At 37.1% G+C, this 57,671-nt stretch carries 37 protein-coding genes and 1 pseudogene (1 of these 38 running past the window's edge); 18 read left to right on the forward strand and 20 right to left on the reverse strand.

Annotated features, from left to right (window positions below; genetic code table 11):
• Nucleotides 1-939: 939 nt before the first annotated feature.
• Genes BUC21_RS14040 through BUC21_RS14060 form a run of 5 tightly spaced genes read left to right on the forward strand, consistent with a single transcriptional unit; the run spans nt 940 to nt 6,240 of the window.
• The gene (locus BUC21_RS14040) at nt 940-2,004 is read left to right on the forward strand and encodes a hypothetical protein (RefSeq protein ID WP_073403546.1); all 1,065 of its coding nucleotides are present in this window, start codon (nt 940-942) and stop codon (nt 2,002-2,004) included.
• A 23-nt stretch (nt 2,005-2,027) separates the two neighbouring features.
• A complete protein-coding gene (locus BUC21_RS14045; protein ID WP_073403548.1) occupies nt 2,028-2,966 on the forward strand; it encodes a hypothetical protein in 939 nt (312 codons plus the stop codon).
• Nucleotides 2,967-2,973: 7 nt separating this feature from the next.
• The gene (locus BUC21_RS14050; protein ID WP_073403550.1) at nt 2,974-4,371 is read left to right on the forward strand and encodes a hypothetical protein; all 1,398 of its coding nucleotides are present in this window, start codon (nt 2,974-2,976) and stop codon (nt 4,369-4,371) included.
• Between the two features lie 2 nt (nt 4,372-4,373).
• Nucleotides 4,374-4,934, forward strand: coding sequence for a retropepsin-like aspartic protease (locus tag BUC21_RS14055; RefSeq protein ID WP_073403552.1), 561 nt, complete (start codon nt 4,374-4,376; stop codon nt 4,932-4,934).
• A 1-nt stretch (nt 4,935) separates the two neighbouring features.
• Complete coding sequence (locus BUC21_RS14060) at nt 4,936-6,240, forward strand: hypothetical protein (RefSeq protein ID WP_073403554.1); 1,305 nt, start codon at nt 4,936-4,938, stop codon at nt 6,238-6,240.
• A 227-nt stretch (nt 6,241-6,467) separates the two neighbouring features.
• On the opposite strand, the gene sov is transcribed toward BUC21_RS14060, so the two are convergent.
• Together sov and ruvA are read right to left on the reverse strand one after the other, a co-directional pair.
• Complete coding sequence (gene sov / locus BUC21_RS14065) at nt 6,468-13,847, reverse strand: T9SS outer membrane translocon Sov/SprA (RefSeq protein ID WP_073403557.1); 7,380 nt, start codon at nt 13,845-13,847, stop codon at nt 6,468-6,470.
• Nucleotides 13,848-13,850: 3 nt separating this feature from the next.
• Nucleotides 13,851-14,441: a Holliday junction branch migration protein RuvA gene (gene ruvA / locus BUC21_RS14070; RefSeq protein ID WP_073403559.1), complete on the reverse strand. Its 591-nt coding sequence runs from the start codon at nt 14,439-14,441 to the stop codon at nt 13,851-13,853.
• A 229-nt stretch (nt 14,442-14,670) separates the two neighbouring features.
• Between ruvA and BUC21_RS14075 the strand changes: the two genes are divergently transcribed.
• Nucleotides 14,671-15,570, forward strand: a complete 900-nt coding sequence (locus BUC21_RS14075; RefSeq protein ID WP_073403561.1) for a diaminopimelate dehydrogenase — start codon at nt 14,671-14,673, stop codon at nt 15,568-15,570.
• An 11-nt stretch (nt 15,571-15,581) separates the two neighbouring features.
• Nucleotides 15,582-16,403: a prolipoprotein diacylglyceryl transferase gene (gene lgt / locus BUC21_RS14080; RefSeq protein ID WP_073403563.1), complete on the forward strand. Its 822-nt coding sequence runs from the start codon at nt 15,582-15,584 to the stop codon at nt 16,401-16,403.
• Nucleotides 16,404-17,082: 679 nt separating this feature from the next.
• On the opposite strand, the gene BUC21_RS14090 is transcribed toward lgt, so the two are convergent.
• From BUC21_RS14090 to gdhA, 3 genes are all read right to left on the reverse strand, one after another.
• Entirely contained in the window at nt 17,083-18,264 is a 1,182-nt protein-coding gene (locus BUC21_RS14090) for a M24 family metallopeptidase (protein ID WP_073403567.1), read from the reverse strand.
• Between the two features lie 16 nt (nt 18,265-18,280).
• Nucleotides 18,281-18,766, reverse strand: coding sequence for a septal ring lytic transglycosylase RlpA family protein (locus BUC21_RS14095; RefSeq protein WP_073403569.1), 486 nt, complete (start codon nt 18,764-18,766; stop codon nt 18,281-18,283).
• A 151-nt stretch (nt 18,767-18,917) separates the two neighbouring features.
• Nucleotides 18,918-20,252, reverse strand: a complete 1,335-nt coding sequence (gene gdhA / locus BUC21_RS14100; RefSeq protein WP_073403571.1) for an NADP-specific glutamate dehydrogenase — start codon at nt 20,250-20,252, stop codon at nt 18,918-18,920.
• A gap of 215 nt (nt 20,253-20,467) precedes the next feature.
• Between gdhA and BUC21_RS14105 the strand changes: the two genes are divergently transcribed.
• The 3 genes from BUC21_RS14105 (at nt 20,468) to BUC21_RS14115 (ending at nt 25,666) form a co-directional block, all read left to right on the forward strand.
• The gene (locus tag BUC21_RS14105) at nt 20,468-23,428 is read left to right on the forward strand and encodes a PEP/pyruvate-binding domain-containing protein (RefSeq protein ID WP_073403573.1); all 2,961 of its coding nucleotides are present in this window, start codon (nt 20,468-20,470) and stop codon (nt 23,426-23,428) included.
• Nucleotides 23,429-23,552: 124 nt separating this feature from the next.
• Complete coding sequence (locus BUC21_RS14110; protein WP_073403575.1) at nt 23,553-24,131, forward strand: SagB/ThcOx family dehydrogenase; 579 nt, start codon at nt 23,553-23,555, stop codon at nt 24,129-24,131.
• 221 nt (nt 24,132-24,352) lie between these two features.
• Nucleotides 24,353-25,666, forward strand: a complete 1,314-nt coding sequence (locus BUC21_RS14115) for an alpha-L-fucosidase (RefSeq protein WP_073403577.1) — start codon at nt 24,353-24,355, stop codon at nt 25,664-25,666.
• 402 nt (nt 25,667-26,068) lie between these two features.
• On the opposite strand, the gene BUC21_RS14120 is transcribed toward BUC21_RS14115, so the two are convergent.
• From BUC21_RS14120 to BUC21_RS14130, 3 genes are all read right to left on the reverse strand, one after another.
• Nucleotides 26,069-28,183, reverse strand: a complete 2,115-nt coding sequence (locus tag BUC21_RS14120; protein WP_073403579.1) for a prolyl oligopeptidase family serine peptidase — start codon at nt 28,181-28,183, stop codon at nt 26,069-26,071.
• A 197-nt stretch (nt 28,184-28,380) separates the two neighbouring features.
• Nucleotides 28,381-29,715, reverse strand: a complete 1,335-nt coding sequence (locus BUC21_RS14125; protein WP_073403581.1) for an NADP-specific glutamate dehydrogenase — start codon at nt 29,713-29,715, stop codon at nt 28,381-28,383.
• Between the two features lie 426 nt (nt 29,716-30,141).
• Nucleotides 30,142-32,430, reverse strand: coding sequence for an NADP-dependent malic enzyme (locus BUC21_RS14130; protein ID WP_073403583.1), 2,289 nt, complete (start codon nt 32,428-32,430; stop codon nt 30,142-30,144).
• Nucleotides 32,431-32,571: 141 nt separating this feature from the next.
• On the opposite strand from BUC21_RS14130, the gene BUC21_RS14135 reads away from it, so the two are divergent.
• The gene (locus BUC21_RS14135) at nt 32,572-33,012 is read left to right on the forward strand and encodes an acyl-CoA thioesterase (RefSeq protein WP_073403585.1); all 441 of its coding nucleotides are present in this window, start codon (nt 32,572-32,574) and stop codon (nt 33,010-33,012) included.
• A 62-nt stretch (nt 33,013-33,074) separates the two neighbouring features.
• Here the strand turns inward: BUC21_RS14135 and BUC21_RS14140 are convergent, their stop codons facing one another.
• From BUC21_RS14140 to BUC21_RS14160, 5 genes are all read right to left on the reverse strand, one after another.
• A complete protein-coding gene (locus BUC21_RS14140; protein WP_083547713.1) occupies nt 33,075-35,510 on the reverse strand; it encodes a glycoside hydrolase family 127 protein in 2,436 nt (811 codons plus the stop codon).
• A gap of 91 nt (nt 35,511-35,601) precedes the next feature.
• Nucleotides 35,602-36,747 (reverse strand): hypothetical protein, encoded by a 1,146-nt coding sequence (locus tag BUC21_RS14145; RefSeq protein ID WP_073403587.1) that lies wholly within the window; start codon nt 36,745-36,747, stop codon nt 35,602-35,604.
• A 16-nt stretch (nt 36,748-36,763) separates the two neighbouring features.
• Nucleotides 36,764-37,993: a glycoside hydrolase family 27 protein gene (locus BUC21_RS14150; protein WP_073403589.1), complete on the reverse strand. Its 1,230-nt coding sequence runs from the start codon at nt 37,991-37,993 to the stop codon at nt 36,764-36,766.
• 90 nt (nt 37,994-38,083) lie between these two features.
• Entirely contained in the window at nt 38,084-39,781 is a 1,698-nt protein-coding gene (locus BUC21_RS14155) for a RagB/SusD family nutrient uptake outer membrane protein (RefSeq protein ID WP_073403590.1), read from the reverse strand.
• 30 nt (nt 39,782-39,811) lie between these two features.
• Entirely contained in the window at nt 39,812-42,964 is a 3,153-nt protein-coding gene (locus BUC21_RS14160) for a SusC/RagA family TonB-linked outer membrane protein (RefSeq protein WP_083547714.1), read from the reverse strand.
• A gap of 388 nt (nt 42,965-43,352) precedes the next feature.
• Between BUC21_RS14160 and BUC21_RS14165 the strand changes: the two genes are divergently transcribed.
• The 3 genes from BUC21_RS14165 to BUC21_RS14175 are packed head-to-tail and all read left to right on the forward strand — an operon-like array spanning nt 43,353 to nt 44,950.
• Complete coding sequence (locus BUC21_RS14165; RefSeq protein ID WP_073403592.1) at nt 43,353-43,673, forward strand: response regulator transcription factor; 321 nt, start codon at nt 43,353-43,355, stop codon at nt 43,671-43,673.
• Nucleotides 43,652-44,017, forward strand: a complete 366-nt coding sequence (locus tag BUC21_RS14170; protein WP_073403594.1) for a helix-turn-helix transcriptional regulator — start codon at nt 43,652-43,654, stop codon at nt 44,015-44,017. The genes BUC21_RS14165 and BUC21_RS14170 overlap by 22 nt, the downstream gene beginning before the upstream one ends.
• Before the next feature lie 30 nt (nt 44,018-44,047).
• Nucleotides 44,048-44,950, forward strand: a complete 903-nt coding sequence (locus BUC21_RS14175) for a serine O-acetyltransferase (RefSeq protein ID WP_073403595.1) — start codon at nt 44,048-44,050, stop codon at nt 44,948-44,950.
• 71 nt (nt 44,951-45,021) lie between these two features.
• Here BUC21_RS14175 and BUC21_RS14180 read toward each other — a convergent pair whose 3' ends face one another.
• Entirely contained in the window at nt 45,022-46,200 is a 1,179-nt protein-coding gene (locus tag BUC21_RS14180; protein ID WP_073403597.1) for a MalY/PatB family protein, read from the reverse strand.
• Nucleotides 46,201-46,549: 349 nt separating this feature from the next.
• On the opposite strand from BUC21_RS14180, the gene BUC21_RS14185 reads away from it, so the two are divergent.
• Nucleotides 46,550-46,684 carry a DUF4172 domain-containing protein gene (locus tag BUC21_RS14185; protein WP_083547715.1) on the forward strand — a complete coding sequence of 45 codons (135 nt, stop codon included), beginning with the start codon at nt 46,550-46,552 and terminating at the stop codon, nt 46,682-46,684.
• Between the two features lie 4 nt (nt 46,685-46,688).
• Here the strand turns inward: BUC21_RS14185 and BUC21_RS14190 are convergent, their stop codons facing one another.
• The 5 genes and pseudogenes from BUC21_RS14190 to BUC21_RS14210 all read right to left on the reverse strand — a co-directional run bounded on the left by BUC21_RS14190 (nt 46,689) and on the right by BUC21_RS14210 (nt 54,525).
• Nucleotides 46,689-47,453 (reverse strand): HEPN domain-containing protein, encoded by a 765-nt coding sequence (locus tag BUC21_RS14190; protein WP_073403599.1) that lies wholly within the window; start codon nt 47,451-47,453, stop codon nt 46,689-46,691.
• Nucleotides 47,454-47,651: 198 nt separating this feature from the next.
• Entirely contained in the window at nt 47,652-49,316 is a 1,665-nt protein-coding gene (locus BUC21_RS14195; RefSeq protein ID WP_073403601.1) for an RNA-binding domain-containing protein, read from the reverse strand.
• 617 nt (nt 49,317-49,933) lie between these two features.
• Nucleotides 49,934-50,131, reverse strand: a pseudogene (locus BUC21_RS14200) (HipA domain-containing protein); the annotation flags it as partial.
• A 216-nt stretch (nt 50,132-50,347) separates the two neighbouring features.
• Entirely contained in the window at nt 50,348-52,606 is a 2,259-nt protein-coding gene (locus tag BUC21_RS14205; RefSeq protein WP_073403603.1) for a family 20 glycosylhydrolase, read from the reverse strand.
• 38 nt (nt 52,607-52,644) lie between these two features.
• A complete protein-coding gene (locus BUC21_RS14210; RefSeq protein WP_083547717.1) occupies nt 52,645-54,525 on the reverse strand; it encodes an alpha-L-fucosidase in 1,881 nt (626 codons plus the stop codon).
• A gap of 1,049 nt (nt 54,526-55,574) precedes the next feature.
• Here BUC21_RS14210 and BUC21_RS16490 point away from each other — a divergent pair.
• The 3 genes from BUC21_RS16490 (at nt 55,575) to BUC21_RS14220 (ending at nt 57,062) form a co-directional block, all read left to right on the forward strand.
• Nucleotides 55,575-55,733 (forward strand): hypothetical protein, encoded by a 159-nt coding sequence (locus BUC21_RS16490; protein WP_175550528.1) that lies wholly within the window; start codon nt 55,575-55,577, stop codon nt 55,731-55,733.
• Between the two features lie 203 nt (nt 55,734-55,936).
• Nucleotides 55,937-56,338, forward strand: coding sequence for a VOC family protein (locus BUC21_RS14215; protein WP_073403605.1), 402 nt, complete (start codon nt 55,937-55,939; stop codon nt 56,336-56,338).
• A 1-nt stretch (nt 56,339) separates the two neighbouring features.
• Nucleotides 56,340-57,062: a DUF5131 family protein gene (locus BUC21_RS14220; protein WP_073403607.1), complete on the forward strand. Its 723-nt coding sequence runs from the start codon at nt 56,340-56,342 to the stop codon at nt 57,060-57,062.
• A 104-nt stretch (nt 57,063-57,166) separates the two neighbouring features.
• Here BUC21_RS14220 and BUC21_RS14225 read toward each other — a convergent pair whose 3' ends face one another.
• Nucleotides 57,167-57,671, reverse strand: the final stretch of a protein-coding gene (locus tag BUC21_RS14225; protein ID WP_073403608.1) for an alpha-L-rhamnosidase-related protein. 2,174 nt of this gene lie beyond the right edge of the window; only the last 505 of its 2,679 coding nucleotides appear in the window; its start codon lies beyond the right edge, outside the window; its stop codon occupies nt 57,167-57,169.

A 57,671-nucleotide genomic window follows, 5' to 3' on the forward strand; every position in this document is an offset into this window, starting at 1 on the left:
ATTATATTATACAAAAAACTTGAAGAAGTTTTGTTTTATCAGAGTTCTTTAGGAACTATAACGATACGTCCTTTCAACTAAATTGCAAAAGAACCTAATCAGTTGACCAATTAATTTATTAACTCTGATACAGGTTGTCCTCTTAAGGTTTAAAGTCCAAAAGAGGTTGTACTAAACTGATTCCAGTTGGCCACTACTGTTCCTAAGCCTATAATCAGTTGACCGATTAAATCGTTAGTTTCCCCTTTAAATAGATTACAGAAAATAATAATTCTCTTATTATCAATATAATAACATTTTTCAGGGTGGACAGGGTGGAGAGAAAATGTTTTTTTTTCGTTCTGAGAAATTTAGTTTCAATAATTCCGCAATTTGCAGAATTATTGAAATTTATTTTCTGGAAGCCGAAAAAACTCTTTTTTACTCCACCCTGTCCACCTTTAGCTTTGCATTCGAAACTATTAATCGACAAATTATATATTTATAGTTAAAACAAGTTAACAAAGAAGGGGTGAGCTATCCTGTCCACCTTTTTTGCTGATTATATTGTTGCTGTGTTTTGTAATAGGTTGATTATTAATTGTGTTAAGTTTTGTAGGTGGAACAGGTGGCAGCAAAATAATATTTTTTTGAGTTCTGAAAATAAAAATTTATAATTCCACAATTTGCATAATTATTGAAATTCATTTTCTGGAGTTTGGAGTTGTGAATGAATGTTTTATTATAAATTTATTTATTTCAACATTAGGAAATCTTTTTTTTGTAAATTTCATTATTTTATATTTTTATTTGTAAATTTGTATCCATAAATCCATTTCTTTGACGGATATGGAAAGTGGTGAATAATCTATTTGCATAAAAATATTAAATTGTGAATAAGAAATTAATAGAGTCTCTTGCTTTGGAGGGATAAAATGATATACATTATTAAACGATATTATGGAAAAAAACAAATTATTGAAAATTTTCTCGCTATTTGCTTTTATAGCATTTGCGGCTGTGAGTTGTTGGGCTACAACAGAATCTTTGCACCTGTTGTTGTCGAGTTGGCCTATTGCTATGTGTTGGATAGTCACAATTGGTTTTTTTGTTATAGCATCTTTGGGGACAAAGATGATTGTTGATAGTCTCAACCAAAACATTTACTTGGAGAAGCGTGGCCTTCGTTTGATAGCTGGTATCATTTTGACACTCATTTTTTGGCTTGTTTGTATTATGCCTACCAACACCCACACTTTTTTTTATCGCACGAGCATTACAGACGTGGTAACTCAGGATATGTCAACAACCAAGAGTTATCTTCAGCAATTACGGGACAATGTCAAAACTGAAATAGGTGTTAAGTCGAAGATTGATGAACTAAGTAGTAATGTTAATGCAGAAGTGATTGCTTTGGAGAATGAGATTGACAATATTGCCAATCCTGGTTTTGGAGATAGAGCAAAATCTCATTTGGATAAGATAGCGACGACTCTACAGGTTGCTAGTATTCCAACTTTATCTTATAAAGGAACCTCACCTTCTCAAATAAAATCTTTGAAGCAACAATATCGTACAATGATTTATGAGTTGCTCAATAAAAGAAAAGAGGAATTGGTTACAAATTATATAAATCCTCAAGAGAAGTTATTCAAACCAGAAGCTGTCAAATTGATTAAAAATGTTGAGACAATGGAAAGTCACATCGCCAACATGGGTGCTTCAGGAGATATAGATAACGACCTTATTGCTCAGTCTGATCTTGTATTGAAGAAATCTTATGCAACAATAAAAAATTATGCGGATTTTATCAATTTTAAGTCTGACGATGATAAAAATCTTTATTTGCCTCAAAACCAGGTAACTAAAACTTCGAAGATGTTAAGTGTAGTAGATGTTTGGAAAGACTTCTTTGCTGGAAAACACGAAGGCCGTGGATTCGTTTTCTGGCTTTTAATATCAATCCTAGTAGATTTGGCAGCTTTTATCTTTTTTGACCTGACATTCAGAAAAAGCGAATACTAATAATAAAAAAAACAGATATAATAATGGCAGATTTTAATTTGAATGTTAAGTCGCAGGTGAACGATGAACTTGCTAATGAACAGACTTCGATTATTGAAGAAAAGACCAGTTCCACAGAATCGAAATCTATACCAGTCGAAGAAGTTATCCGTGGATTAAATAAGGAAGAATTGAATGATCCGAATAAAATTAATGTTACCATTGCAGACAAGAATGCCCCTCTGGTAATTTTGTTTGGCCCTCCATCTTGTGGTAAAACTATGACATTGGTTCGCCTAACACGTTACTTGAAGGGTGAGGGTTATAAGATTTCTCCAATAAAGAGTTTCCGTCCGTCTCATGACTATAACTATAAGAACATATGCGATAACTATGATAACATGATTAATCAAAGTGATGCTGCGCAATCTACAGATCGCATCAATTTTATGCTTGTGGAAATCATAAAGAATGGCAAACGCTTATGTCAGATACTAGAAGCTCCTGGTGAGTTTTATTTCAACCCAGGACATCCAACTGCGAAGTTCCCCAACTATGTAAACACTATTATAAATTGCAATAATCGTAAGATCTGGTGTATTATGGTCGAGCCTGATTGGGAGAATGAATGTGATCGAAATAATTATGTATCTCGTATTCATAATCTGAAACAGAAAATGCGTCCGACTGATAAAACGATATTCGTATTCAATAAAATAGACTTGACCAACTTTGTTATAAGTCCTGGACACATTAATTTGCCTCAAGCTACCAAAGAGGTGGCAAACCTTTATCCTGGAATATATGCTCCATTTAGAAACATGAATCCGATTACTCGTTTTTTCTCAGAGTGGAGATGTGATTTTGTTCCTTTTCAAACTGGTGACTTTACAGAATCGAATACTACAATGACATACCAAGAAGGACCGCACGAATATCCTTCAAAGTTGTGGAATACTATTCTTAAACGTATAAACGGTTAATAAAATTATGGATTTAGAGTTTTTTGTGCATGGAGTCCCTAAGGGACAAAAGATATGGGGAAAGGATGATGACTTGTCATACATTCAAAATTTTTATGCTCCGAATAATGATGAAACTAAATTTATAGTTGAAATCCGAACCGTGAATGGCAAGAACTATTGTTACTATTCTTATCTGAAATACAATAATATTATTGCTTGTGATGGTCGAGCGGGATCATATTTTGGTATGACGCTTCGAATTGATGAATATTGTACTGATGTAGTTGGTATTTATCGTCTGATGGATATTGTATATAACAAGTACGTAATTGGGTGCCTTTTGAGTACAGAAAGTACCAAGAAAAAATTTTTGGTGTCAGATTTTCAGGTAAAAGAGAATGAAATTAAAGGGATGTTAGAAGCCATAATGTCTTTGATAAGACTGTCCATTATTCCATCTGATTTTGTAAACAGCCTTCAACAATTTCAGACATTAAAAGCTAATTCTGCTCCTGAAGTTAATTTACAAGATTGCACTAAAGAAAATATTTGGGATATTATCAAGAAATACTCTAAAGTTGCTATATCGCCGTATTATCAGACTCTTAAAGATAAAAATATTCAAAAGAGAATTGAGGAGCAAATGGCAGAGTTTACTAAAATTAAAGAGTGTGAAATTGCTGACGTAAAGAGTTTATTAGAAGCTAAGAATAATCAAATGTCTAACCTTAATCAACAAATTCAACAACTTTCTTCTGATAATGAAGGATTGAGGTCAAATATTGATGCTCTAAAACTTGAAAAACAAAAATTGAAAGATTGTATACGATTGAATGAAGACAAGAAGACTGTTGGCCAGCTCGTATCTACACTACGTGATCCTCTATTGAAATTGTCTAAAATAGTAGGTGTCCAAGATATTAATAATCCGGTTGGGGATAATGAAGAAATTATAAATGGAATAGAACCTGAAAAAAATAAAATGATTTGTCGATTTTTGCCCATGCTTAATTTTTTTCTCCTTATAATTATTGTTGTTTTGTTATCTTTTCGTGCGTGTAATAGAATAGATAATGAAAGAAGTGGTACATATTATGAACAAACTAAAGAAAAGCTTGAAGAAGTAAGCAATAAATTGGATGAAGTAAGCAATTTATACAAAACTTTTATACCACAAAGTGGATCTGATTCCAAGTATTCAATAAAAATATTAGAGCATAATGGATCGGAGGACTTAAAAGTTGGCGAAAAGTATACTCTTAAGATTAATGCTAAAGACGGTGAATGGAAGGTGGTTGAAGAAGGCCAAAATATAAATGTTGACGATAATAAAATATCATTAGACAAGTCTGGGGATGTAATTATATCATATATTCTCGAGGGGAAAACTATTGCCTCACTAACAGTTAAAGTTAGTAACTAGATATGTATAAATATCTATTATGCGTGTGCATCATTGCTTTATTGTTAAGCTCGTGTGGAAACAAGCCGAAACATATCTACATTGATACAGATTATACAACAGAGAATATAGATACAACGGAGAATGTTGATACAGGGGCGATAGATGATTTTGCTATTGATGAAACTGAAAGTGTTGTTGTTCCTTTTCGTGAGGAAAATGGTGTGAAGGTTATCGATGTAAAAGTTAACGGAGTGGGATTTAATATGATATTTGATACAGGTTGCTCTGGTACTTTGATATCTGTAGCTGAAGCTAACTATTTGTATCAGAAAGGCTTACTCTCTCAAGATGATATTCTCGGTACATCTCAATCTATGATAGCCGACGGAAGTATTGTGGAAAATGCAGTAGTTAATCTTAAGGAGGTGGTTGTTGCTGATAAAATCTCTTGCCCAAACGTGCAGGCAACTGTATCTAATAATGTGTCAGCACCGCTCTTGTTTGGAAATGAAGTTCTCAATAGAACAGCTTCTTATAAGATTGATAATTTGAATAAAACGATAATTTTTAAACTGAAGTAATGTGAATTCTACAGTATATTTATTTGGTGACTTTAGTCAGGGTTATTCTCAATACCCTAATGACTATGCTCAAAGCATATTTCAGAATTTTTATGCGAGGTCTAATGCCAAGACTCAGATAGTTATCCACCGAAAGAATGAACTGATGTACTATGGCTATATCCATAAGTTGGATACTGATGCGTCAACTCCACAATATATTGGCATGTGTGTTTTGCTCAATGGTATTATGCTTAAGAATATAAAAGCATTGTTCTCGCTCTTTGAGAATACATTCACTGATCTTGTGGTTAATGGAGTTTTACTTGAATTTAATGACAAAGGAGATGTTATAACTAAAGTAAATCAACTCTATGAGAAGCAAAATGAGGTAGATCGAATCACGAATCTACTTCATAATGCTATGTCGCAGTTTGATAATGATTGTGTAAAACTTCCACCTGTGAGTTATGGTATTTCAGTTACAGACGTAAAAGACTTTACTGATACTGATGATGATAACGATATTATGGATGCAGCCAGCAAATATGGTTACACATTCATCTTCAAAAATGAGGATTACAATACACGTTCTTTGTCTGGCTATAAGGAAATCATACGTCGTTTGAATTGGGAAAAGGAAGAGATTACAAAGAATTTTAATAAACTCTCGTCTGAGTATCAAAAAGTGTTGCGTCAGAAGAAGCAATTCACAGTCATCATATTCCTCTGCATAGCTATAGTCATATTTATAGTTGCTGGTAGTAGTATGCTTTCTAGCAAAGAAACTGCAATATCTGATTTGGAGAACAAAGTGTCTAACTTAAAGAATGACATATCAGAGAAGGTGACCACAATCAGTACTTTGCAGAATTCTTTAAGTTCAGCTATAAGTGCAAAGGAAGAAGTAGAACAGAGATATTCTTGTATTTCAGACCAAATACCTATACTCATTACGAATATGGAACTTGGAAATATTAATAGTAATGGAGATGTTGTGACAAGTTATGGTTCAACCATATATAGTAATAACACGATGTATCTTCAGCTTCGTATTACATATACAGGTATTAATACAGGTAAAGATATTCGATTGTATATTAAGTTGTACACCCCGGATGGTACGCTAAGTACTTGTAGCTCTTCTCCTTATGGATATTCATTCTCTAGTGATTTAAATGTAATCAGTGGAGAGAAAAACATAACTACTCTTACATCCTGGGGAAGTTCCACTCCTGGTCAGTGGGGAAGTGGCTCATATCGTTTTGAAATATGGTATGATAATGTTTGTCTTAAGGCGAAATCATTTACAATATATGATTATTAGAGATAAGATTCTTAGGATTTTGGATGGATTTACTTACTAAATGTACAAATGAAACATTTTAAGTTAGAATTATAGATATGAGAATCTATTTGTGTGCAATATTGAGAGAATATTAATCGTAAATAGCTTTATCTATTAGCTATCTTACGATTAATAACTTTCACAACTTTGCCATCTTTCAGAGTTGTTCTTCTTACCCAAATATTTTGAGGAAATTAGCTATCTAATTACCTTGTCAACGAGAACTTCAACGTAAATCCAAAATCGGAGTTGGTTACCGGATAGGAAGCGGAAGATACCAGCGGGGTATTTTTCTGACGGTCATAATACATACGGATGGTTAGCAATTTCGAGAAGGTATAATCTGCTGATAAAGAAAACTTGGTTGCTTTATTGCCACTGGTTGGTTGAGCTAAGGCCTCCTGAATATCGCGGCTTAATGCAGATTGGTTACGGATAGAAATATCTGCCTGAATGTTCAGGTCATTGCTGACTTTATTCTTGCTTTTCCCTGCGCCAAACAGTTTCAAGTCTACAATTTTATACCCCATGCCAACAACAAAATCTTTTGAGCTAGTTTCTACAATCTGATTTGCTGTCATACTTAAAGTTAGTATTCTCGTCTTTTTATATTCTACCTTTGTGGTAATTCCGTTTTTAAAGGTCATATCTACTCCGAAAAGTGGAGCGAATTGCTCATTAATAGCTACCGTTCCAATATCAAACGCTGCCGAAGGTACCGGATCTCCGGTTTGTGTATCTTCAACAAAACCGAGGTTGCCCATAAATCTGCTGAAGCTTTGGTAGGTATTGTATGAACCAACAGAATAAGTACTTCTGTATGCATGATTCAGATTAAAACTTTTGAAGTGTTTTTTAAACCATTCCAGTTTGCTTAACCCGCCATAAGTTATTCTCCAGTTGGGCATCAATGATAGTAAGTTTGGGAAAAAATCAAGAGAAATCTTATTCACATCCTTTCCTGTATAAGCTGAAAGAAATGCGGGGATCATTACGTCCGGAGAGTTTTTGTCGATTGTTCCGTTTTCCGGATTGAATGTTTTACCTGCCAGTGTGGTTCCTTCCGGATAGATGGCACCCAGATATTGAGCTTCTACTCTTTTTTGGATAATATCCAGATTCTTGAGGAACTTATTAAATGTTTTTGATTGGTATAGCTCTTCTGCTTTGCACTTTTCGAATGCACTTCCAATGGAAATAATACTCATATTAAAGCTGCCATTCTGAGTGGTTGGCATACCATCGAACATAAACTGTATGCTCTGTGATTTGTTTATTGTGCGGTTGGCGGTTAAGTCTATCTTAAAATCTCTTATCGGTTCTAAGGTTAATCGTATTTGTAAATCTTCCATAGCATTGGTTGTTGCAGGATCTGCCACAGAATCGTTCATTAACAACCAGTTATTCTTTGCAGCTTTCTGTATATAACTATCACCCGTTACACCGAAAGCAAAATCCAGTCCCGGAGCAAACATGCCGCCTGCTCTTTTCTGTCCCAGTACATCACCCACTTCCGGTAAATATCCCGGAAGTGTCATTGCATAAGTGTTACGGTAGGTAATGCTGATATTTCTTGCCATCATAGCAAAACGTGCTGCATGCTGAGCAATTTTGTACCAGCCTTGCTCTTCCGGCTTTGGACCGGGAACAATGCTTAGCTTAATTTTTATAGAATCTCTGTTGCTGACAAGAATCTTATTGGAATCCAGTACTTTGTATTTAATAAAGTATCGTTTTCCATCCTGCGTTATAGCCCTTACTTTTACTATTTTGGTTTTTAGTCCATGAGAAACGGTTACGGTTGTATCCTTTTTCAACTGAATCTCTCTCTCGAATTTATTCGGTTTCTTCATTAAATCCTCTTTCCTTCCGGGGGCACTTATGCTCATTGAAGAAAAGAGTCTGTTGGTTTCCCTTAAGAAAGGAATCTTATTGTATAGCTTCTCGAAATTGAATCGGCTGTTTACATCAATGGAGCGTTGATTGGCAATAGTGTTTCCAACGGAAGTACCGTCAGTAAGATCGGCACCGCGATCCCAGGTATACGAAGATGCAAATTTAACGTCACTGCTAACCCAATCGAGTATAGGTATCATGTCGAATGGTAATTTGTAACTCGAATTGAATGATTGCTGAAAATCCAGTGGACGCCCCAGATTCAACAAACTGGTTTTAATGGAATCTTTCCATGCTGTGTATTCATCCGGATAGAGATTCTTGTTGACTTGACCGACTGGTTCTTCAATCTCTGCACGTGTAGCAGATGTGAAACTGAGTTTTAGATTTCGGGTGAGATCCCACCGGAGAGAGAAATCCCTGTTCCATAGAAATTCCTTTGCTACGGAAAGAGGTATATCCGAATCTCCGTATGGATTATCCAGATCTCTTAACTGAAGTTCATAGTAATGGCGTGAAATGTCGGAATTGAAGGCTATGTTTTGTGGTAACCAATTTAGGTTGAATGCCTTTACAAACTTCATCCACGGAGATTTGCTTTTCAGATTTTTAAACGGCTCCCACGCTTTAGTAACTGGCGAATAATTATATCCAAGAGTACTTCTCCAGTCCTTTTCAACTTCCCATGCAGTGGTGTTCCCCTGATTGTATTTCTTTGTATACGAATATCCAAAGGTAAAGTTTCCCGGATCAAAAGGCAATGGTCTTTTACTTACTATATTAATTTTTGCGTTGCTCAGACTGAAATTCCTGTAAGTAACCAGTTCCCGAGCAATGTTAAGGATAGAGTCTCTTTGAGATCTTAAAGAGTACGTATCCAATACATCATCTAAAAGCAGGTCTTTATTGGTTGGATCATACAAAGGCGATGTTAACTCTTTAGAATATGAGAAATAAAGGGGAGCTGATATTTTTGCTTTTGATGGCAGAAATCGTCCTAATTCAAAACTTGTGGTGAAATTGTACTGATAATAATCATCCATTCTTCTTTCACTGACACTTTGTTCCAAACCTCCAAATCCGGCAGTTTCCATGTGCCCCGCTAGATTTACATTTCCTATATCCGACAGCTGAACATTCATATTTCCTTGTGCTGCCCATCCTCCCGATTCATTATAGTCTGTTAATCGAAGCTCATTAACCCAAACCTCTGCCGATTTTAAATTACGGGAGTTATTTCGCACTCCAATCATAATCGTTTTCACTTCAGCCAGACTTGGGTTTCCCATAATACTAATCTTATTGGATGGTTTATCGGCATCATAAGTATAATATAACTTCGTATAGCTGACGTTTGAACCGGAAGCATTCTTTGCTGTATTGCGTTCTTTCTTTAAATTGGTAAGCAGGCTGAAAGGTATGTTCAGCATATTGGCTTCCGGCCATACAGCTTCGCAACCACTTAACGTACTTCCATTATACTGTCCGTGAGGAGTCAGTTTCAACGGAATTTCATATTCGTAGTAGTTGTTCTTGTAATCGGAACCAAGTCTGATGAATACAGATATCTCATTGTCTTCCAAAGATGTTACATCATCCAATAGTTTTTCACCGTGTATAAACATCTGTAAGCGTTTGTACTGGCGCAAATCCAATGCCGGACTTTTATAGACAGCTCTTGAATCACCGGGAGCCAGATTCTTAACTTTTAAACTCAGTGACTGTTCGTTTTCTTGTGTTAGCTGAGGCTGTGAAGGATCTACAACACGTGTTATTCCCGGAGGAAGAACATAATTAACCGGAGTTTTATCATTGTTTTCCTCAATATTAACCGAAGAAACATCAAGGCTTCCACTTACTGTTGAGTTGGTTAAAGACTGATCGTATCTTCTCCAATCTCCACGAACAAGATCGAAAGTCGCAAATCTAAGTACTACCGGATCAACAAAGTTGGTAAGAAACATACGCATAAAGCGGATAGACTTAAAATCGGAAATAGAGCCTACTGCTTTCTGATAATCCTTTACCGGAATCTTGAACTGATACCAGTTAACTTCTTCAGTCTTTCCGTTTCTAAGCTTAACGCTTGCTGTTCGTTTGTCGGCAATGTAGTTACTCCCAACTTTCAAATCTTCAGGAGAAAGACTGATTTTGTACTGGAAATATTTTTCATACTCATTGAGCGTGTAATCCTGATTGATATCTTCTACATCAGGAACTGTTTTTGCAGAAACATCGTATTTTTCGGGAGAATCTTCCGAAGCTGTAGAGTTGCCTTCCGGATTATTGTAGTATTTGTAACGTTCCAGGATACTCTTTTCTGCCTGATCGTAATCTGTGCCACGATAATAGTGATAAAGATCTCCGGATGGGCTCTTTTCAAATTGTGCATATACAGCCGGTTCAAGAATAGACTTTAATTTATCCAGGTAGGTGCTGTATGTGCTGAACGTTTTCTCTTCCTCAGCCGATAATCCGTTCAATCCTACATCTTGTTTTTTTCTTGCTCCGGCAGCATTATCAAAGGCATAAACAATGCTTTGTTCTGTAGGTACTTTTCCCCACACTGTTTCTTTTACCTTTGTAGGGTCACCATCAACAGGCATTCCGTTTTCGAAGTATTTCTTTCCATCCTTTAGAATATCTTCGGAAGCCTCTCCCAGATTTATATAAAGATCACCGCCACGGCGATTACCGGTTGTGCTTTCATAGATAAACGGATCGAGAAGCCAGAACTCTATATATTCAATATTGGCGGTTTCAAAATCACTGGTATCCAGTTTTCTCATAATTCCTCCCCAACGTTTTTCAGGATTGTTAAGGTAACCTTTTGGCGTGAGATTTGTATCAAGGTTATATGGACCGCGTTCTTTAGGGTAATAAGCAAGGTTGAGTATTGAAAGGGTAGAGGTTTCCAGATATGAAGTCTCTTTGTTAGGGAAAATCTCTTGTTCGTATACTTCCCTTACATAGTGATTAGACAGCTGATCCAGATCACTTTTTATGTGAGAGGGTGTTAAAGACGAACTTCTGCGGGTAAATAGCCCATCAATATAATACCAGGACAAGAGTGCCCTGTTTTTTCCATAAGTTATATCATTTGATTTTGAGGCCTCAGGAAAAAGAGCATTCGCACCGCTTTCGTAAGGAGTACTGGCCAGCATCCAATAAGAAGGCTGACGTAAATCAATGTTAGTGCTTGTTGATTCGAAGTCGTCTATATAAGATGCATTGCCTTGAGTTCCCGATGCATGTCCCGGAACCAGTTGGGCAAATTCCGCTGTTAAGTTTATGTGCGAAGGTTGCGTTGCTTTGACAAAAGGTAACTTGTCTACCATGTTTGTAAGCCATTGGCTCTCCTTTTTCCATGAAGTGTTGAGTCCCCAGATGGTATTACTTATCGGTTCTTCGTTCATGGCTACTTTTGTTGTCATGGGCTTTTCCGACAAGTGCATTATTGTACCGCCTATCTGGAAATCTTTCGAGAAATCGTATGTGAAATTCATCCCCAGCATTGTTTTGCGCTGCAGATTATAACTACTGTTACTTTCCAGATTTACGCTGACAGATGTACCTGCATCGATAATGCTTTGGTTGATAATGGTAACAATACCCATTGAATAGTCTACCGTATAATCTGAGTTTTCAACAAGAGTAACACCACCGGCTGTGACTTTAACCGAACCAACTGGAATATTTGTAGAACCCAGTCTGATTTCCGATCCTGATGAGGCTTTGTATTCACCGGTGAATTTGAATTTATCTTTCTCGGCTATTTGCTTTGCTACCGTTTTAGTAGAATCGTAAAGTTCCTGAAATACGTACTTCTTGGCAATTACATCATTGCCAATAGCTTTCCGTAAATGACTTCCAAAAGGTTCTACTACAGGAAAAAATATTCGTCCATTCTGAGCTGTTACTGTATATCCTTCAACAAAATCGAAGAATCCGTTTGGATTATTTTGATTATTGGCATCCAGTCGGTCGAGGTTCATTACTCTAAGCAGAGGAACCTTATTTATTGAACCTTCGGGAATATAATTTAGGTAAACACCGGTTGTATCACTCTGATATTTAATGTCTAACCGGAAGCTTTTACTTTGCAAGTCATAAGCGTTCAGTGAATAAACGTTCTTCATCATCAAGTCCCAGCAACCAGACGCCGGAGAGTTTGATGTGCTTTTTAATAATTTCAGATAGAGAGCCGAATTTGTATCTTTTACATCGGCAGCAAATTCACCCACTTGATATCCTTTTCCTTTGTATGTATATTCAAAGGCTACAGCCAGAACTTCATCGGGTTGAAGAGTCGATTTTAAGGAAATATATCCTAAAGAACTGTTGATGGTATATTCTGAACTGCTCAGTAGTCGGGCACTTTCAATCTTTTCATAATCCATGCCACCTTCTAACTGAGTGATAGCACCCAGAGTAGTTCCAACCATATCAATATTCCGAGCATTGGAATAATCGTTGACCATTTTTGTGTAAACATCGTTGGCACTATTGGCCGGAACTCTGTTTACCCCCGATTTAGACCAGAATGAATTACTGATGTGTTCATTCTCTCCTAAGTCTGTCATTGCCACCACATTTCTGGGATTTTCATAATTCCCTCTTTTATTGGTAATCCAGACTTCAATTCTGTTTATCGTTATTCCGGAAGTAATGGTGGGTAACTGACTCATGTTCTTGTCATAAGTATCCCGAAAATATTGAGCCAGAAAGAAATGGCGATTCTCATCGTAACTGTCGGCCGAAATTTCAAAAGATGTGGTTTGTGCCCCGCCTTTACTATTTACTGTTTTAGATTCTGATTCCTGTTGAGAGATAACAGTCTGCAACTTTAGCTTTCCAAATTGCAAATCTGTGCGGATACCAAATAAAGATGTTGCGCCGTGAATAAGCGAAGAATTAGTAGGCATGGATACATTACCGGCTTCCATCAATTTAACTATTTCATCTTCCTTTCCTTCGTATTTTAGTTTTATCTTTTTTGTATCAAAATCAAAAGTCGCATCGGTGTTGTAGTTCATGTTCATATTAACCTTGTCACCGACTTTACCATTGATATTGACATTTATCTTTTCGTCGAAGTCAAATCCCAGTGTTTTTCTGGAACGTGCGGGTAGAGTAGGATTTTCTACATTTTTGCTCTTAAATCCAAAACTAAGTTCTGCATTTCCCTGCGTTTTAATCTGTACGCCGCCCGGACCGAAAATCTTTTCAGCCGGACCAAGATCAAACTTCATGTTCATGAAGTTGAATTCATCTTTCCCTTTTGCGAAAGTCTCTTTATTTTTTTCTCTGTAAAAATCCTGGATAGATTTTTTCAGACTCCAGTCTGCATATTCTTCCGGGGTAAGGAAAAGGGGAACATCTACCTGTGTGCTTCCAGCTTTTGTGCGGATTAAATATAGATTAGTCTTTTCATTGTATTCAACTTCTGTTTTAAGATTATCCGGATTGCGAAGATCAACAGGAGATTTATCCATGTCCTTCAGATTTTCCGGAGCTGTTTTCTTAACAGAATATCGGGGCTTAACGGAATCTGCAGGCACGGGTTGCTGTGGAGTAGGAGCGGAATAGTAGTTGCTCACCTCAAAAAGTGAGCTGTTGTTAAGAACTGCCCAGGCGTGAATACTAAGAACAGTCAGCAACAAGCAGATAAACCACTTTCCGCTTCTCATTTTTTATAATCTCTTTAGAGCTAATTTTATAACCTCTTCAACTTTAGATAAAGGCTCCTCTTTTAAAATTGCAAAAACCACTTTTTGTGATGCAGCTGTATTGAATCCAAGCATAGTCAATGCTGCAACAGCTTCATCGTGCACTTCTGTATTTTGTAACATAGTGCCACTAGCTTTGCCACTATCGCTACCGGTGATTTTAATTTTGTCTTTTAAATCTACAATTACTCTCTGAGCAGTTTTCAAACCAATACCTTTTACGGTCTTTAGCATATTTGCATTCTCGGAGCTTATAACATTAGCCAGTTCGCTGGGAGATAGGGCTGAAAGAATCATGCGGGCAGTGTTTCCACCAATTCCGGAAACAGAAATAAGCAATAGAAATAGCTCTCGTTCCTGCTTGTCGGCAAACCCATAAAGTACATAAGCATCTTCTCTGATGGCTTCGTAAATATAGAGTTTTGCACTATTTAATTTCTGAATGGCCGAATAGGTATTTAGTGATATGTTAATGAAATACCCCATGCCGTTACAATCAATTACTGCCGATGCCGGATTTAGTTCTGCAACGTTTCCTTTTATATACTCAATCATTTCATTTATTTTATATATTTGTAATGGGAGGCAAAAGTACAAATTTATTGCGTTAAAGCATATTTGTCTCCTTAGAAAGAAACGTCAAACCATGCTTGTTTATTGTCTGTAACCTCCATTGTATGCATATTTTTTAATATATTAAGTTGTGAATTCTTTGATTGTGACACAATTTGATTATTTTTGTCGACTGAATATAGAAATATGTCAAACTTAAGACCACAACAGAATGAAAAAAGTTAGAGCAGCCATTGTTGGATATGGCAATATTGGAAAGTATGTATTAGAAGCACTTCTTGCTGCACCCGATTTCGAGGTAGCAGGTGTTGTACGCCGTAATGGGGCTGCAGATAAACCGGCAGAATTAGCGGAATATGATGTAGTGAAAGACATCAAGGAATTGAAAGATGTAGATGTAGCTATTCTTTGTACTCCAACAAGAAGCGTTGAAAAATATGCAAAAGAGATATTAGCTCTTGGTATCAATACTGTAGATAGCTTTGATATCCATACCGGAATTGTAGATCTTCGTCGTGAACTTATGGCTTCTGCAAAAGAACACAATGCAGTATCTATTATTTCTGCAGGATGGGATCCGGGAAGTGATTCTGTAGTTCGCGCACTTCTTCAGGCAATTGCTCCAAAGGGCGTTTCTTACACAAACTTTGGTCCTGGTATGAGTATGGGACATACAGTTGCAGTAAAAGCAATCGATGGAGTTAAAGCTGCTTTATCAATGACAATACCTACAGGTACAGGTATTCACCGCCGTATGGTTTACATTGAAGTAAAAGACGGATATAAATTCGAAGAAGTAGCAAAAGCAATCAAGGCCGATGCATACTTTGTAAATGATGAAACTCACGTAACACAGGTTCCTTGTGTTGACGATTTATTAGATATGGGACACGGAGTTAACCTTACACGTAAAGGTGTTTCAGGAAAAACTCAGAACCAGCTGTTCGAATTCAATATGAAGATAAACAACCCTGCATTAACAGGTCAGGTTCTTGTTTGTGTTGCCCGTGCTTCAATGAAACAACAACCAGGATGTTACACAATGATTGAACTTCCTGTAATTGATTTGATTTACGGAGATCGCGAAGACTTAATAGCACACTTAGTATAATTTATAATAATATGTTGGCATATATAACATGGGATGTAAGTCCTACTATCTTTTCGATTTTTGGTCGTGAAGTAAGATGGTACGGATTGTTATGGGGAATTGGATTCCTTATTGGTTATGAGATGATGAGTCGTTTGTTTAAACACGAAAAACACCCGGACGCCTGGGTAGATAAACTCTTCTTCTATACCATAATAAGTTCTGTAGTTGGAGCACGTTTGGGACATTGTCTTTTTTATGAGTGGGACTACTATAGTGCAAATCCCATGCAGATATTTGCTATATGGAATGGCGGACTAGCCAGCCACGGTGGAGTATTTGCATTGATTGTTACATTAATGTATTACTCAAAGAAAGTCACTCATCAGAGTGTGTGGTGGTTATTCGACCGCATGATTCCTGCTATTGCAGTAGCATGTGCCTGTATTCGTTTGGGTAATCTGATGAATTCAGAAATATTTGGTTACCCTACTACAATGCCATGGGGCTTTAAATTTGTACGCTCGGCAGAGTGGGTGAAAGAGTTCAACGGACTTCCTTGTCATCCAACACAAATCTATGAAATGCTTTATTGCATTGCAGCATTGATTGTGTCATTGGTTATGTACTGGAAGTTTAAACTTCAATACAGAGTAGGATTGATTACCGGGGTTTGCTTGATAATCTTCTTCGGTTCTCGTTTTGCCTTGGAATTTATGAAGAATCCTCAGGTTGCAGCCGAAGTAAATATGCAATTAAACATTGGTCAGCAACTTAGTATACCATTAATACTTCTAGGTGTTTATTTAGCTGTTACAGCTTTGATAAAACCAGATTTCAAGCGATTATTTTAGCGGAATACTGAGATAAAATATAAAAGACAGCTTACTGATTCGAAAGAATTGGTAAGCTGTTTTTTTATCATAGATTGGTAAATGCGTTTGCATCCCTCACTCCCTCACCATTCTTTATCAAATTATTGATTTTGAGAGTTCTATGTGGTGATGGTAGCATTCTGAACCCTCACTTTTACCATCACAATATGCTTCATCCCTCACCTTTTCAGCCTAAAAATAAAAATGAAGCACATATCATTCACAAAATCGTTGAGGCTATTTGGGGGCAAGGCATTTTGAATGTACAAAAATGCAAGAATTGTGTCTGAATTTTGGTGAGGGTAGACCCGAAAAGTGAGAGCTTGGTGGTGGATGAAAATTCTACCATCACCAATTAATTTTTTGTAATGTAATGTGTTACGAGAATTGGTGAGGGAATGATGGTAGCTTTTTGTTTTACTGTAAGAATGGGTAATATTGGTAGATGAAAAAACTCCCGCCAGCTTTTTTAAAAACCCAACCGGATGTTGAGTAAAGTCCGGTTATCTTTTTTAAAAAGCTGGCGGGAGATTTTCTATTATTCACCAATGATTTTTATTTATTGGAGTTTGGATTGGCCTTTTCTGGAATAGGTTTGCAGTTTTTGCTGTTATTACAAAGATTGCTTTACACTGTTTTTCTTACTCCTAAATACAGTTTACGCTATAATTGAATTTTCCAGGTCAATAATCTCTTCCGGACAAAGTGTAAGTTTCTCAACACCATGTTCATTTACAACCCATGAATTTTCAATTCCTACAGGACCAACACCGGGAAGAACAATTTTAGGCTCAAGAGCAAAAACCATTCCTGGTTGCAGTTCTTGTTTTACTCTTGGAGCAAATACAGGGGCTTCATTAATTTCCAGTCCGATGCCATGGCCTACAAACTTGGCTTGCTGTTTGGTTCCCATAAAATGATCTTTGAAACCAGCTTTGGTTACTATATCGATTGCTTTATTGTACAGCGTCTCACAAACAGCTCCCGGTTTTGCCATAGCAACTACTTCCGACTGGATATCCAGACATACCTGATGTGCTTTATAAGCTTCTTCGCTGATTTTACCGATAGAGAAAACACGTGACATATCACACATATAGCCGTTGAAGTTTCCTCCTAAATCTACCATTACAGTATTTCCTTTTTCGAGCTTTGTGCCATTAAGCCCCCCTGGCAGAGCAGGGCTTAATCCTTTTCCTCCTAATGCAAAATCATAGGGAGAAGGTGCTTCTGCATTGTTTCCGGCAAGTACACTTCCAAAGAATATCTCCATGCTTTGACCGAAAACACGGAAAATACCAAGGCATCCTTCCAGACGCATTATTCTTTCTATTTCGAATGAGAAATGGCGATCGTCCATTCCTTCACGATAAACGGATGGTATTTGCATATATGCACGGGTGTGTGCAGCCCCGGCCTGGCGGAAAAGCTCAATCTCTACATCTGTTTTTATGCTTCGGGCAGCGCGAATTACCGGTGTTCCGTTCACACATTTAGATGAAGGGAATATATTTGCCAGTCGGGTATATTCTGTAAATGGCAATTCATCACCTTCCAACATGAGTGTCTCAGGAAAAGAAATCCCTTTTTCGTTCAGAATTTCGGCAACCTGTTCAGGTTTTCGGATATAATGAATATTCTTGCCTTTCAATCCACTTGGGCGTTTGATAAAGTACCAGGGTTCTCCTACAGCAGGCAGATAGCAATAACCACTAAGAACTTGTCCACAAGTATAGAGTATGTTTACGTTGCAAGTAATAAGTGCAGCGTCAATGTTTGATTGAAGCATAAGCGCCCGGATCTTCTCCTGGCGCAGAGCTAATTCATTTGATAATTTCATTGTTTGAGTATAAATACTATTTTGATAAATTTGTTTTGGTGCCGGAACCTTTTGGGTCCATTGCATCAGGGCATACGGCATTAGGTATTGCCATCTTTTCTTCCCAATGAGGGTTGAGATCTTCTTCCACTCTAAAAGGCACTTCTATAGGTGTGTACAAACTAACTTCTACATTAGCAATTCCTTCTCTAAGCATATCAATCTCTTTTGCAGCACTGTAGGATAGATCAATAATGAATCGTCTTCCAAACGGACCCCTGTCTGTTACGGTAACAATTACTTCTCTGTCATTCTTCTTATTCCTTACTTTAAGTAATGTACCGAAGGGATATGTTCGGTGAGCACAAGTGAGGCTGTCATTGTGATAACGAATTCCGCTGGCAGTATTTCTGCCATGCATTCTTTTCCCGTAATAAGTAGCTTTTCCTGTCTCTTGAGCGGATGTGCAAAAACTGACTGTGGTCAGAAGAAACAGGATAAATAATAAAATCTTGTTGACCATATTGTTCTTGTTTTTGGTTAACAGTCTGGTACAAAGGTAAGAAAAATATTCCTAACTAAAAAATTGTATAAAAAAACGAATGCCCGCTACTCTCTCGAGTAACGGGCACCGCAAAACTTAAAATACGACTAAACGAATATTTCTTTGATTATTATACTATGCCTTGAGCCATCATTGCGTGAGCAACTTTCATGAATCCTGCAATATTGGCTCCCTTAACGTAATTGATATATCCGTCAGGTTCTGTTCCATACTTAACACATTGAGCATGAATACCATGCATAATTTCATGAAGCTTGCTATCTACCTCTTTAGCTCCCCAGCTCAGGTGCATTGCGTTCTGAGACATCTCTAGTCCGGAAGTTGCAACTCCACCAGCATTAACTGCTTTACCAGGAGCGTACATAACTTTACGTTCAATAAACAAATCAATAGCTTCAGGAGTGCATCCCATGTTAGAAATTTCTCCCACGCAAAGAACATTATTATCTATTAATAGTTTAGCATCATTGCCATCCAATTCGTTTTGGGTTGCACAAGGTAATGCTATATCTACTTTAACTTCCCATGGACGACGACCTGGAACAAATTTAGCATTGAATTCCTCAGCGTATGGTTCAACTATATCATTGCCCGAAGCACGCAGTTCAAGCATGTAATCAATCTTTTCTCCGCTAATACCAGCTTCATCATAAATGTATCCGTCCGGTCCGGAGATAGTTACAACTTTAGCTCCAAGTTCGGTAGCTTTTAAGGCTGCACCCCATGCTACATTACCAAAGCCAGAGATGGCAACAGTTTTACCTTTAATATCAATACCTCTTGTTTCCAACATCTGATGCACAAAGTACAGACCTCCGAAACCTGTAGCTTCCGGACGAACTAATGAACCACCATATTCAATACCCTTTCCGGTAAATGTACCTGTAAATTCACGGGCTAGTTTTTTATACATACCGAACATGTAGCCTATTTCACGTCCGCCTACACCGATATCACCGGCTGGTACATCTGTATCAGGACCAATATGACGCCATAGCTCTAATATGAATGCCTGGCAGAAACGCATAACTTCCGCATCAGATTTACCGCGAATGGAAAAATCAGATCCGCCTTTACCTCCTCCCATTGGAAGAGTAGTTAATGCATTTTTGAAAGTTTGTTCAAATCCCAGAAATTTAAGAATAGAGAGATTTACTGATGGGTGAAAACGAATTCCGCCTTTGTATGGGCCAATGGCATTATTGAACTGAACACGGTAACCAAGATTAACTTGTACCTCTCCTTTATCGTCTACCCAGGGCACTTTGAATGTAAAAATGCGGTCGGGCTCAACTAAGCGTTCTATAATACGAGCTTTTTCAAATTCAGGATGTTGGTTGTAAACATCTTCGATAGAGATCAATACTTCTTTAACAGCTTGGAGGTATTCTAACTCTCCGGGGTGTTTAGCTTCTAATGAAGCCATTATTAAATCGATGTTCATAATATGTTTTTTTAAAAGGTTTCTGATAAAATGTAAACCGTTGTACAAGCAAAGGTAGTTAATTAAATGATTTAAACTAATTTTTTAGTGAAAATATTGATTAAAATATAATAAAATGATATTCTAGTGTATTCTGGGTTACTTTTCAGCTCATTTGTTGCATAAGCCAAAAATAATCCTCAAATTTGTTACCTTATAATGTAATGAAATAGTATATGCTCAGTAAACTTAAATTAAACCAACTATATTTCAAAGATACTACTTTTGCCAATTTAATGACTAAAAGAATCTTTAATGTTTTGCTCATCGCAAATCCTTATGATGCTTTTATGCTGGAGGATGACGGACGCATTGACGAAAAGATCTTTAATGAGTATGCTGCACTCAGTTTGCGCTATCCTCCACGGTTTACTCAGATCTCTTCAGAAGAAGAGGCATGGGCAGAATTGGAAGAGATTTCTTATGATCTGGTTATTTGTATGCCTAGTACGGATAAAAGTGATTTCTTTGCTACTGGACGCAATATCAAAGAAAAATATCCTCATATCCCAATTGTTATTCTTACCCCTTTTTCTCATGGAGTAACAAGACGGTTATCTAATGAAAACTTAAGTGCTTTTGAGTATGTGTTTTGCTGGCTGGGAAATACAGATTTACTTGTTTCTATAATAAAATTAATAGAAGATAAGATGAATCTGGAGCACGACGTAGCCGAAGTAGGGGTGCAGATGATTTTATTGGTGGAAGATTCCATTCGTTTTTATTCTTCAGTTCTTCCTAGCCTTTATAAGTTTGTTCTTCAGCAATCGCAGGATTTTGCTACAGAAGCATTGAACGATCACCAGAAAACGTTGCGAATGAGAGGGCGGCCAAAGATTGTTCTGGCCAGAAATTATGAAGAAGCAATGGAGCTTTATAATAAATTCCAGGATAATATGCTGGGAGTTATTACCGATGTAAGATATCCAAGAAATGGAAAAAAAGATTCATTAGCGGGAATTAAGCTATGTTCTGAAATACGTAAAAAAGATCCGTTTGTTCCATTGATTATTCAATCGTCTGAAACTGAAAATCAGGTTTACGCTAATCGTTATGCGGCTAGTTTTGTAGATAAGAATTCCAAGAAGATGGATGTTGATTTACAACGAATCGTATCCGATAATTTTGGATTTGGTGATTTTATTTTCCGCAATCCAACAACTAATGCCGAGGTTGCAAAAGTACGGAATCTGAAAGACCTTCAAAATATTATTTATTCTGTGCCCAGCGAATCTTTGCTGTATCATATTTCCCGAAACCATATCTCCCGCTGGCTTTACTCCCGGGCAATGTTTCCGGTTGCCGAGTTCTTGCGTCAGATTACCTTTGATGAAGTTGTAGACATTGATATATACAGAAAGATTATTTTCGAGGCGATTGTGAAATACCGTAAAATGAAGAATCAGGGAGTGGTGGCTGTTTTTAAACGCGACCGCTTTGACCGTTATTCTAATTTTGCTCGTATTGGCGATGGATCGTTGGGAGGAAAGGGTAGAGGACTGGCGTTTATTGACAATATGGTGAAGCGTCATCCTCAGTTTGACGAGTTTGATAATGCAAAAGTTGCTATTCCTAAAACCGTTGTTCTATGTACAGACATCTTCGATGAGTTTATGGAATCTAACAACCTGTATCAGGTGGCTCTTTCGGATGTTGATGATGATACTATTCTGAAATATTTCTTGCGGGCTAAACTGCCGGAGAGATTGGTGGAAGACTTCTTTACATTCTTTGATGTAGTTAAATCTCCAATTGCAATCCGCTCGTCGAGCTTGTTGGAAGATTCCCATTATCAGCCATTCGCCGGAATATATTCTACGTATATGATTCCTTATCTGGATGATAAGTATGAAATGCTGAGAATGCTGAGTGATTCTATTAAAGGTGTTTATGCTTCTGTGTTTTACAGTGATAGTAAATCGTACATGCAGGCAACCTCCAACTTTATAGATCAGGAAAAAATGGCGGTAATTCTTCAGGAAGTTGTTGGTAACCAGTATGGTGACCGCTATTATCCTTCTATGTCCGGGGTGGCAAGGTCGCTCAATTATTACCCGATTGGAGATGAGAAACCGGAAGAGGGAACTGTGAATATTGCATTAGGACTTGGCAAATACATTGTTGATGGAGGTATGACTCTTAGATTCTCTCCTTATCATCCACATCAGATATTGCAGACCAGCGAATTGGATATTACATTAAAAGAGACTCAGACTCGCTTCTATGCTTTGGACTTAAAGAATATAGGCCAGGATTTTTCTATAGATGATGGTTTTAATTTGCTGAAACTTCCTGTTAAAGAGGCCGAGAATGATGGTTCATTGCGTTATCTTGCTTCTACTTTCGATCCTTATGATCAGGTGATTAGAGATGGTATTTATCCTGGTGGACGTAAGCTGATTACTTTTGCCAATATTTTGCAGCATGATGTTTTTCCATTGGCTGAGATATTGAAGTTGGCAATGAAGTATGGGGAGGATGAAATGAGACGTCCGGTTGAAATTGAATTTGCCGCAACTATGAGTACTGAGATGGACAAATCGGGTACATTCTATTTGTTGCAGATTCGTCCTATTGTAGATAGTAAGCAGGTGCTTGATGAAGATTTGTCGTTAATAGAAGCCGAAAAAACATTGCTTGCATCTAATCATGCGTTAGGACATGGAATTATGAATGATGTGTATGACATTGTTTATGTAAAGACTGACAATTACAGTGCATCTCACAATCAGGATATTGCTTACGAAATAGAAAAACTGAATAAGGAGTTTCTTGATAAAAACAAGAATTATATTCTGGTTGGTCCGGGGCGATGGGGTTCCAGCGATACCTGGCTGGGTATTCCTGTAAAATGGCCACATATATCGTCTGCAAAGGTTATTGTTGAAGCGGGTCTAACAAATTATAGAGTAGATCCAAGTCAGGGTACGCATTTCTTTCAGAATCTGACATCGTTTGGTGTGGGCTACTTTACTATTAATTCTTATATGAATGATGGAATCTATGATCAGGATTTCCTGAATGATAAGGAACCTGCGTTTGAAACTAAATACCTTCGTCATATACATTTTGATAAGCCATTGATCGTTAAAATAGATGGAATGAAGAATATTGGAGTCGTGATGAAGCCTGAATAACTTTACAAATGAAATAGTTGTAGTTGAAGCATTAATGGCGGATTGAAGGCTGTTTAATGTTGTTTTGCCATTTATTGTTAGACTTAAGAAAGTTTATCGATTATATAATTAAAATTATCAAGTTATGAAAAGATCTGTATTTTTAATGTTATTCTTTGTTGCTGTTTCATGTGCTGCTCAGGAACTTAAGCCTATCAAATTAAATGCACCTGATTTGAAACGGACTGTTACATTGATGAACGCTTTCTCTAACAGAAAATCTACCAGAACGTTTTCTGATAAAATGCTTAGTCATCAGGATCTTTCCGATCTTCTTTGGGCTGCAAACGGAATTAACCGCCCAAAGGAAGGAAAAAGAACTGCTCCATCTGCCCGAAATAAACAAGACATCAAAGTCTATGTATGTATGGCCGAAGGCAATTATCTATATAACGCTTCTACCAGTACCCTTGACCCGATAAGTAAAGATGATGTACGCCCAATGAAAGCTCCGATATGCCTGATTCTGGTTTCTGATAACAATGAATCCTGGGGTGCACTAGATGCCGGAATTGTTTCTCAGAATATATCATTGTTTTGTTCAGGTGCAGACTTGGCAACAGTATGCCGGGCTAGCATGAACAAAGAAGAATTGAAAAAAGCGTTGAACCTGACAGATAAGCAGACTCTCTATCTGAATCATCCCGTAGGATACTTTAAATAAAATAGTAAGTCCTTGTACAGAACCAATATATTTGTGCAAGGACTTTTTTTATTTCAGTATCAGAACTTATCAAAATGGAATGGCTGGATATTGTTTGTTATTAAAAAGATTTGTTATTGTAATTCTATTATTTAATTTTACGCGCAATTATTAGTGGGATAATTTGAATAATTATTTTTAATAATACTTGTTGGATGCATAATTCTTAAATAAACAATAATATGAAAAAGATCTTTTGGCTATTTTTAATTCTTGTATGTAATGTGCAACTGTTTGCTCAGCAAGGGTATCAACCTTCTGAGGAAAACCTGAAAAGTAGAACAGAATTTCAGGATGAAAAGTTTGGAATGTTTATCCATTGGGGACTATACAGTATGCTGGGCGATGGTGAATGGGTAATGAATAACAGGAATATTAACTGGAAAGAGTATGAGAAACTGGCTTCTGCTTTCTATCCTTCCAGATTTGATGCTGCCGCATGGGTTTCGGCTGCAAAGGCTGCCGGTATGAAGTATATTTGCTTCACAACTCGTCACCACGATGGCTTTTCAATGTTTAAAACTAAATATTCGGATTATAATGTTGTAGATGCAACTCCTTTCAAAAGAGATATAGTGAAAGCTTTAGCCGAAGAATGTAAAAAGCAGGGGTTAAAACTTCATCTTTACTATTCTCATCTGGATTGGCGTCGTGATGATTATTATCCAATTGGTAAAACGGGCCTTATTGGTAGAACAGGACAGGGAACTGGCCGAACTACGCATGGAAAATGGAGTGATTATATGAACTTTATGAATAATCAGCTTACCGAATTACTAACTAACTATGGTCCGATTGGTGCAATCTGGTTTGATGGTTATTGGGACAAGGACCAGGATCCTACCTGGGACTGGAACTTAGGCGGACAGTACGAACTGATTCACAAACTACAACCGGGATGTATGATTGGAAACAATCATCACAGTACTCCGCTTCCTGGTGAAGATTTTCAGATGTTTGAACGTGATCTCCCAGGCGAGAATACAGCCGGACTTTCAGGACAGACAATCAGCAGACTTCCTTTGGAAACTTGCGAAACCATGAATAGAAACTGGGGATATGACATTACTGATAATAACTATAAAACAACCAAAGAGTTTATTCATTTTTTAGTAAAAGCTGCTGGAAATAATGCTAACTTGCTTATCAATGTTGGTCCTCAGCCCAATGGAGAAATTCCGGCAACCGCTGTTCAAAGATTAAAAGAAGTGGGAGAGTGGATGAAAGTGTATGGTGAAACAATTTACGGAACCCGTGGTGGGGTAGTTCCGGTTCGTGATTGGGGAGTAACTACCCAGAAAGGAAATAAGCTATTTGTCCATATCCTGAACCTGAAAGATAAAGCTTTATTTTTGCCTGTTACCAATAAGGTGAAGAATGCTGTATTGTTCAAGAATAAAACTGCAATTAAATTCAAACAAGATAAAGAAGGTGTTTTGCTGTACTTAACAGAAGCTCCTACAGATGTTGATTATGTTGTGGAATTATCTTTCTGATTTTTTTTGTATTTATTCCCAGTAAATTTAATAGTTTGAAGTAATAAACAAAAAAGCCGGTATCTCTTTTTGAATCTCTTGTACAAAAGATTGCATTCTTCTGTACAAAGCAATTTAATCTTCTGTACAAAAGAATTAATTGTTTTGTACAAGGATAAATTAATTATTCGTGATGAGTGTAAAACTACCCGAGGAGTATTTTAAAAAAGGAACCGAAAAGTTAAATTGAGTCTTTGAAGATTGAATATTCTGGATTGGTCTCAGATAAGGGATCCGAAGATGAAAAAGAAATAAAAATGGGCTGTCCTAATTTGTTTGGACAGCCCATTTTTTATTTGTGATTAAAAGTTTGATAATCCCTTTATTTTCCTTTGGTTCTATAAACCAAGTGGTAGAAAGAGATTATAGTTTCGGATTTATTCCAATATTATACATGATGAATGAGTAAATATCTGCTTGCTCATCAATAACTTTACTGATAGGTTTTCCTGAACCATGTCCGGCTTTACTGTCAATTCGTATCAGTGCAGGATTCTTTTTATTGCTTGCCTCTTGTAAGGTCGCAGCATATTTGAAAGAATGTGCAGGAACTACACGGTCGTCATGATCAGCTGTAGTTACCATAATTGCAGGGTAGGTAATTCCTTTCTTGAATGTATGCAAAGGGGAGTAAGCATGCAGATAATCAAACATTTCTTTGCTGTCTTCGCTGGTACCGTAATCGCTTGCCCAGTTCCAACCGATGGTGAATTTATGATAGCGAAGCATATCCATAACGCCTACTTCAGGAATAGCAACCTTGAATAGATCAGGGCGTTGATTAACGCAGGCACCAATAAGTAATCCGCCGTTAGAACCTCCTACAATAGCAACTTTAGATTTGCTGGTGTATTTCTTTGCAATCAGGTATTCGGCTGCTGAAATAAAGTCGTCGAAAACATTTTGTTTATGCATCTTGGTCCCGGCAATATGCCATTCTTCACCATACTCGCCACCACCACGAAGATTTGCCTGTGCATAAATACCTCCGTTTTCAAGGAATGGGATGCGGAAAGTAGAGAAGCTAGGGTTGAGGCTGATGTTAAAACCACCGTAAGCATAAAGGAAAACTGGGTTGCTGCCATCTTTTTTCAATCCTTTCTTGTAAGTTAGAAACATAGGAATCTTTGTTCCGTCTTTACTTGGATAGAAAACCTGTTCCGTTACAAAATCTTCCGGATTGAAATTTACCTTCGGAGCACGATATAATGACGATTCATTTGTGTCGACATTGTATTTATAAACTGCACCAGGGAAAGTGAAAGAAGTGAAGATGAAAAATGCATCCTTCTCATCTTTATCACCACTAAATCCTACAGAACCCAGTGATGGGAGTTTTACTTCATGAAGAAGTTTTCCATCAGTATTATATACGAATGCATGATTTGATGCATCTTTGTCGTAGGTTAGCACTAATTTACCTCCAATAACTTCTGCACCTGAAAGGACAGATGTAGATTCCGGCACCAGAACTTTCCAGTTCTCGAGTTTTGGAGAGTTGATATCAGCAACCATTACTTTACTTTTGGGCGCTCCAAAGTTAGTAGTAAAGAGAATCTTATTTCCAATAACTTCGATAGGAGAATACTCATAATTAAAATCAGAAGCCAGTTGTTCAATTGGAGCATCGGCTTTTGTAAGGTTTTTCATATAGAGAGCATTACCTCTACCTTCTCCTGATTCAAAAATGAAAAGAGCTTGCTGATCCTCGCTTACGCTGGCTGTATAGAAACGCTTTGGATATTTAGGATTTTGATAAACCAAAACATCTTTGGATTGTGGCTCTCCAATCTTGTGATAGTAAATTTTATGATTCTCGTTCACATTGGAAAATTCTTTTCCGGCAACAGGGGCATCGTATGCGCTATAGTAAAAACCATCTCCCTGCCATGCCGCACCTGAAAATTTAGCCCATTGAATATGATCATCCAATAGTTTTCTTGTGGCAATATCCATTACATAAACTTCTCTCCAGTCCGACCCGCTTCTTGAAATAGTATAAGCAAAATATTTGCCATCTTTTGAGAAAGAAATACCTGTCAGAGCAACAGTTCCATCTTCTGATAATTTATTAGGATCAAGAAAAACTTCAGGTTCGGAGTCTAAAGTGTTTTGCACATAAAGAACACTTTGGTTTTGTAAACCATCGTTCTTATAAAAATAGTATTTCCCGTTTTTCTTGAATGGAGCACCAATTTTTTCGTAATTGGTAAGATTGGTCAGCCTTTCCTTTAGTTTGTTTCTGAAAGGAATTTTTTCAAGATAAGAAGAGGTAACTTTGTTCTGTGCCTTTACCCATGCTGCTGTCTCTTTTGTTGTATCATTCTCCAGCCATCTGTATGGGTCTGCAACTTTTACACCGAAGTAAGTATCAACTGTATTGTCTTTCTTTGTAATAGGATAAGTCAATTTACTTTTCTGCCCGAAAGTATTTGCAGTAATCATTCCACATGCTAATAATAGCGTCATTTTTTTCATCTTTTATATCTTTTAGTAGTATCGTTTTTCTGTAAGAAATGCAAATATATTCGAAATATATAAACCGTCAAAGATGAAAAAAGAATATTACTTATAATACTAAAAAAAAGAAAGCGATCACAATGGATCGCCTTCACAATAATAAAAGGGACTATCCTTTTGGACAGTCCCTTCACTATGAATTTTAATTCTGCTGATTAAACGATACCTTGAGCCATCATAGCATTTGCAACTTTCATGAAACCTGCAACGTTTGCACCTTTCACATAGTTTACATATCCGTCGGCTTCAGTTCCGTATTTAACGCAAGCTTCGTGGATATTCTGCATAATGCTCTTCAATTTAGCGTCAACTTCTTCAGTAGACCAGCTTAATCTGATTGAGTTTTGAGACATTTCAAGACCAGAAACAGATACACCACCAGCATTTGCAGCTTTACCTGGAGCATAAAGAATCTTAGCATCCTGGAATACTTTGATAGCTTCTGGAGTAGAAGGCATGTTTGCACCTTCACTAACTGCGATACATCCGTTAGCAACCAATGTCTTAGCATGGTCTCCGTTCAATTCATTCTGAGTTGCAGATGGAAGAGCGATATCACATTTTTCACCCCAAGGCTTAGCTCCTTCAACATATTTGCAACCGTATTTCTCTGCATATTCACGGATACGTCCTCTGTATACATTCTTCAGTTCCATGATGTAAGCAAGTTTTTCGCTGTCAATTCCGTCTGGATCATAAACATATCCGTCAGAATCAGAGCAAGTAACAACTTTACCACCTAGTTCAAGAACTTTTTCGATAGTGTATTGAGCAACGTTACCTGAACCAGATACTGTACATACTTTACCTTTAAGATCTGTTCCTTTAGTCTTTAACATTTCCATCAGGAAGTAGATGTTACCGTAACCTGTTGCTTCAGGACGGATTAAAGAACCACCGTATTCACGACCTTTACCTGTGAATGTACCAGTAAATTCTTTGCAAAGTTTCTTGTACATACCGAACATGAAACCAATTTCGCGGCCACCAACACCAATGTCACCTGCAGGAACATCCTGGTCTGGACCAATGTGTTTCCACAATTCAAGCATGAATGATTGTACGAAACGCATAACCTCAGCATTTGACTTTCCACGAGGAGAGAAGTCGGATCCACCTTTAGCACCACCCATTGGTAATGTTGTCAATGAATTCTTGAATGTTTGTTCGAATGCTAAGAATTTAAGGATTGAAAGGTTTACAGAGCTGTGAAAACGTAAACCGCCTTTGTAAGGGCCTATAACGTTATTATGCTGGATACGGTAACCCATGTTAGTCTGAATATTACCTTTATCGTCCATCCATGTAACTCTGAATTGGAAAACTCTATCTGGAATACAAAGACGCTCAATTAAGTTTGCTTTGTCAAACTCAGGGTGTTTGTTGTATTCGTCTTCAATAGTAGAAAGTACTTCTTCCACTGCCTGATGATACTCTGGTTCGTTAGGGAACCTTCTTTTCAGGTCGTCTAAAACTTTACTTGCATTCATAAGATTTCTTTTATTGGTTGTTGTATGTTAAAAATGTTGTTGTCTTAAGTTGTGATTGCAAATTTATTGTTTTAATTTTAAATATCAAACAAATTAATAATTTAAAGTGGAAATAAACATCAAATTGGTTGTTTTTGTTTTTTTTAGTGACGAAAAGATATCTTTTTGCTTTTTTTAAAGACTTGTGTGAAAATGTAAGGGTGAGACTTGGTAAATCAATATATGGTGGAGGATATATCATCAAATTGTCTATTAAATAAGATTTTATGATGTTAAAACGATATTTAAAATGAACTAATAAAAGCAGATTGCGATTAGAATACTCTCTTTTGATTAGTTGTATTTTGAGGAACGGAAAGAATAAGGGGTGATAAATAGAAAGCATTAAAGTCTTCCAATTTTACCACCCCCAATAAAAAGTTTATGTTACTTAGCGTTCTTTGTCTTTTCAGCAACAATAGCATCAATAACAGCTACAGCAGTGATGTTCACGATGTCACGAACAGAACTTTCGCTATCAGTAAAATGAATAGGTTTGTTAAGACCCATTTGAATAGGACCGATCAGTTCACTGTCGTTCATAGCCTGAATTAACTTATAGCTAGAGTTCGCAGAACTTAAGTTCGGGAATATTAATGTGTTTACATCTTTGCCAAACAATTTTGTGAATGGATATTTCGCATCACGAAGTTTTTTGTCCATAGCAAAGTTAACCTGCATTTCTCCATCAATAGCTAAGTCAGGATAAGCTTCTTGCATTTGTTTTACAGCATCATGTACTTTTGCAGGGCTACCTACAGGATCAGAACCGAAGTTTGAGTATGATAACATAGCCATAACCGGAGTTTGATTGAAGAAACGAACAGTTTTAGCAGAAAGTCTTGCTATGTCAGTCAGTGTTTCTGTATCTGGGTGGCGGTTAATCAATGTATCAGCAAGAAAGTAAGTGCCTTTCTTTGAATTAAGAATGTGCATTGTTCCGAAATGCTTGTATCCTTCCTGAATACCGATTACTTCTTTTGCAACTTTAATTGTATTAGAGTATTTAGTGTACAAACCAGTAATGAAAGCATCTGCTTCACCGGTTTCAACCATCATCATACCAAAATAGTTACGTTCGAACATCTTATCGGTAGCTTCATCGTAATTAGCTCCTTCACGTGCACGCTTTTCGGCAAGTATATGAGCATAACGATCACGACGTTCAGCTTGACTGTCATGACGTAAATTTACAATCTCAATTCCGTCAAGATGCAAATCATATTCTTTTGCCAACTTTTCAATTCGTTCTTCATTTCCTAATAAAATAGGGTGACAGATACCTTCGTTCTTAGCTTCAACAGCAGCTTTCAACATGTTGGGGTGTCCACCTTCTGCAAAAACAACTTTCTTGGGATCTGTACGAGCTGTGTCATATAGTTGACTAGTCAGCTTAGATTCATAACCCATCAATTCACGAAGATGCTTCTTATAAGCATCCCAGTCTTCAATAGGTTTACGTGCAACTCCTGATTCCATAGCAGCTTTAGCAACAGCCATAGAAACTTCAGTGATCAAACGTGGATCAACAGGTTTTGGAATAAAGTATTCAGGACCAAAAGACAGATTGGTTACATTATATACTTTGTTTACAATTTCAGGGATAGGCAGCTTAGCCAAATCAGCTATAGCCTTAACAGCAGCCAGTTTCATTTCTTCATTGATGGCACTTGCACGAGTGTCAAGAGCACCACGGAATATATAAGGGAATCCAATTACGTTGTTAATCTGGTTTGGATAGTCAGAACGACCGGTTGACATTAATACATCAGGACGAGCTGCAAGTGCATCTTCGTATGTAATTTCAGGAATAGGATTTGCACAAGCAAACACAATTGGGTTGTTAGCCATTGAGCGAACCATATCCTGTGATAATATATTTCCTTTAGAAAGTCCTAAGAATACATCCGCATCTTTAATTGCTTCTGCCAAAGTGTGAATGTCAGTGCGTGAAGTTGCAAAGAACTTCTTAGATTCATCAAGATTTGTACGTTCAGTTGAGATAACACCTTTACTGTCGAGCATTACAATGTTTTCCAAACGAGCTCCAAGAGCAATATATAATTTTGTACAAGAAACAGCAGCTGCACCAGCACCGTTAACAACGATCTTAACATCTTCTATCTTCTTTCCGGCTACTTCAAGTGCGTTAAGCAAACCTGCGCTGGAAATAATAGCAGTACCGTGTTGGTCATCATGCATTACAGGGATATCAAGTTCTGCCTTCAAACGTTTTTCAATTTCAAAACATTCAGGAGCTTTAATATCTTCCAGGTTAATACCTCCGAAAGTTGGAGCGATAGCTTTTACAGCTTCAATAAATTTTTCGGGATCTTTTTCGTTAACTTCAATATCAAAAACATCGATTCCTCCATATATTTTAAAGAGCAATCCTTTACCTTCCATAACCGGTTTTCCGGCCATTGCACCAATATCTCCAAGTCCAAGTACTGCAGTACCGTTGGAAATTACAGCTACTAAGTTTCCTTTAGCTGTATAATCATACGCTGTTAACGCATTCTTTTCAATTTCTAGACAAGGTTCTGCAACTCCGGGAGAGTATGCCAAAGATAAGTCAGTTTGGGTACTGTAAGGTTTGGTAGGAACTACCTCGATTTTTCCAGGCTTACCCTGTGAGTGGTAGAGCAAAGCCGCTTCTTTTGTTATTTTAGCCATTTTTGTGTGTGATTTATCATAATTTGCCTACAAATCTAATAAATAAAGTTGTAAATTGTAGTTTTTTAAATGTCAATTAATACAGATTGTTGCTAATAGATTGTAAAAAAGAGTATTTTTGCAATAAATAATATATTAACGATGGAAAAACTAAAATTTAATCATACAGTCCCTATTCAGTTGCGTTTTAATGATTTTGATGCATTGGGACATGTGAATAACTCAGTCTATTTTTCGTTTTATGATTTAGGAAAAACATCCTATTTTAAAGATGTTATACCAAATATGAGCGTTAATAAAGATGTTGGTGTAGTAATTGCAAATATTCAGGTGAATTTCATATTGCCTGTTTATCCTAATGAGCAAGTAGCTGTACAAACAGCCGTTGTAGAGATTGGAACTAAGAGTTTTAAGCTTTTTCAGCAGCTGATTGATACAGATACAAATGAAGTGAAATGCATTTGCCATACAGTAATGGTATGTTTTGATGCAAAAACAAGATCTACTTATCCTATTTCAGAAGAATGGAAAAAAGCCATGATTGATTTTGAAGGCAGAGGAGATCTTAGTAAGAATATTTAATTTATAGATAATCGCTATTAAAAAAGGATGTTCATGTTTGAACATCCTTTTTTTGATAACACCTATTTAACTTTCCATTCCAGAACTCCTCCTGATTCTCCGTCTTGTAATTTTGCTACAATTTTAAGGCCTTTTGTCTTTACCGGAGTGAAGTCGAGATTGTTGTAGCAATCCTTTTTAGTTGTATAGGGGCTTTTAGCTTCTACTTCTTTCCAGCTATCGCCGTCCTTATAATATAGTTTCCAACTTTCTGGTACTCTGAAGTTACCATCATATTGATCAATGTCCAGCCAGTAAACCTCAACATTAGATACAGTTTCTTCATTTTCAAATTCATAAGCCAGTGTTTCAGGTGTTCCTCTTTTTAGCCACCAGTAATGATATGGTTTTGATGTATCTGAAGAACTTTTAGGTTCCCATTGATCATTTACCCCCCAAGCCCATTCTTCAGTAGAGGCTGAATCAGGAGCATCGTTTTGGATAGGAGCCTTTACAATTATAGTGCGCGCTTTTGAAGCGATTGTAGGCAGTGGAGTAGGATGGGTGTATTTAGCTGAAGAAGGAACCCATACAGCCATCTCGTCTGTCCCACGATTGTTCCATGTAGAGTATGGAATAGCTGTGAATGGAACATCTTTTTCTTCACCGCTTAAATTTATTTCCTTTGCAGTACCTTTCAATACCATTACGCCGTTGAGCAAATCTTTTTGGAAAGTATAATCCATCTTAGTGTTTTCAGGAATATATTTATTGAATACATGTTTATCTGTCTGATCTTTGCCTTCAATACAATATACAATTGGTCCTCTTTCTATTGCTAGTTTTCCTTTATCGTCAGCTACATTATCATGAGCCTGGATGCGGCGGACAGACATCGGCAGATTTAGTTCAATTACATCTCCTTTTTTCCACTGACGATCAATAGATACATATCCATCTTTAGCGGATAAATTAGCGATCTTTCCATTTACCCTAATGTTATAGCCGGACAATGCTTTTTCTGTAAATTTGTAAAGATTGGTAGGTACAGGTTGGTTACCAGCCCATCCCGGTATACGAAGACTGATAGCAAACTTTCCACTTTTTAAAGGGTTTACAGAAATTGTAATTTTGCCGTCCCAAGGATATTGAGTGGTCTGCTTCATTGATACTTCATTTTTCCCCACTTTAACTTTACCATTGCTCTGCGCATATAGGTTTACGAAAATATCAGTACCCTGTGTAGCATACATATAAGTGGGTACAGATGCCATGAAACGAGTGATGTTTCCGGGACAACATGCACAGCCAAACCATGCCTGACGTTCATGCTGTCCCATTGACTCAAGAGGATTATCGTAGAAAAACTTGTTTCCGCTTAATGATACTCCTGAAATCACTCCATTATAAAGAGCTCGTTCAAGAACATCTATATATTTTGCATCACCTGTAGCCAGGAACATTCGTTGATTCCAGTATACATTTGCAATTGCAGCACATGTTTCACAATATGCAGTATGATTGTTTAGCTCATAATTGGGACCGAACCCTTCACCTTGTGCTCGTGATCCGATACCACCAGTTATATACAATTTCTTACTTGCCATATTATCCCAGATACGAGTAATAGCGTTGAAATAGGCTGTATCTTTGGTAAGATAGGCAACATCTGCTACTCCTGAATATAAGTATCCGGCTCTTACTGCATGACCCTTTATTTCATCTTGCTTCAATATAGGCATATGATCCTGACTGTATTCACTAAGTCTGTGTCCATCGGTTCCTCTACCTGTTTCTTCTACAAAATATTTAGCCATATCAAGATATTTCTTGTTACCGGTAACCTTGTATAACTTACAGAGAGCCATCTCTACGATTGGGTGACCAGAAGGACGGTGAATTTGACCGTTGTTCGGACCAAATGTTGCACATACCAGATCGGCATTCTTAATGGCGATATTCAATAATGTCTTTTTTCCTGTTGCCTGATAGTGAGCTACAGCAGCTTCATATAAATGCCCACAATTGTACAATTCGTGACTGTTGATCTTTTCCCAGCGATGAGTTCCCCACCAGCCCGAAAGGCGAGTACAGTTGTTAGTAACGCAGGTGCAAAGATACCCATCGGGTTCTTGTGCTGCACGGATAAGATTGATAACGCTATCCAGATAAGCGTCTAGTTTCTTATCATATTTCACCGCAAGAGAATAGGATGCTCCCTCAATTATTTTATAAGGATCTGTATCGTCAAAGGAAAAGTCACCTTTATGTTCCCCTTTAATTAGTTTTCCGGCAAGAGCGAAGTTATTAAATCTGCCATTTTTCTCACATTCTTTAAATGCGGATGGAATGGATACAGTTCGGTTTATTTCGATTCTTGGTGCCCAGAAATTATCATTAAAGTGTACCTGAGTAAAAGGTACCTGAAGTATAGGCTCTATTGTTTTGCTTTTTGCAGAAACTATAGTTGTAATCCCTATAGCTGTCAGAAAAAACAAGGAACGTAGTCTGATATTCATAATTTATTTTTTAAGTTTAAAGTCTTTGTAATTGGTTGTAAAACATTATGTAAATATAATACCTATTTTTATAATGCGTCGTGTTTCACTTTTAAAAGTCAAATTTTACCTCATAAGTTTTATTTCCATCCATTCCACTATTATGCATCATGAAATCAGATATCCAGGTATATTTCTTTTGTCCGTCAACAGTAGTTGCTTCAACCAGAAATACCTGTCTTCTGTCCCATTTATTCTCAGGATTTTTAAAGAACAACCCTCTGAGATTGTTTATAGTATAACTACCATTCTGTATATTGTAAGTACAATATGGAGTTTTACTAACAGTGTTGCACCATGTCTCGTATGAGTAAGTTGCCGGATAAAGAGCAATTTTCCCGTTGGCTGGTGTTCCGTTAATTGTCATTTTTATAATCATATTATCAGCAAAATCCCGATACATTAACTCGTCAATAAGACCACTTTGTTTGGTGTTACCAACCATATTAATAATTTTTATTGCATAATCACTCCAACTGCTTTCCTCGTCAGGAGTGTAACAATAATCGTTCATAAGACAGCGAGGGGGAGTGAATCCTTCACCATTGACAGGATTGTTTTTCCCTTCAACAACATCGGCATACAAATCAATAACTCCGCGGAAATGTCCCAATTCATGAGTAATGGCACGATAAGTGTATTGGTTGAAATGATCGTTGTATTTGTTTTTCATACCTTCAGATGCATTGATAACCAATATTGTTCCAATTCCGTTATTGTTGCCACATCCACCGCCGTATTCACCTTTTTCAGCACCTTCGTAGAAGAAATCATAGATAACAACCAGCTTGAATATGTTTTTGTCCATTCGTTGAATTGCTTTGGTATCAGCACCATTTTCACCCCAATATGAACAGCCGTCATAAACAATAATATCGTCGAGGTCAGGTTTGAAAATATATTTTCTTTTAAGCTGATGCTTTTTATCGCAATTATTGAAACGCGCATTGATTTCGTTCCATTGAGTAGTTAGTTTTTCTTTAAAAAAAGCTGGAGATTGTGTTTGCCAGCCTTTTCTGTCAACAGCAATTTTTACATTGATATAGATTGTAGTTCCATCATCATAGTCTGCGGTATATTCAGGCTTTTCAGTATCAGGTTTATTGATCTCCGGATCATTGCCAGAAGCCGAACCGCAGCCAACCAGTGTAACCATTGTTGCAACTACTATCAATCTTATATTCTTAAATATTTTCATCCCTTTTAGATTAGATTTATTTTTTAAGGTTTAACTGCACCATTAGTACTCCATGCGCAGGTATGTTATATTTTGTATTTGCAGCTGTTGTGCCAATATCTTTATGTTTCCATAAATCCCTGATTGTATATTCATTTTTGTGAATATTCACATCAGTCGCAAAGTACATCACATCTTTCTTCCAGTTATAATCAAGTTGCCATTCGTGATCAGTACGGTTAAGGAAACATACGGCAACTTCACCTTTAGCCAAAGGCTTTGCCCATATCTCATGATCTCCCATATCCATAAAGCGTCTGGCCTGTTGTCCAAGACTATCCTGATCAACAGCAATAACTTCCTTGTTTGTAAGTATCTCTTTGGTATCTTTATCCATAGAACGAAGATCATTACCAGCCATTAATGGAGCTGCCAACATTGCCCACATTGAAAAATGAGTGATGTATTCGTCTTTTGTCATTCCACCATTACCAATTTCAAGCATCTCTGCGTCATTCCAATGACCAGGTCCTGCATAAAGGTATAATTCGGCTAAAGTATCAATGATATCAAGAACACCAACACCGCCCCAATCGAATTTGCATTGATAACAATCACGAATGTCGGCAGTGGTACGCCACAAGTGTCCTACACCTTTTGCCCATTTCCATGGCTGACTTTCGCCCCATTCACAAATACTGAAAACGATAGGTCGTCCACAAGCTTTGAGAGCATCGCTCATAGTCCTGTATGCCGCTTCTGCATTTTGACCTTCATTTGAGCACCAGTCATACTTCAGGTAATCAACTCCCCATTTTGCATATTGGCGTGCATCCTGAAACTGATATCCTCTGCTGCCAGGTCTTCCCTGACATGTCAGAGAACCAGCGCACGAATATATCCCAAGCTTTAATCCTTTGCTGTGAATATAATCCGCCAATGCTTTAATACCGTTTGGGAAAGCTTTAGGATCAGCTATAATGTTTCCATCTTTATCACGGCCAACCTGCCAGCAATCGTCAATTACAATATATTGATATCCGGCATCTTTCATTCCTGAGTTAGCTATAGCATCCGCCATTTGCTTTAAAAGATTTTCATTCACATCACAGCCAAACTTATTCCAGCTGTTCCACCCCATTGGCGGTGTGGCAGCCAGACTTTCAAAGATAGAATCCTGTTTGCTCTGATTCTCTCCGAAAAACATTTGTGCTTTTGCTGATATTGCCAGTAAGAATAGATATGTTATTATCAGAAGTTTTTTCATGTTTCAACAGTAAAAGAAATCTTGTTCAAAATAAAATTTGTTTTTATCAGAATGCCTTAAATAATTCAAGGCATTCTGATGTTATTAACCCTATTGATAAGGAGCTGGATCCAATTGTGGAGCTTTTCTTAATTCAGATCTAGGAATCGGCAACCAATAATTTTTTGGAGCATGGAATGTTCTGTATTCGATAGGTTCAGGATTCAGTTCATAAGTTTTGCTTCCGTCACTATGTTTCCAGATAATCATACCAGTAACAGGTTTGCTATAAATATCTTCAATAATCATCCAGCGTCTGATATCGAACCAACGTTGTCCTTCGAATACTAGCTCAATCTGTCTTTCATGTCTATACTTTGCTACAATATTATCACCTGTAATATCTGGCATGTGAACACGTCTTCTTATTTTATTGATATATTCAACAGCTTCGGGTGTGTTACCTAATTCAATCTGACATTCTGCATAGTTCAAATAGAATTCAGCTAAACGGAACATGAAATAAGGAGTGCTTGGAGCATCAGTTGCATAAGTATCATAATTTCTATCAAGGAATTTTCTGATATAATAACCTGTTTGAGTACCATTCCACCATGAATCTCCACGACGGCTGTCTTTTCCGTTTGGCACTCCCTCTTCAGCTCCAAAGAAACACTCTACTTCTCTTTCATCAGCACGGTATCCCCATGTAGATCCATCAGTAAATATGGTTGCAGCGAAACGTAAATCTCTATTCACATAAGGATTTTCTTTTTCAGATCCTCTTACATAAGGTGCTCCATTGGCCATTTCAAACTGGTCAACAATCTCTTGAGTAGCCTGGAAGTTTCCCCATCCATTAAAGCCACTTCCTGTTCCGCATGGGGTTTGGAACAGATATGAATTATTGTAGGCACCTTCACCTTGAATGTTGTATAGCTTTTCAAAAATAACCTCCGGATTTTGGCTGTCAATAAACAAATTTGCATAATCTTCACTGGTTGATACATCTTGCAGATAATAAGCCGGAGCACCGCTTTCATCTTTCAGATCAATAACAGCTTTGTTTGCATCAGATGCTTTTTTCCACTTAGCTTGAGATGGAGTGCCAAAAAGTGGGCTGGCTGCATACAAAAGTGTTCTTGCTTTCAATGCCAGTGCAGCTCCTTTTGTAGCTCTTCCCAGGTCGCTATCATCGCTATACTTTACAGGTAAATACATCGCGGCACTGTCACACTGTGAAACGATATATTCTGCAACATCGTCTTTAGGGACCCGAACCTGTTTGGTGAAATCGTCATTAAGTCCAAATGAATTCTTTATAAGTGGCACTTCGCCAAATAAGCTGTAAAGCTGACAATAGAAGAATCCTCTCAGGAAATACGCCTGACCAATTTGCTCGTTTTTCCATTTAATATTTTCTTCACCAGTTGCAGGTACTCTACCAATATTTTCCAGGAATATATTGGTATTACGAATAGCCTTGAAATAGAAAGACCATGGATTCCATGTTGAACCATCCCATCCGATATTCGACTGATCTGGAGAGAGTAAACCTTGCTGGATAGACTCTGTGCCATATTTATGCATTTGATAAACTTCTTCTGTATAACTTGCAAATCGTGATCCTTTCTGAGTTTCAGCTTCTACACTATTGTACTGGTCGTTCAGGAATGTTTCCGATAGAGCTAAATCACCCCAAATAGCACTATCAGTATATGAATTGAGCGGACTCTGATCCAGTATATCTGTGCATGAGCTGAAGATTCCAGCCATCATCATGGCTGCGCATATATATATTTTTTTCATTTCTTTATAAGTTTAGAGTTACTAGTTAAATTAGAAAGTGACGTTTACACCAACAGTGACGATTCTCTGTTGTGGGTAGAAGTTTGTACCAGCAACACCGTCTGGAACTTCAGGATCACAGATCTTTATGTTATCTATAGAGAATAGATTATTACCGTTTGCATAAATTCTCATATTTTCTATACTTAGCAATTTTGTTACTTTCTTAGGAAGAGTATAACCTAATTCCAGAGATTTAAGTCTCAGGAAGCTTGCATCTCTCATCCACCATGTTGAAGTAACTCCATTGAAAGCATCACCGTAAGTCTGTTTTATGAAAGCTCTTGGCCATCTTGCTTTTGCATTTTGTTCTGCAGTATTTGTGTCAATCCATCTGCCATTATAAAAATCAGTAACCATGTTCATACTTGGCTGAATAATTTGCTTAGCCAATGCTTGTCCCTGGAAGAAAATGTTCAGATCAAATCCTTTCCATGAACCATTTAATGTGAAACCGTACATAATTTGAGGAGTACTTGACTTGTTTACACGATATGCATCATCCCAAGTAATATTATTATCACCATTTCTGTCTTTATAAATAAGATTTCCAGGTTGTGTCCCAGCAATGTGTGGAGTTTTATCTATTTGTTCCTGTGTTTGATAGATACCAGTTGCTTCGTATAAAACAAATCCATCAATTGGATGACCTTCTGTTTTTTGCCATGCAGGAGTTGTTTTTGCTTCGTCCACGTATACTACCTTATTCTTTGCATAGGTAAAGTTACCACTTACACCCCATTTAAAGTCGCCAGCTTTGTCCTGATAATTTGCAACAAGCTCTATACCCTGATTATTAACCTTGCCTAAATTTTCCTGAGGTAGAGTAAGTCCGGTGTAAGAAGGCACTGAAGCATTTCTGGAAATCAGAATGTCATGTCTCTTAGATTTGAAATAATCAATATCTAATCCAAATTTTCCGTCAAGATACTGGGTAGAGATACCAATATTGTAAGTCTGAGCCTTTTCCCATGTGATAAGAGGGTTGGCTGTTCTAACCATATATGTGCTTTTGTTAACAGCATTTTCTGTACCAAAAGTAGCCCCATTTCCTAAGCCATATTCTGTAAGGAACTGGTATGCTGGTACAGCATCGTTACCCATTAATCCCCATGATCCTTTTAATTTTAAGAAACTTACAACTGGCTTAATTCCCTCGAAGAAGTTTTCTTCAGAAATAACCCAACCGGCAGAAACACCAGGGAAAGTACCCCAACGATGACCTTTGGCAAAATTTTGTGAACCATCAACACGTAAAGTGAATTCTGCCAGATATTTGTTGTTATAGCTGTAGTTGATACGTCCGAAAACATTTCTGCGAGCCGATGCATCTGAGTATCCTCCGTTATCTTTGTCTTTAGGCACACCACTTCCCGCAAAAATTTCAGGAATAGCAGCCGAAATATAATTTGTGCGGTATGCAGAAACAGAACTGAAGTTATATTTGCTTTGTTCGTAAGCTACAAAAGCATCAATTTTATGAGCCTCTTTAAATGTACGACTATATCCCAAACGTCCGTTTAAGGTGATAGTATTAGAATTGTCAGCCCAAGAGTTTACACTGATAGCTCCTGTACCCGATCTCTGATTTTCATATTCTCCGCTTGAGTTGTTGTATAAATACAAGTCATAAGGAGTATTTAAACTCTTTCCTGTTCTGAAAGAGAAGTCCAAAGCTGCATATCCTTCTACGTATAAACCTTTAGTAATCTGATCAAGATCAAGACGGAAGGTCGGTTTTAAAGTAAGGATGTTGTATTTTAGTTTGTTTGTACCCGGTTTATCTGTAACCATTATTGCTGCATTGTTGGTAATTCCATCGTAACCACTTCTAGGCAATCCATTAGGATAATAAGCAGCAGCCATTGGAGAAGTTGACAGGAATTTGCCAAACAAGTAATCTGTATCAAATACACCTCTGTTTCTCACTTCTTGGCGTCCTAAGATATCAAAGCTAAACTTAGCTTTTTTGCCAACCTTGGCATCTACATTTGTAGTAAACTGATATTGGCTGTAATTCTGTGTACTTTCTTTGTAGATAGCATCTTGCCATAAATACTGAACAGATGTATAGAAAGAAACATTCTCGTTACCGCCGGTTACTGACAAACTGTGTTGAGTTTTGGTAGCCCAATCTTTAGAAACAGCTTTCCACCAGTTTGTACTAGGATAATTGATAGGATCCGATCCATCTTGCAGTTTCTGAAGCACATCTTTTGAATATGTTTCGTACATATCATGTCCTCTGTCATATTCGTTTATATATGTAGCATATTGGAAAGCATTCAACATGTCAGGAACGCGTGTTGGTTGAGTGAAACCTACATTACCACTATAATTGATCTTCACTTTTCCTTCTTTACCACGTTTGGTAGTAATAAGAATTACGCCATTTGCTGCACGGGCACCATAGATTGCAGCAGAAGCATCCTTCAGTACAGAAATAGTTTCAATATCTTCAGGATTTAAACGGCTGAAACTACGATCGGCCACACCATCGACCACAATCAGCGGAGCAGTGCTTCCTGTAGTTCCTTTACCACGAATTAAAATACTGGCACCATCTTCACCCGGTTCACCAGAACGAACGTTTGAAATAATACCGGCTGTTTTTCCTGCTAAAGCACCACTTAAGTTTATTGAAGCAACCTTTTTCAGTTCGTCACCTCCCACCTGAGATACAGAACCAGTTACCGTTGCTTTTTTCTGGGTACCATAACCAACTACTACAACTTCATCCAGTCCTACGCTTTCTTCAGACATTGTTATTGTAAATTTCGAATTATTTCCAATAGCAACCTCTTCTTTTTTCATTCCGATGAAAGTCACTTCCAGTACTTTGCTTGAAGGATCTATTGATAATTCAAATTTTCCATCTAAATCTGTTATTGCTCCTGCTTGTGTTCCTTTTACTTTAATAGAAGCTCCAATAATAGGTGTTCCCTTTGCATCGACAATAACTCCGGTTATTTTCTTTGTCTGCTGTTTGTTCACAGAATAGGGACTTAATAAATTGGTTCCGGAACTGTTTCCGGCCATAAGAGGAGAGGCACTTAGAAGACCTAGAGCTATCGCCATTCTGGCAATGCAGAATCTTCTTTCCATCTTGGTTTTTCTAAGAATTAGATTCTTACTGTTTTTCATGTTTTTACTTTTTAGATTTATAATAGCGGTTATGATTATAAACTTTTGATTGGCTACCGGTTGCGAATTAAAAGAATATATGTTTTGTGCTCATGTAAAATAGTCTATTCTAATAGAAAATTTGTCTAATGATAGTTTTGTATTAGTTTTGTTTAAATGATTGATTAGTAATTGTTTATATTATAATTCTGGACTATTTTTCTATCTTTATAGATTATTTTTGTGTATTCAGCTTAACGCATATACCAAAAATGTGTTGCTTTTGCTATTACCATAAATGTGGTAGTTAAATGCCATCTAAAGGGGATTTATCTTTCATTCATCATGGTATATCTTTGTACCTTCATAAAAAGATTGAAAGACGTATTTAATTCCTAATCTAAAGAAGATGACTAAAACAACTCTTATCATTGCGGATAATCAGCCGCTTACATCCTATGCTTTAAAAACATGGGCTGAGAAGAATGAGCTTGTCGATTCCGTTATAGAATCACAGGATAAGCAAGACCTGGAAGATTTACTGGATAAACTATCCCAGGAAGAGGTTATGCTTATTATGGATGTAGAGTTGTTTGATTTTGCAGATAAAGACGAACTGATTGTTTTTTTTCAGAGACACCAAAGTATACGTAAACTTTTTATTGGAGATCAGTTTAAGGAAGATGAACTGGCTTTTTTGCAGAAGATATGCAATCGAATATTATTCTAAAAAGTGTTGAGCTGGAAGAACTTAAAATTGCAATCATCTATACTTTAAAAGGGCGATACTATATTCAGTCAGAATTGCTGAATGTTTTAATGCGCAAAAACAGTACACCTGTAAAATCCACTTTTGAAGATATCCATCTTACACCTACCGAAAAGGATATTGTAACCTTAATAGCCGGTGGAAAAACAACAAAAGAAGTAGCTTCAATTCGTAGTCTCAGTTATCATACGGTAGTAACGCACCGGAAAAACATTTTTCGGAAATTGGGAATTTCCAGTATTCATGCACTAACAATCTATGCAGTAAAAGCCAGATTGATAGATCCTACAGAATATTACATTTAAAGTAAACAATCACTAAACAGCAGAATCATTATGTTAAGTCCAACAGAAACCATATTGAAGAATGTAGATATACTTTCTCAACATTCAACAGAAGAATATAAATATATACCCCGACATGATAAGCCACTGCCGTCAATCGAAAAAACCGCAGAAATAGTAGAGCTTATAAAATCGATTATTTTTCCTGGATTTTTTGGCGATTCAATAGCTAATCAAAAAACGCTGAAGTATCATATAGGAATGAATACAGAAAAACTATATTCATTGTTGACAGAACAGATATATAACGGTATCTGCTTTAGTTCACAATATGCAGTGGGAAAAGATATAAAATCGAAAGCTTCAGAACTGGCTCTTATTTTTATAGATAAGATTCCGGAAATAAAACGGTTGCTGTGCACAGATGTAAAAGCAACCTTCGACAGAGATCCCTCTGCAAAAAGTTATGCAGAGGTCATATTCTCTTATCCAACTATAAAAGCGCTGATAAATCATCGTGTGGCTCATGAATTGTTGCTACTTGGAGTTCCTACAATTCCCCGTATTATTTCAGAACTTGCACATTCCGAAACCGGTATTGATATTCATCCGGCTGCAAAGATAGGCGAGTATTTCAGTATCGACCACGGAACTGGGGTAGTAATAGGCGAGACTTGTATAATAGGTAACCACGTAAGGTTGTATCAAGGTGTAACGTTGGGTGCAAAAAGTATTCTGGCAGATAAAGCTCATGCAAAGGATATTCCTCGTCATCCTATTTTGGAAGATAATGTTACAATCTATTCCAATTCCACTGTTTTAGGTAGGATTGTGATTGGGCACAATACAGTGATTGGTGGTAATGTGTGGTTAACAACTCCTTTGCCTCCTTACTCAAATATTCTGCAACAAAAAGCAGTAGAAGGACTTTTTACAGACGGATTAGGTATTTAGTAGATAGATATAAAAAGCTCTGACAGTAGTTTACCGTATAAAGGACAAAACCGACTGTCAGGGCAATATTTTTAGCCTACAAATTTATTGTTGTATGCTTCCTGTAACTGAGTGAGAGCCTGATGCAGAATAGATCTCGGACATCCTACGTTCATACGCATAAATCCAGTACCTTCTTTACCAAACATCGATCCGTCATTCAAAGCCAGATGTGCTTTATCAACAAAGAAGTCTACCAGTTCCTCCTGGTTAAATCCCAATTCCCTGCAATCAAGGAATACCAGGTAAGAAGCTTGCGGACGAATAGCTTTAATAAGCGGCATATTTTTTTGCAGATAGTTATCCACATAGTCAATATTTCCCTGAATATAATCAAGCAATTGATTTAACCATTCTGTACCATGTTCGTAGGCCGCAGCAACAGTTATGAATGCAAATATATGTCCTTCCGAAAACTCACTTGCGTTGAGGTAATTTCTGAATTTTTTTCTTACTTCATCGTTCTCAATAATGCAATAAGAACTAGCCAGTCCCGGCATATTAAATGCTTTACTTGGTGACATGAATGTTATAGAGTTCATTCTGGCTTTCTCTGAAATCTTAGCAAAAGGAGTATGCGTATATCCTTTCAGTGTAAGATCGGCATGAATTTCATCAGAGATAACCATTGTTCCGCTCTCGTAACAAATTTCAGCAACTGCTTCCAGTTCCTCTTTTGTCCACACTCTTCCGCCCGGATTGTGAGGATTACATAAGATGAACAGCTTGCATCCTTTTACAGCTTCCTTAAAATGATCCAGATCCATTTTGTACTGACCATTTTCCAAAATCAGCGGGTTACGCACAACCTCGCGATAATTATGCTCTGTTACAAGAAAGAACGGATGATAAACCGGACTTTGAATCAAAACCTTATCGCCTGGCTGGGTAAAGCATTTTAGAACATGAGCAAGTCCAACTACGATTCCCGGAGTGAAGCTAATCAGTTCTTTTGAAACTTTCCAGTCATATCTTGTAAACAGCCAATTCTCAATAGCCTGATAATAAGAAGCTGGTTTGCTGGTGTAGCCAAGAACCTCTTTTTCACAACGTTCCTTTATTGCATTCATTATAAACGGTGGCGTGCGGAAATCCATATCGGCAACCCATAGAGGCAGTAAGTCATCTCTTCCCCATCTTGGTTTCAGTGCTTCAAGCTTCAAGGCATCAGTACCAGTGCGGTCAATAACCTCATCAAAATTATATTTCATAAAATCTTTTCTGTATTTAGTTATATTGCAAAAATACAAAACCTTATCTACAGGATAAAATAAAAACCCAATAATTCACAAGCCATTCACTAACATTAAAATATTTACCCTCACTCCCTCACCATTCGCACAACTTGTTGCACATTAGTGATTTATAAGTGAGGGATGAATTTGCAACCCTCACTTTTGAGCTCATCCCTCACTATTTCGAACCATTTTTTTGAAAAAATGGGTATAAACTTCTCAGGAGTAAGGTTAAAGTATACCAACTGGTGTATATAGTTTTAAGTTGCTAAAGTGGCATTTGCGGTGAATAATAGTTGTATTCGCCGCAAAATATGCGGCGAATATGAGAAAAGTTTATATATGGCAGCAAGATGAATGGCCTCATTTTATATGGAATGATGCAGCTTTATCCTATAAATTGGGTCGAGTACGAGCTTTGCAGGGTAAGCTAGTAGGGTATGAGTTGGTGGGTGGATAGAATTTCAAAGGTTACATTCTTTAAAAGCATCAAAAGTACTCTCTACAAACTTATTTATTTCAGAAATCAATGATTTCAGTTTATGGAGATCGATAAAGGCATAACTGCCATCTTTACTTTTTCCGTTTCTATGAACAAGATCGTGCCTTGTTTCTATATATGGAACTATGGCACTTATTGAAGGAAATTTTATATTGAATGTACCTTCAAAAATAGACTTTACAATCCACAGATTATGATATACCATATCTTGAGCACATTCATTAATTCTGCTCTCTATTTTAGTATATTCTTCAAAAATATCGCAGAGTTTAATTTTTTCATTTTTAAGTGACGGACAAATTTTTAAATAATTTGTTGTATAAATAGGAGATCGTTTTATAAAACACAAACACATATCACATAAGAAAGCTTCCATCGCGCCAAATGCCCCAATAAATAATTGTTGATTTAATGTAAATGACATCTCTGGTGTCAAATGCAGGGTGAGTAACTTTTCTAGATTTTCAATAGAATATTTGTATGTGGCAAGAATATCTTCAGGCATATCAGGTACTTCTCTCGGAGTTATTTGTGTGATTCCACCAGATGCAATATAAGTTGTATCACTGAATGTCTCATAATTATTGTCTATAACAATGTCTCCTTCAATTACTTTTGTAGCATCTTCAGCATAGGATTCATCAGCTAAGCAAATCATATCAAAATATTTTAGCTTGTGAGTAGCAGTGATTAGAATGTTGCCACGTATATAAATTCTTTTCTCCATATTTTAACGATTTGCTGTTTTCTCTAAAAGTGTTTCGTTCTTTGATTGCTAATTTGCTGTCTCATGACTTCAATCATTTTATTCGTTTCTTAATAATTGAATAAAGTGAATATTCTCTAGACGGTTCCATTCTTACATAATTGCTAAAACATAACTAAAACATAACTAAAACATAACTAAAACATAACTAAAACATAACTAAATTAGCTTCCATTTAGAATAGCCTGAATTTTCAATTTTTCCATTCTTTTTCAATGCAGAAAGTAAATTCCCCACCTTTCTATCCTTTTGTTGGTCGTTTAAAATATCAGATAGTTTATCATGCAAAAGCTCACTTATTTCAGCTTTTGATGCACTCCCGTATTTCTTAATATATTCAATAATCATTCTTTTAAAATGGTTGTCATCAAAACTTTTATTCTTTATGTATTGAGCTTTAAGTTTTTCATTTTTTGTAGATTTTACGACTTTATATGATAGATAAATATTAGGTCTTCTCCCTTCAATAAATCCAAGTTTGTTAATATATCTATACTCTTGCTCAGAAATAGGACGTTTTTTCTGTACCTTATCGAGAGTAATAATGTCTTGAAGAGATAGGGTTGGGGTATTTATTAATATTTTTGCGAATTCTTCATTAAGAATACGCCCAGTTAAGGTTGCTTTTACTTTTCCGCCTGAAAGATCATAGTCCGGCATGGGAAAAAGTCTGGCACGCTGAAAATTGTAGATTTTCCTAATTCCTCCACCTTGTGTATCTATCATATTAAGATTTCTCATAGCTTCCACTAAATATGGATTTCTATAATACTCTTCTGGCGAATCCTCTGTTACAACGGTCTCTACAGATTTAGGTATAAATTCTCCATAATTAGAAAATACTAAATGGTCATCTTCAAATTCAACAACATTTATTCTTGCACCTTTTGTATAGTCTTGGTGTGCAATACAGTTCTGTATAAGTTCTCGGATATTAAAAGGTTCATATCTCAATAATTCTTCAGGGAACAAAGTACTATCTCTCAAATATCTGTATTTTAGATTCCTGATTTTACGAAAAACTTCTTCTACAGATAGTAATAATGGAATAGAAAAAATTTCAAAATCTTTATCTTGGTTGTCAAGCGTTTTGAGATTCCATCTTATTTTAGCAACAGAAGGACTCAAAAAATGCTCTGATTCTTCTTTTCCAAGTAATATAAGAGCTGCATTTGTTATTTTTCCATTACGAGTAAGTTTTGCTTTGTTCAAGAAAATTTCATTACTCCAGTTATCAACCTCTTCCGCATATTTAGGATTACGTTTCTTGTATTCGTTTCGGGCCTTAGCAATGGCATCAGAATCAAGATCGGTAATTGTTGCTTCTTCAATAATGTTTGCACTCCAATCTTCAATTGAAGTAGTTTCTGCAAGAATAGTTTCCTTTCTCTCTTTTCTCATTTCTATTAAGCTATCTCCAATTCTTTGCCATGCTTTCTTATGGGCATAAACCGGTAATCTTTTTTGATGTTTAGGGATATGCAGAATCCAAACATATTTGTTAGTATCTTCTGTGAAATATTCATCAACGAATAAACCTTCTGAGCTAAGATTTGTACAACTATCTAATAATGTTCTGATAACATTCTCTTTCGTGAAGCTAGCAAAATCTTGAATGCCTTTTATTTTTAGGCTTTTATCTTCAACACCTATAATGAGATGTCCTCCATTCATATTTGAGATTGCAGAAATATATGAAATAATATCTTCTCCTTCATTCCCTCTTATAAAATGCTTTAGCTTGGAAAACTCTTTCCATTCACAAGATTCATTTTCAATGGGAAATTGTTGTTTTAGATAATTCTGTAATTCTGTTTCTTTCATGCTTTATGGTGTCCTTGTTGGCATATTTAAGTTGTAAAAATATATGCAAATATAATAATTAATAGATATCTATAGCTACTATTTTTTTATTTATTAAAAAATGACTTTTCCCCATTTCTTAAATATAAGAAAATGCAGCACACAAATATTGGATTTTTTCCCATGTAAACTCTAGAGAAAAGAATAAAAAGAGTAGTAACTTATTCATCTTCATTATTTCAAATTTTGTTTATTATAATTCCGATACAAAGTTCCAGTTCTTTCGATTGCTATTCAATCGCTATATTGAGTGGCCTTAGTAATCATTAATAATGATTTATAGTTAATAATATGCTAATTACAGGATATAAGAGTTTTATATAACCCCCTGATTTTATTAGAATCAGGGATTACTTATTTTGTCTTAGTTCTTGCTTGACAAATTCATTTACACCCTCATTAATATCCTGATAAGTAATTTTGAATTATTTGAAAATGCCTTGATTGCTAGATATTAGTTGAACTGAGATTATTCTTGTTTTTATTTATAAACATTAACCAACATTGGTGTGCTTATACAAAGTGAGTTTTTTTTATTCAACTTTTTGCATAGTAAATAGAACATATTTTTTGTATTTATTTCTATTAAATAATCCCTTATCAAGGGCAAACTCTGTATTATCGATATGGATTCTTGTGTCTAAAAGGTCGTAAGCCGGAGCTAAGCGAAAGTCTCCATCTTTAGTTTCAAGTATAGAGAAATTCTTTAAATGAGCATCTCCATTAGAAAATAAGAAATTGAACATGACTAAACGAAAGAACTTTAATTGTTCAATAAATTGAGATAAAAACAATAGAAATCACATTTTATTGTGATTTTAGTAGAAAATCGTTTCCCGTTAATGAAGCTTTGTTTAATAATCACAAAATATTGTGATTTTTGATTATAAGGCTTAGGCTGTTTTATATAGCATATCGATTAAAAAGAATAGCCTTAACAGAGTGGAGATACTCTGCTAAGGCTATTCTTATATATTTTACGATAATAAGTTTTAATGCTTCAACCATTCAGCAGGCCATTCAATCTTGTCACCTTTATAATTGTAAGTACTCATTTTAAGTGTGCCGCCGTTATGATCAAAATAGAGGATCTTTACTGGATGCAGACCTTTTGACAATGCCATTTGAGAAGTGATCTCTTTCGGAGAGTGACCACCATCATTATCAAGAATCAGCTGGCCGTCCACTTCCATTGTGCTGCCATCGTCTGATAGCAATGCAAAGGTGTAGATTCCATCTGCAGGAACATTCAGATAGCCGGTTAGTACCAGGCCGATATTACCTTTTACTTCTTTCGGGATGGAGACAGTGGAAACCTGATACTCTCCATTTACAGGAGCAGCCTCTATTTCACGGCAACGTTCCCCAACATATTCGTGCCAGGTAGCTTTCAGTCCACTTCCCTGAATAGTGGCCGGAGTAGCCGGAGAATAATCCATCTTGATGAACTTCGCTTTTACAGCTTCGGATGGAGTTCCGTCGGCACGGAAAGTACGGAAAATATAATCTGTGGATTGATCAATAGTTATCGGACCATTATAGAGGGCAGAACTTCTTGTCGGATTCTTGCCATCAGTGGTATAACGAATCTCTACATTTGGCTTCAGACAAGTCAGATTTAATGTCTTGCTATCAATAAATGCATTTGTTTCATAGAAACCGCCTAAATCTGGAACACGGTAGTTCACCTTCTCAGCTTCCAGTAATTTCAATTGTGCAGGAAGTCGGTTTAGGAAATCCTTTTCATTCTTTTTCTCTGCTGGCAGCCAAACCATCTCACTGAAAGCAACCAGTCGGGGGAACAACAGATATTCAACTCTTTTAATGGTTGGCACCGATTCCGTCCATAAGTTACATTGCGCTCCAATGATATTCTGCTTCTGAGCATCAGACAATCCTTCGAGCAGTGGATTGTAGTTATAAAGAGTTGACATTGAATTCTTGTCTTCCCAGTTATCCAGATAGAATGCACCGTTAGGACACAAAATAGCCTGATTGCCTTGTGCAGTAGCCTGTGGAACAGCATTCGGAGCCCAGGTACGCCACCAGGTAATGGTTGCCGTTTTAGACAGACCACCTTCCAGAATTTCGTCCCAACCTATCATGCGGCGACCATTCTCGTTAAAGAACTTTTCCATGTTGTGAACGAACCATGCCTGCAATTGCTCAGGAGTATTCAATCCTTGCTCCTTCATTCTGCGCTGACAGTCGGGGCACTTCTTCCAGTTGGTTTTCTCTACTTCGTCGGCACCCAGATGAATGTATTGATAAGGGAATAACTGCATCACTTCGCGATACACATTCTTGCAAAATTCCAGTGACGAATCTTTTCCCGGACAGATAGGAGAGGAGAAAGTAGTTCCCCATCCAACCATGCCTGTGCAGGCCACATCCGGATAATTGCTGATAGCTGCCATAAAATGTCCCGGCATATCTATTTCGGGAATAATGTCGATACCTCGTTGTGTTGCGTAAGCTACCACTTCACGAATATCATCCTGAGTATAGAACCCGCCGTAAAGAGTATCTGTTCCCTGAATCTGCATTTTTGCTTCCGGCAAGTGGAAGTCCGAGTTCTCATATTTTTTCTCAAATTTCTGGCAATCGCGGTCTTGATTATTGAAATGTCTCCACGCACCTTTCTCAGTAAGCAAAGGATATTTCTTTATTTCAATGCGCCATCCCTGATCATCGGTAAGATGCCAGTGAAACTTATTCAGTTTATAAAGAGCCATTAAGTCGAGTACCCTTTTTACTTCAGCTTTGCTCCAGAAGTGGCGGGAAGAGTCGAGCATAAAACCTCTCCATGGAAGAGCAGGAGAGTCCTCTATCTTTACTTCGGGAATTGTACGTCCCTGCAATAATTGTCGCAGAGTGGCGATACCGGCAATTACTCCCTGATAATCTTTCCCTTCAATCTTAATACTCTTTGCAGTTACCTTCAATCGGTAAGCACCGGCTTTTGGCAGAGAGCTATCCAGAGAAATCTGTATCACACTATTTTTGCTATTGCTCACTTTCAATGAAGTCCCAGCTGCTGCACCAATTACCTGTTGCAGATATTCGGCTGCAGGGCGCAGACTTGCGGCAGTAGCAGTTATGGTTTGTCCGCTTTTAAGGTTGAATACACCGGAACCTTCTTCCATAGAAAGAGGTTTTGGAACGATAGACACTGTGTTTTTTGCTATTGTTGGTATGCCAATCATAATTAACGCAACCAGCAGGCAAACTCTTATTTTTTTATTTAGCATGACTTTTATAAGTTTCTGTGTTTTTTGTATTTAATGAGTTACTTTACTTCTATTTCTGCATATCCGGCCTCTTGAGTGCCATCCGTATTACTTAATGCTGTAAGCTTCACAAATCGTACTTTTTTCTTCTGGAAGTACTTTGTCTGAGGAATCGGATTGTTCTTTATGTTCGAGAACTCACCTTCAGATACCGTTTCCCAATTCTTCCCGTCGGCAGAAACAGAAAATTTGTAATTGAAGATCACCCCTTTAGCTCCTACTTTTTTATCTGGAGTATAGGTAAACTCTGAAATCTGAGCGTCTTTTTGTAAATCGATGATCAATTCGTGAGGCAGATTACTTTGCTGTATATACACGGTAGCAGGATTGCCATCAATAGCAGCAGAAGCAGTTGCATCACCATTCAGAATCTTCCAGTTCTTAGTGATATTCAGTTTACCCTTTTCGCTATTGTTGCTTTGTGCTTCCACCGGAGCATTGTAAACAGACAAAGTAGAAATTAAAGGGCAAGCCTTCGAATCTGTAATATGAATACGAATTTTAGAAGCCGTAGTCGATGGAATACGCAAGATGCGTTTGTTACCAATGGTTGTTGCTTTGGCCACCTCTTTCCAGCTGCCATTCTGATAAGCATCAACGGTGAATGCCTTAACACGTTGTCCGAGTGCAATGTACTCACGCAACAAAACCCGGTTGAAAGTAGTGTTCTTCTTAAAGTCGAGAGTCAACGTAGCGTTGGTTACCCCGTCATCAGTTGCCCAGTAAGTCTTGTTATCTCCGTCAACAACATTGCGTGCAGCATAACTTTTAGACTTTTCACGAACATTAGAAGCTGTAACCATTTTTCCCTTCGCGAGATCGTTGGCAAGCTCTTTTCTGATAATCCGTGCAAATTCAAGCAAAGACTTCTCATCTATTTCATTCACAAGACCGCGACGATCCACCGGCAGATTCAGAATCATATTACCGTTGCGCCCTATGGAGTTATAATACAGTTCAACCAGTTGCTGAGGAGTCTTAACCTTTGAATCTTCCGAAGCATGGTAGAACCATCCCGGACGAATGGAAGTGTTCACCTCCGCCGGAACCCAGTAATTACCATCTTCGTGTCCGTTGCGAAGTTGTTCATACAGCGGCCATCCCGGCCACACCTCATCACGTCTCAATGTACTCCAGTTTGTTTCTCCTACCCAACCTTCTTCCGTTCCGCACCAACGGCAATCGGGGCCAGCATCACTAAATAACATAATATTTGGCTGAAGAGAATAAACCAACTTATACGTATTTGGCCAGTCATAATAAGTCTTGCGATCTATGGTTCGTTGCTCGTTGGCTCCGCCGTAATACCCCGTTCCACCATTGGCACCGTCAAACCACATTTCGAAGATATCCCCGTAATTAGTCAGAATCTCCTTTAGTTGATTGCGGAAATAAGTAATATAATCGGGAGAGCCATACACTGCACTATTGCGATCCCACGGAGAAAGGTAAAGACCAAGTTTCAGCCCATACTCATCACACGCCTTACGAAGTTCAGCAATAACATCGCCTTTGCCATTCTTCCATGGAGAAGCTTTTACCGAATAGTTGGTGTATTTGGAAGGCCACAAGCAAAATCCGTCGTGGTGTTTAGTTGTGAGAATAATCCCCTTGAATCCCGCCTCCTTGCAAATGCGAGCCCATTGACGGCAATCCAGTTGAGTAGGATTGAACAGCTTAGGATCTTTGTCGCCATATCCCCATTCCATATCCGTAAACGTGTTCATACTGAAATGGATAAAAGCATACATCTCCATTTCCTGCCATTTTAACTGACGCTGATCGGGCACCGGACCACATGGTGCAGGTTGTGCTTTTAGTAGCTGACTTGGAAGACAAGTAAACAAGCCCATCATTCCTGCTAAAACTAATTTCTTCATATAATTTTTTAAAAGGTTTCAGGATTAATACATTTCTATATACAATTAAAACAGCCTATTTACCTAGGTAGATGCTATATTTTATTAGAAATACAAATATAAATAATATTTAATAGGCGAATTTTATTTCTAAAAATATTGTCGAACAATAGGCGCAAGTTTGCATGTTGTTTTAAGATGTATCACGCCGGAGTTTAGTAAAACTCCGGTTTGTCTTTTCAAAAACTATTCCGGATGTTTGTGTATTCTTGTACAAAAGAATGCATTCTTCTGTACAAAACAATTAATTCTTTTGTACAGAAGATATAATTGTTTTGTACAACATTGCATCAACCTCCCGCCTGAGATAAAAAAAGTCACTCGGGAGTTTGAGTAAACTCCCGTTGGACGTTTCCGGAAAGCCGGAATAGGATTTCATAACCTGCCGAATCACTACATAAATTTTAATTTTGCGAAATTGATCTAGCAATCTAGCAGTAAGCCTTTAAGTTGTTGTTTATAAGTATGATAGAGGTGCTAGATTAAAATAATTTGATCTAGCGTTGATCTAGCAATCTAGCACCTTGTCTCGTCTTGATATGGTTGACTTTGCTTATTGTTAATCCTTGTATAGGTTGGTTAAGGTGTTGTTTATTAACTGTTTTTCTGTGATAAGTTGTCTGGGCTGTATATGATTTGTCTGCCAAAGCGCTAGATCGCTAGATCACTGCTAGATCAATTAGGTTTGATCTAGCGGGGGTAATGTGGTTATAGTCAATTTGTTATGCGGGTGGTGCTAGATTGCTAGATCAATTTGTGGATTTTTAATTTTCTTGAGAAGGTTATTATTATGTGTAACCAGTTAAAATATCATTGATAAACTTTGTTATAAAAAGTTTCTTTTAAAAATATCATCTTGTTTTTTTATCCTGTGGAAGAAAGATTGATTGATATATCAGTTATCCTGTCTATCCTATGTAAAGATGTATACTTCCTGAGATAAACATTATATGTGCAAGGAATTAAGATAGATATTTTGCATCGTCAACTCAAATAGCAACTATATATTAATGCTGGTATTCAAAAGGATAGCCATAACAACAATGTCCCTCCTTCTAAAGGCTCCAATCAAAGCAAAAACTATTAAACGTACCCGCTCGCTTAGAAAGAAATCAGATAATTCTAATGGTGGGCAACTTGAGAATGGAAGAACTACCTTGAAACTGTAATATTGGGTGAAATTAGTCAAAAAAGATGTTGTTAATATAAATAAGATTTTTACCTTTGGGAACAAAAAATGAAACAATTGAAATTAATAAGCATATAACCATCAAAGGGTTTAATCAAATCAAAAAAGTGGTTTGCAATAAATATAGTAGTATATATATGGTTCATATTCAATAATATAAAAACAAATTTAAATTGAATATTTATGAAATTCAGTAACGTGAGATTATTAGTCAAAGACTACAAAAAGTGCTTTAAATTTTACACAGAACAATTAGGATTTGAACCACTTTGGGGAGATGAAAACGGATGTTATGCTTCATTTAAAGTGGCAGACGGGATTGAAGGATTTGCCATTTTTGTTTCTGATTATATGGCTCCAGCTGTTGGAAATGTTGAAAAAACACAGCCGATTGGTTACAGGGAAAAATCAATGGTTGTTTTTGAAGTAGAGAATGTGGATGATACCTATCGAGCTTTTTTAGAAAAAGGCATTAACTTTATTAATGAACCGACTGATATGCCCGACTGGGGGATGAGAGTTGTTCACTTGCGGGACCCGGAAGAAAATTTAATTGAGTTTTTTACACCTTTAGCTGCACAGTAATATGAATTGGGAACCGTGGACAGGTTGTTATAAAATAAGCGATGGTTGCACTTACTGCTATTTCTATGGTCCTTTCTCAAAACGTTTCGGACAAAATAATGTATATAAAACGAACGAATTTGATAAACCTATAGCTAAAACGACAAAGGGTATATATAAAATTCAAAGCGGAAAGATTGTTGCGACTTGTTTCGCAAGCGATTTTTTTATTGCTGAAGCTGATGAATGGCGTAAAGAAGCTTGGGAAATGATAAAGAAACGACCCGAACTTGACTTTTTGATTATAACTAAACGCATTGACCGCTTTAATATTTCTCTCCCAAACGATTGGGGTGATGGATATGATAATGTGAATATAGGGTGCACAATTGAAAATCAGGAATCAGCTGATTATAGACTGCCTTTGTTTCTATCCTATCCCATTAAAAGGAGATTTATAGCAGCTTCACCACTTTTGGGCGCTATTGATATATCGGCTTATCTTGACGGAATTGAGCATGTTACCGTAGGTGGAGAAACAGGACGAGAAGCTCGTGTGTGTAATTACGATTGGGTATTAGATATTCGGGAGCAATGTGTTAAGGCCGGAAAAACCTTTTGGTTTAAAAACACAGGTTCGTTTTTTAAATATGACGGCACAGTTCAAAAAATCAATCCATTCAAGCAGAGTTGTGTAGCAAAAGAATTTGGAATTAATATTTTAAACGGCAAAAAGCTATTTTAATTATATCTAAAGCAGAAGGAGCAATAAAATATAATGCCAGCCAAATGTGTATAATAAATGGGGAGCTATCCTCAAAAATCAGGTAGCTCCCCATTTTAATCAACTTAATTAAGCTTAGTAACACGAAGCTCATCAAGCATTGCCTGATTGATAACAAGATTCATGTTCTCATTATATGGCATATAGGTTAGGGATATTATATGCTTTCCGGCCGAAAGATGAATTGGAAGAGGGTTACTCCATCCCCAGTTGCTCCACTCATGCTTTCCTCTTTGAGGAAATATACTAACTCCGGCTTTTTGTCCATCGATAAAGAGGGTACGGATTGCACATTCATTTTCGGTATTGGTAGGACCATTACCATTGGCATAACGCCAGTCGAATGTATAATTGCCTTCTGCACTTATCGTTATATCGATTTCAATGTTAGTGTTTTCTTTCTTATTAATTTCAACAAAGCCATCGCCTTTATATCCCTGGTAATTGGCTGAGGACTTCGGGGCGAACTGCTCAACCTCATAAATCTGCGAAGGGAATATTTGAACCGGTTCGCTGGCAAAAGAGGTGAAGCCGCCTTTTTGAATTGCTGCAACCTGGAGTTCTCCTTTT

The sequence above is a fragment of the Bacteroides luti genome, assembly GCF_900128905.1.
GTDB lineage: Bacteria > Bacteroidota > Bacteroidia > Bacteroidales > Bacteroidaceae > Bacteroides > Bacteroides luti.

Excerpts from the sequence above, each read along its gene's own strand:
- BUC21_RS14040 (WP_073403546.1), top strand. The coding sequence starts at position 940 with ATGGAAAAAAACAAATTATTGAAAATTTTCTCGCTATTTGCTTTTATA.
- BUC21_RS14045 (WP_073403548.1), top strand. The coding sequence starts at position 2,028 with ATGGCAGATTTTAATTTGAATGTTAAGTCGCAGGTGAACGATGAACTT.
- BUC21_RS14050 (WP_073403550.1), top strand. The coding sequence starts at position 2,974 with ATGGATTTAGAGTTTTTTGTGCATGGAGTCCCTAAGGGACAAAAGATA.
- BUC21_RS14055 (WP_073403552.1), top strand. The coding sequence starts at position 4,374 with ATGTATAAATATCTATTATGCGTGTGCATCATTGCTTTATTGTTAAGC.
- sov (WP_073403557.1), bottom strand. The coding sequence starts at position 13,847 with ATGAGAAGCGGAAAGTGGTTTATCTGCTTGTTGCTGACTGTTCTTAGT.
- ruvA (WP_073403559.1), bottom strand. The coding sequence starts at position 14,441 with ATGATTGAGTATATAAAAGGAAACGTTGCAGAACTAAATCCGGCATCG.
- BUC21_RS14075 (WP_073403561.1), top strand. The coding sequence starts at position 14,671 with ATGAAAAAAGTTAGAGCAGCCATTGTTGGATATGGCAATATTGGAAAG.
- lgt (WP_073403563.1), top strand. The coding sequence starts at position 15,582 with ATGTTGGCATATATAACATGGGATGTAAGTCCTACTATCTTTTCGATT.
- BUC21_RS14090 (WP_073403567.1), bottom strand. The coding sequence starts at position 18,264 with ATGAAATTATCAAATGAATTAGCTCTGCGCCAGGAGAAGATCCGGGCG.
- BUC21_RS14095 (WP_073403569.1), bottom strand. The coding sequence starts at position 18,766 with ATGGTCAACAAGATTTTATTATTTATCCTGTTTCTTCTGACCACAGTC.
- gdhA (WP_073403571.1), bottom strand. The coding sequence starts at position 20,252 with ATGAACATCGATTTAATAATGGCTTCATTAGAAGCTAAACACCCCGGA.
- BUC21_RS14105 (WP_073403573.1), top strand. The coding sequence starts at position 20,468 with ATGCTCAGTAAACTTAAATTAAACCAACTATATTTCAAAGATACTACT.
- BUC21_RS14110 (WP_073403575.1), top strand. The coding sequence starts at position 23,553 with ATGAAAAGATCTGTATTTTTAATGTTATTCTTTGTTGCTGTTTCATGT.
- BUC21_RS14115 (WP_073403577.1), top strand. The coding sequence starts at position 24,353 with ATGAAAAAGATCTTTTGGCTATTTTTAATTCTTGTATGTAATGTGCAA.
- BUC21_RS14120 (WP_073403579.1), bottom strand. The coding sequence starts at position 28,183 with ATGAAAAAAATGACGCTATTATTAGCATGTGGAATGATTACTGCAAAT.
- BUC21_RS14125 (WP_073403581.1), bottom strand. The coding sequence starts at position 29,715 with ATGAATGCAAGTAAAGTTTTAGACGACCTGAAAAGAAGGTTCCCTAAC.
- BUC21_RS14130 (WP_073403583.1), bottom strand. The coding sequence starts at position 32,430 with ATGGCTAAAATAACAAAAGAAGCGGCTTTGCTCTACCACTCACAGGGT.
- BUC21_RS14135 (WP_073403585.1), top strand. The coding sequence starts at position 32,572 with ATGGAAAAACTAAAATTTAATCATACAGTCCCTATTCAGTTGCGTTTT.
- BUC21_RS14140 (WP_083547713.1), bottom strand. The coding sequence starts at position 35,510 with ATGAATATCAGACTACGTTCCTTGTTTTTTCTGACAGCTATAGGGATT.
- BUC21_RS14145 (WP_073403587.1), bottom strand. The coding sequence starts at position 36,747 with ATGAAAATATTTAAGAATATAAGATTGATAGTAGTTGCAACAATGGTT.
- BUC21_RS14150 (WP_073403589.1), bottom strand. The coding sequence starts at position 37,993 with ATGAAAAAACTTCTGATAATAACATATCTATTCTTACTGGCAATATCA.
- BUC21_RS14155 (WP_073403590.1), bottom strand. The coding sequence starts at position 39,781 with ATGAAAAAAATATATATATGCGCAGCCATGATGATGGCTGGAATCTTC.
- BUC21_RS14160 (WP_083547714.1), bottom strand. The coding sequence starts at position 42,964 with ATGAAAAACAGTAAGAATCTAATTCTTAGAAAAACCAAGATGGAAAGA.
- BUC21_RS14165 (WP_073403592.1), top strand. The coding sequence starts at position 43,353 with ATGACTAAAACAACTCTTATCATTGCGGATAATCAGCCGCTTACATCC.
- BUC21_RS14170 (WP_073403594.1), top strand. The coding sequence starts at position 43,652 with ATGCAATCGAATATTATTCTAAAAAGTGTTGAGCTGGAAGAACTTAAA.
- BUC21_RS14175 (WP_073403595.1), top strand. The coding sequence starts at position 44,048 with ATGTTAAGTCCAACAGAAACCATATTGAAGAATGTAGATATACTTTCT.
- BUC21_RS14180 (WP_073403597.1), bottom strand. The coding sequence starts at position 46,200 with ATGAAATATAATTTTGATGAGGTTATTGACCGCACTGGTACTGATGCC.
- BUC21_RS14185 (WP_083547715.1), top strand. The coding sequence starts at position 46,550 with ATGAGAAAAGTTTATATATGGCAGCAAGATGAATGGCCTCATTTTATA.
- BUC21_RS14190 (WP_073403599.1), bottom strand. The coding sequence starts at position 47,453 with ATGGAGAAAAGAATTTATATACGTGGCAACATTCTAATCACTGCTACT.
- BUC21_RS14195 (WP_073403601.1), bottom strand. The coding sequence starts at position 49,316 with ATGAAAGAAACAGAATTACAGAATTATCTAAAACAACAATTTCCCATT.
- BUC21_RS14205 (WP_073403603.1), bottom strand. The coding sequence starts at position 52,606 with ATGCTAAATAAAAAAATAAGAGTTTGCCTGCTGGTTGCGTTAATTATG.
- BUC21_RS14210 (WP_083547717.1), bottom strand. The coding sequence starts at position 54,525 with ATGAAGAAATTAGTTTTAGCAGGAATGATGGGCTTGTTTACTTGTCTT.
- BUC21_RS16490 (WP_175550528.1), top strand. The coding sequence starts at position 55,575 with ATGCTGGTATTCAAAAGGATAGCCATAACAACAATGTCCCTCCTTCTA.
- BUC21_RS14215 (WP_073403605.1), top strand. The coding sequence starts at position 55,937 with ATGAAATTCAGTAACGTGAGATTATTAGTCAAAGACTACAAAAAGTGC.
- BUC21_RS14220 (WP_073403607.1), top strand. The coding sequence starts at position 56,340 with ATGAATTGGGAACCGTGGACAGGTTGTTATAAAATAAGCGATGGTTGC.